The sequence below is a fragment of the Anabaena sp. TISTR 8404 genome (assembly GCF_056847745.1).
In genome coordinates this window covers 2,710,561-2,767,992 of record NZ_CP180578.1, presented here as the reverse complement: position 1 = coordinate 2,767,992, position 57,432 = coordinate 2,710,561, and the positions used below count along the sequence as shown (strand labels likewise).

Below are 57,432 nucleotides of genomic sequence, written 5' to 3'. Positions count from 1 at the left end.
TGCCAAAAAATATCAAGTCTCCTGGTTGTAATTCTGACAGTGTGATGGGTTGGACAAATGCTTCTTGCTGATAAGCATCTCTCGGTAACCAAATTCCCACTGAGACAAACGCCGCCTGCATCAAGCCAGAACAATCATAATTTGGCCCCACTGTACCGCCCCAAAGATATTCATTAGATTGCTCCATTGCTTTTTGGGTAAAAGCGATAACCTTGGGAAGGAGTTTTTTAATTTCAGTTTCCGCAAATGTGGCAGCTTGATATTGTACAGTAGCAGGTTGTAATAAACCCAAATCCGCAAAGGACATCCAGGCTGGATAATCATCCTCACACAAATACACCTCAACCGCTGTATCTTGATGATTCGATGTTACCTGCAAATGTCGCCCAACAGCAGCTTGAGTTGCCAAGCGCGTACAAGCAGGAGAATCATATAAGTTGAGGTCAGCAAGACACTGGTATTCATCTGCGGTCAACTTGAGGATTTGGAATTCTGGATTAGAGAGCATTATTCAATGGTTTTCTTTAGAAAAGACGAACAACTTGAGAATTTGGGTAATGGCATTTTAGAGGCTACTTGGGCAACATTTCCGACATTAGCCCAAAATCAAATTGCTCTGACTTGGATTGTCTACGATCCGCCAGCACCCGTAAATACTGGTGGCGCTTTAACTCCCGATGCCTTTTGGAATCACCCAGTCCGTGGTTTTACTTATCGCGGTGTGGAACGGATTTACCCCGCGAGTGTGGTTAAGTTATTTTACTTGGTAGCAGTAAATGAATGGTTAGAAAAAGGCATGATCCAAACCTCTAAGGAATTGGAGCGAGCCTTGGGCGATATGATAATTGATTCTAGTAATGATGCCACAAGTTTAGTTGTAGATATTTTGACAGGGACTACTTCGGGGCCAGAGTTACCACCAGGGCCATTTGAAACTTGGAAGCAACAGCGTCATATTGTTAACCGCTACTACCAGTCCTTGGGTTGGGAAGAGATGGAGACAATAAATATCTGTCAAAAAACTTGGTGTGATGGCCCTTATGGTCGGGAACGGGCATTTTATGGAGAGATGTTTGATAATCGCAATATGTTAACAACAAATGCGATCGCTCGTTTGCTACATAGTATCGTGGGTGGGGTAGCAGTTTCGAGTGGGCGATCGCAAGCTATGATGAATCTGCTCAAACGCAGTCTCAACCCTGATGATTTACCTAAAAATGTCGAAGAAGACCAAATCACTGGTTTTTTAGGTGGTGGTTTACCGCAAAACGCACAAATTTGGTCAAAAGCTGGATGGACAAGTCAAGTTCGTCACGATGCAGCGTATATTGAGATACCTGATCAGCGTCCTTATGTGCTAGTAGTTTTTACTGAAGGTAAAGCCAATGCTACTAGCCGAGAGATTCTACCTTTTGTCTCAAAACTAGTTACAGAAGCCATTAGCAATCTTTAAAGTTTCCGTCACTCCTGACTCATCACTTCCTAAAAACTAATTTAATTTTTTCATATTTCATTTTCACTACCTACGTCCTTCTCAGGATGTAGGAAATAAATTTGTGAGTTAAAGTCGAACCATTGCCGAATTTTGCGCATTAATACGTGAAATTCAGTATTTTTACGGCAATATTCTGTTAGGAGTGAATGTGAATACTATTTTTCTTCGTAAAGGTGTTGTTTTGTTGCCGGGTTTAATTACATTTGCTGTCTTAACTTGTGGTTTTTCTGCCACAGCCCAGACAGTAGACACGGCAAATACTCAGCAGTTAACTGAGCCTTCTATTACCGCAGCGTCTCCCAATGAGTTAAATGTTGAAGTGGAGACAACAAACACAAATTTTGCTATTCAACAATTTCCTAGTGCTGACACTCAGGAATCTAGTAGTTCAATTCTCACACCTATTCCTGGGACAGTAACAACATCATCGTCAGCGCTTGTTGATCAACCTGCGGATGTCAAAGTTGCCCAATCAGATGTTGTTAATGTTGGTAGACCGACTCGTGGTGGTAGAAGTTATATCGGTGTTGGCGCTAATATTGGCTTAAGTGGTGGAGACTCTTCTTTAGGTGATGGTAACTTTGCAGTTCTGAGTAAGATCGGATTGACAAATGCTTTTTCTATCAGACCTTCAGCAGTGTTTGGTAACAACACTACAATTTTGATTCCCGTTACCTACGATTTTTCGCTACAACAAGACTCATTTACCGAACCTTTACCAATAGCTCCTTACGTAGGTGTTGGTGCAGCTATTAATACTGGTGATAATTCCCAAGTGGCTTTTTTGGTATCTGGTGGTATTGATGTACCCCTCTCCTCAAGATTTACAGCCACAGCTGCTGTGAACGCTGGATTTTTTGACCAAACCGATGTCGGTTTATTGGTAGGAGTTGGTTACAATTTCAGCGGCTTTTAATTACTGAAGTTAAAAGTAAAAAAGCAAAAGGCAAAAGAAAAAATTCTTTTGCCTTCTTACTTTCTACTTATTTAGGCGTAACTTTATCAACCACGCTAATTTTGCCGTCATCTCCTACAGACCAAACATCATAAACACCAAGTACATCACCGTTAGCATCAACATCTACGTTGCCACTAGCACCTTGGTAGTTAATCTTTTTACCTTCTTTGAGTAACTTTAGCCCTTCACAGACATCAGTCACTTCTGTACCTGGGCCAGCAGCAACTTCACGGATTTTACTGGAGATGCCAACACCTGTGTTGTCTTTAGCGGCTTGTGCTGCCAAAACTAGCAATGCAGCTGCATCCCAGGCTTGTGGTGCGTATTCTCCTGGTGAACCACCTTTTTTGTCTTTCCACAATTTGTTAAAAGCGTCTAAGGCTTTGCCATCGGAACCAGGTACTGTACCTAGCGCTCCGGTTAAGATAAATTTGCCATCGCCACCTTTACCTACTTGTTCAGGGAAAGTAGGCGACTTTACACCATCTGTAAGTAGAACTTGGACTCCTTTCATCAAACCTTGTTGATAGGCAGCTTTCAAAAGTAAACTACCTGTTTCAGCGTAAAGTACAGCAACTACTGCATCAGGTTTACCTGCAAAAGCAGCGGCAGCTTCGGTGTCAAAGGTTTGGGCTTTGGGGTCGTAACGAACTGGATTATTTTTATTAACTACTGTGCCACCTAATTTTTCAAAAGTTTCGACAAAAGCTTTTTCAAAACCAACACCATAATCGTTGTTAATTACAACGGTAGAAACGCGTTTAAAACCTTTTTTATTAGCTAATTGAGCTAATGCTAGTGCTTGGTAAGTATCGGGGGGTGCAGTCCGCGCCCAAAAGCCTTTAAAGTCGCCTTTCTTCGCCTTGTCAGTAAATACAGGGCTGGTGCTACCAGGAGACACGATCATAACCTTATTTGGTACAGCAACGGAAACTGCTGCTGTAGAAACACTACTAGCAAAGGAGCCAACTACACCAGCAACTTTATCTAATGTTGCCAGTTTGGTCATACCAGCAGCACCAGCTTTGGGGTCAGTTTGGTCGTCAACTTGTACAAGGGTGACGTTTTTACCGTTGACTCCACCACAGGCGTTAACTGTATCAACTAGCAAAGGTACAGAACCTACCATTTGCTGTCCGATGGAAGCTAAGTCACCAGTTGTGGGTAGTAGAGTCCCAATTTTTAACCCGTCAGTACTGCTAGTTGTACTTGTTGAGTTAGCTGTTGGGGAAGCAGTATTGGTGGTATTGGCAGTATTAGCATTATCACAAGATGCCGTTAAAAAGCCTGTGACTATGGTGGCTAAACTCAAGGCTAAGGCAGCAGTAATTCTTGGCATAATTTACTTTCACTCCTCTGATGTTCAGGAGCCTGAAAGTAAGATTCAAACTATGTTTCAGGTTAGCTCGATCTTAACAGACTCCAAATGTTAAATGATAACATCCACCAAAAGGAGTAACCGTGTTAGCCCTGACATTAATATTATTTAATATTTTGCAATACTGAGAGCAGTTCGCTCGCTGAAAACGGAGAGGGAGGGATTCGAACCCTCGGTACGGAGTTGCCTGCCGTACAACAGATTAGCAATCTGCCGCTTTCGACCACTCAGCCACCTCTCCAGGGTCACGAATACTTATCGTAGCACTTTTTTGTCAATAGTCAATAGTCAATGGTCAATATTTATTAGGTTTTGCTGCTGACTCTGGACTACGGACTATTGACTCATTTTACAGAACCTGCGATCGCAGCCATGCCACTGGTAAACTAGATAACTTTTGCCATTGGGGGACGTAGGCTCGCCGATTGAACACATCATAATCGTTGCGTTCAATCACTTTTAAAATGCCACTGTAGTGCATCAGTGCTGCCCAAACAGGCAAACGTGCATCAGGAGATAGGTAGGCAATACCTCTTTCTGCCTTGCGATAAAATTGTTCTGCCCGCGCAATTTGAAAACGCATGAGAGAACGCCAGCGCTCATCTATCACGCCCTTCATCAAGTCTTGCTCGGTGTAGTTAAATCTTGCCAAATCTTCCAACGGAATGTAAATTCGCCCCCGCCTTGCATCTTCTCCCACATCTCTTAAGATGTTGGTCAGTTGTTTAGCGATTCCTAGAGCAATTTCTTCTTGAGTGGGAATATATGGCGCTTGTTCACGGTTCCACGGTGCTGTGTTGCTGGTGTTATCCAGCCCCATGATGGCCGTTGACATCAAGCCGACCGTACCGGCGACACGATAACAATAGAGGTATAGTTCCTCAAATGTTTCGTAGCGACTGCGGTATAAGTCCATACGCTGTCCAGCAATCATATCCCGAAAGGGCTGAATGTCCATCGGAAAGCGTTGCACAGTATCAGCTAAAGCTACATCATAATTTTCGACTGGGTGTCCAGCAAAAATTGATTCTAGCTGCTGCTCCCATTGAGCTAGGGTTTCTGGTGTGGTAAGAGCAGATGCAGGGCCATCCACTAGTTCATCTGTACGGCGACACCAAGCATAAATTGCCCAAACAGCTGGGCGTTTTTCTTTACTCAAAAGTAAAGTACTCAGGTAGAAGGTCGCGGAGTACTTGGCTATGAGTTGCCGACAAAGTTTGTATGACTCGTCTACAGAGACCAGCGTTTTCATGCGCGGGGGGGAATCAGGCAGTTGCAGCATTCGTTGCAGGCGGTCGGGTTAGCGTTTGTAGGTTTGAGGCACTGGCCTCTGGCAGCGATTCACAAATCGCCTGCGCTGTTAGCTTACCAGAAAGTACGGCCCCTTCCATACTGCCCAAGTAGCGTTGCATGGTGTAACTCCCACTCAGAAAGAAGTTGGCGATGGGAGTTTTTTGGGGCGGACGGTACTGTTGACGACCAGGAGTCGCTTTGTAAACTGAACGCGGCGTTTTCACTACATGAGATTTCAGGAGTTTGGCTGGATTTTCTTTTCCAAAATGGTCGGGGAAAAGTTTTTCCAACTCGGTCATAGTTGCAGCAATAATTTCCTCGTCAGATTTGCTAATCCAATCTTGAGCAGGAGCTAGAACTAGTTCCAACATTGAGCGATCTGGGTTAGCGTATTCTCGACAAGTGTTGCTCATATCAGCATAAACGCTGAGGAGGGGCGATCGCGAAAATAATAAGTGATCAATATCTGTTAATTTCCGATCAAACCATAAATGTAAGTTAATTACTGGCACACCCTCCAAGCCTTCTAGCTTTTGGAAAAACTCCATTTGCTTCCAAGGTTCGGGCAACATGACTTTTAAAGGATCAACTGACATGGCTGATACGTAAAAGTCTGCTGTCACAACTTCATCTGGTGCGCCATTTAACCCACGCAGCAAAAATCCTTTAACCGTCCCATCTGGGTTGAGCAAGATTTCTTTGAGGGGTGCATTGAGCCGAACTTCGCCACCACGTTCGGTAATGTAATCAACGATAGGTTGACACAAACGTTCTGTAGGTGAACCGTCTAAAAAGGCGATTTTGGAGCCATATCGCTCTTGCAGAAAGCGATTTAGGGCTGTTAATAAGATTGTGGACGATACTTCATCGGGGTTGATAAAGGTTAAGGCTTTAGAAGCAGCAATGAATACGTCACTGGCTACTCGCTCACCTACACCTTGTCTTTTCAGCCACTCCAAAAAGCTGTATTTATCCATCTCTTCGACATAGTTTTGACCGCGCACGATGGCTGGAAGCAAGCCAATAGCGAACCGAATCTTCTGCTCCCAAGTCAACATATCGTTGTTGCGCAGAATCGAGGCAATGATGTTAAACGGAGATGGAATATCAGGAACATCAAAACGTGAGAGTGTTCCAGGTTTTTCTGGTTGATTAAAGATTAGTGTATGCTCTTTCCATTGAAGGCGGTCTTCAATGCCTAACTCCTTGAGCAATTGCAGCATATTGGGGTATGCCCCAAAGAAGGCGTGTAACCCGGTTTCGTACCAGTCGCCGTCAGAGTCTTTCCATGCCGCTACAAGGCCACCCAATACGTCTCGACGCTCCAAGACAATGGGAGTGTAACCTGCGTCTACAAGATATTTCGCGCAGGAAAGTCCTGCTAGACCAGCACCCGCGATCGCTACTCGCATTTAAACCTACTGTTGTTCAATATTTCTTAATCGTTTTGTCGTTCTCATTATACGTTGCAATCCGTTACATTTGGCAGTAATTGTGCGATCGCCTGGACAAAAACTTTCGTAACACCGATTTTTCTTTAGGGAGAGAGGGTGCAACCAAGAAGCACAAATGGCTATTGACTATTGATCATTTTCAACAAAGTAGTGTCTTTGATGTCATGCTGCATCTGATAGTCAGTAGTTGCAAATTCTATTTGTAAAATTAAGCGGTCTTTGTGAGTAGGTGGTAGTCCTTTGTGAAAACACAGGGGATCTTCGACAAATCCAAAGCCTGCTTGACCAGAAATATTTACCAAAGATTCCTGACCGTAGTAATTAATAATATCTTGATCTGTTTCGCGTTTACGAAACCAAAGATGTGTGAGTTTTTTCTTTTTGTGACTGCCACGAACGCAGATATGCTGACCACTTTGAGAATCAACATCTGTTAAATAAAAGAAAAATTTGATAAAGCGATAGTCATCTAAATCATAATGAAAAAATTGCGCGGCTTGGCTTTGCTCTCGATATGTCGTTTCGCCAGCAAAACTCCACCATAGTTTATTACCTTGATGCACTGGTTGAGCGTCTAAATATTTAGCTGCGATCGCTAATAATTTGGGGTCGTTTTGCAATTTCTTAATTGCTGCACAAAATAATCCTGTATTGTAATAAAACCCTGTAACAACTTGCTTACCTGCTTGGCTTTGCGCTGCTTCTTTTTGATGAAAATAAAAACCTAAATGAGATTTCTGGTTAGCGTAACAAGGTGTGGATTTAGCAAACTCGACTATTTCTTGCACAACATATTGAGGTAAATTAATTCCTACAGATAAACCTTCGTCATATAAGTTTTTAACAACTTCATCTACATCCACGTTGGTGAAATAAGAATTCTGCTCATTGATTAACTTTAAAAATGCTTGACTACTAGATTTGGAAAAAAACTTGATGATATTTCTTACCAGTTGATACTGAGCTACGTTACGCATTAACAGCCATCTTGGATTTTTTGTCAAACCTAGAAAATTTTCGTAACAAAAATTATGAATTTTAGTAACAAAATGCTCAAAAAAATTATTGTATGAATTCAGCAACATAATTTTTCTAAAAAAATAGCAGGATGCGATCGCGGCGATGCTTTCCCTAACAAATACGTAAGTAAAAATGCGTAATTATAAGTCACTGAATTTTAATTGATTGCCGTGCGCTTAGGCTATAAAGCTATAGTAAATTTACGGTTTCTTTGTAAGTAACGGCAGATTCTTGAAGAGTTTAAGATATCTTGTAGAGTGAAAGGCTGAAGGCTGAAGTGTGAAGTGTGAAGTATGAAGTGTGAAATTAAGAAACCCGTATAGTCAGCTTGAGCGCGATTGATGAAAAAATTTAGAGAGTCATTATTTGGTTAGTTCTGTATTAATACTTAATTTTTATAACTTCTTGGTAATAAATTATGTCGAAAGTGCAAGATATGGAATTATTCGGAAATCACGTAATTATCGGAATTTCTGGCACAAAATTGAGCGATGATGATAAACAGGCACTCAGTGAATTAAAACCAATTGGAGTAATATTTTTTGCTAAAAACTTTATAGATGGCGTTCCTTATGAGGTTTGGTTAGCCAGCTTTAAAGAACTAATAGACCAAATTCGACAATATGCGGAACGCGATTCGATGTTCATGACATTAGATCATGAAGGCGGACGCGTAGTACGCACACCTTTACCAATTACCAGATTTCCTTATGCTTCGCTGTTGCGATCGCACGCCCATGAAGTAGCAAAAGCCACAGCCACAGAACTAAAATCACTGGGAATTAACGTATCTTGGTCGCCTGTAGCCGATATTTACTCAAATCCTCTTAATCCTGTAATTGGGCCGCGTGCCTTTGGTGATACACCACAAACGGCGGCAGAAGGTGCGTTGGCATATTACCAGGGTCTACAAGAGTCGGGGATTTTAGGATGTGCCAAGCATTTTCCTGGACATGGAGACACAAGTACAGACTCGCACGTTGAATTACCAGTGCTTGATTTAACTGTGGAAGACTTGCGTAATCGGGAACTAATACCTTTTCAAGCCTTGATTGCAGCGCAAATTCCCTTGATTATGACAACTCACATTTTATTTCCCAAAATTGACCCAGATGTGCCGGCGACTATCTCGCAACCTATTCTCAAAAACATCCTACGGGAAGAACTTGGGTTTGAGGGTGTGGTTGTATCCGATGATTTGGATATGAAAGCAATTTCCGATATGTTTACCCAAAGCGGTACTGTCGCCCGCGCATTTAATGCTGGGTGTGACTTGTTCATCCTCTCGCGGAATATCAATTCATCTTCTTTGGAACGTACTTATTATATGTCGGCAGATTTTGCTGATTCTCTTAGCAAAGGTAGCTTGAAACAAGAGGTAGTGACAGCAGCTAGAGAGAGAATTGAAAAATTATTAGCCCAAACACCGCAATATGTTGTCCATGCGTTGGATAAAGATACTTTACTACGACATGCAGAATTAGCGATCGCTTGTACTTTTTAGTATGACGTTGCTAAATAAGGGGATGAAATATGAATCAAATCTCAAATTCCATATCCTCTCTGCGCACGCCAGTCGCCTCAACGGGGGGAACCCCTGCACAGCGCTGGCTCCTCTGCGTGAGATAAATTTTTACTTTTAAACGCAGAGTTTCGCGGAGGTAAACGCAAAGTTACGCAGAGTCTTTCTTTTTCTTTAAGATAAAAATATAGATGAAACTGATTGCGGACAAAGCAGTAAGTCTTAAATAAAGTATCAAAGATAAACAATTACGAACTACAAATTATTTCGACATGACATCATCTGTATTTGCTGCTGAACGTCTTTTATTCACTCCCACTACTTCTGATACTGATGCGATACCTTTAATTTTTGCTTTTCCGAATGAGTACAGTGTAGGTATCACTAGCCTTGGCTATCAGGTAGTTTGGGCAACTTTGGCAATGCGTGATGATGTGCAGGTGAGTCGTCTATTTACTGATATTCATGAACAACTTCCGAGACAGCCGGAAATTGTGGGATTTTCGATTTCTTGGGAATTAGATTATGTGAATATTTTAAATTTGTTGGAAACTTTAAATATTCCAATTCGGGCAAATTTACGTGATAATTCTCATCCGCTCATTTTTGGTGGCGGCCCAGTTCTCACGGCTAACCCTGAACCTTTTGCTGATTTTTTTGATATCATTTTGTTAGGAGATGGGGAAAATCTGCTGGGTAATTTTGTTGAATCTTACAAAGAAGTAAGATATGCTCCTAGACAAACTCAGCTTCAAAGATTGGCACAAGTACCAGGAATTTATATTCCGAGTTTGTACGAGGTGGAATATCAAACACCAGATGGTGAAGTAAAGTCAATTCAGCCAATTTCTTCAGATGTTCCCGCCATTGTTCAAAAGCAAACTTATCGCGGAAATATTCTCTCTGCTTCCACAGTGGTTACAGAAAAAGCTGCTTGGGAAAATATTTACATGGTGGAGGTGGTGAGAAGTTGTCCGGAAATGTGCCGCTTTTGTTTGGCAAGTTATCTGACTTTACCATTTAGAACTGCCAGCCTCGAAGGTTCATTAATTCCAGCAATTGAACGAGGTTTAGCAGTAACAAATCGCCTGGGATTATTAGGCGCTTCTGTTACCCAACATCCAGAGTTTGAGGAGTTATTAAATTACATTAGTCAGCCGAAATATGATGATGTGCGGTTGAGTATTGCTTCCGTCAGAACTAATACTGTAACGGTGCAGTTGGCAGAAACTTTGGCAAAACGAGACACGCGATCGCTTACCATTGCTGTAGAAAGTGGTTCCGATCAACTGCGGCAAATCATCAACAAAAAGCTGCAAAATGATGAAATTATCCAAGCGGCGATAAATGCGAAAGCAGGTGGACTCTCAGGCTTGAAACTGTACGGGATGGTTGGTATTCCTGGTGAGGAAGCAGAAGATTTAGAGGCGACTGTGGCGATGATGCGGAGTATCAAAAAAGCTGCACCAGGATTGCGGTTAAGCTTTGGCTGTAGCACGTTTGTACCGAAATCGCATACACCATTTCAATGGTTTGGGGTAAATCGTCAAGCTGAAAAACGGTTGCAGCTTTTACAAAAACAACTCAAACCGCAGGGGATAGATTTTCGCCCAGAAAGTTATAACTGGTCTATCATACAGGCTTTGTTATCGAGAGGCGATCGCCGCTTATCTCAACTTTTGGAACTCACCCGCGACTTTGGCGACTCTTTAGGTAGTTATAAACGCGCTTTCAAGCAACTTAAAGGAAAAATCCCCGATTTAGATTTTTACGTCCATGCTAATTGGTCAACATCCCAAGTCTTGCCTTGGAGCCACTTGCAAGGGCCGCTACCGCAGTCTACACTACTAAAGCACTTGGATGAGGCGACCAGTCATTTCCGTTCATCCTCCAAAGAACTACAGCCCATAAATTCATAGCCAAAAATTGAATGCAAACAACTGCTGAGTATTACTGCGCCTTTTGCGGCGAACCCAACTTAACCTTTATTGACTTGAGTGCGGGGGGACAGCAATCTTATGTTGAAGATTGTCAAGTTTGCTGTAACCCGAATATTTTGTATGTCCGGGTTGATGAAGACACCCTAGATATCGAAATTGATACCGAATACGAAGGCTAAATTTTAGGTTTTGCTGTTCATGTTGCACTTCAACCATTCATCTGTGATTAATGCGCCAATAGAAGTAGTTTGGCAATTTCATGAAAGGCCAGATATCCTGCAAATGTTAACTCCGCCTTGGCAACCAGTCAAAGTAGTTCGGCGAGAAGGAGGACTGGAAGTAGGTGCTATCACAGAGTTTCGTTTGTTTTTGGGGCCATTACCTTTAACTTGGTTAGCGCGTCACACTGAATGCGAACAATATCGTCTATTTGTCGATGAACAAATATCTGGCCCGTTTGAAGCTTGGGTACATCGCCATGAATTTCAGCCAGAAGATGGTAAAACCAAGTTAACAGATGCGATATCTTTCGCCATGCCAGGTGGAGATACAGTTGAATTTATCAGTGGTTGGTTAATACAAAGCCAACTAGAAGCTATGTTTCGCTACCGCCATTATGTAACAAAGCGCGAGTGTGAAGGTAGAAGCGGTAACTGGTGGTAAAGATGTCTAGGTTCAGTCAAGACTTCGCAAAGCAACGTCTCTACAAAATTTATCTCGATAAATTTTTTGAATTGGTAGTATTCTAGAGTTTTTACAGCAAATCTACCTAAATCAGTCAACTGGTAGAAGCAGAATCTATCTTGCAAGAGAGGGTAAATCTTGCCACGTTGTTAATGATAGTAGAAAGACATTCAAAAAACTATCACTGACTTTTTAGGTAAAAAAATGTTGGGAACATTTCTAATAACTCTAGCTACAGCACTGAGCTTACTAATTGTTGATTTAGTTGTGCCTGGTGTTAATATTGCTAACTTTCCCTCGGCTTTAATTGCTGCTGTCGTAATTGGCTTAATCAATAGTTCTGTGAAGCCAGTTCTTTCTACTCTATCGTTACCTTTAAACCTCGTCACCTTCGGTGCATTTGCGTTGGTTGTTAACGGTATCTGTTTTGCCTTAGCAGCATTTTTAGTGCCTGGGTTTAGCGCTCATGGAATTATTGCTTTTATTCTAGGCCCTGTTGTTCTATCTTTGGCTAACACTTTCATTAGCAACTACTTTGTTGAAAGAAACTTATTAACTGGCAATACTTCAACCCAAGGTGAATTACCTCAAGGTAACCCTCAGCAATAGTACAAGTATTTTCTGCTTGAATCAAACCACAGAATTAACATAATTCCTGAGACAGAGTTAAGAGTTATGTTAATTCTGGACAATATGAGTTAATCAATTTGAAAAACTAACAGCAAACCCATGAAATTATTTCGTTTTTTACTTGCTCTTTTAGTGCCTCCTTTAGGCGTTTTTCTAACAGTTGGTGTTGGCCCAACTTTGGTAATTAATATTCTGCTCACCCTGCTTGGTTGGCTTCCTGGTAGTATTCATGCTCTTTGGGTAGTGGCTAAGAGAGAAGAAGCATTTAATAGCGGCACTTACTAAGATAAGTTTCAAATTAGGTCATGAATTCTAAACAGATTCGGCACAAACCTCTCTAAATAAGGACAACGAATTAAGGGTGGGCTTCCATAGTCCACTCTTTTTATCAAGCCACGAGTTATTAGCTAGAATAATTTTTAGAAATAAGATTATCAAATGATATTAGTAAGTGAAAAAGTGGACAGAAAGCCCATAAAATATGAAATATAATCAGAATCCTTGCAAGCAAGCATAGTAAAACTTTGTCACAAAATATGCCCCAGTCAATCACTAGGATTTCGCTTGCAGAGTTTCTTGCTCAACCCAATATTGAGAGTTCACCTGCATGGGAATTAATTGATGGGCGAGTTGTTCAAAAAACAATGGCAACTCTCTTTCACTCACGCCTACAACGTAATCTAGTTAATTATATTAACGATCGCACCGATCAATTTGAAGCGGTGCAGGAGCTACGCTGCATTGTACCTCCTTACTCACCAGTACCAGATATTGCTATCATTGCTTGCAATCGCCTGAGTGATGAAGATGGCCCATTTAATGGAGCGCCAGATTGGTTAATTGAAATTCGCTCGCCTGAACAAAGTACCTTAGACTTACAAAATAAAATTCTCCACTGCCTCAGTAATGGAACACAACTTGCTTGGTTAATAGATATTGCTCGTCAGCAAATCTGGGTTTGGCAAGGAGATGATTTACCGATAGTTTTTGCTGGAGTAGACATTTTACCAAGTTTAGGCATTCTCCCTGAAATTACAGTTAATGCTGTCATAGCTATGACTAGCCGAAAATAATTAATTACAACAAAGAGACGTTGCATTGCAACGTCTCTAAATTTATATATATCTTCTAGTTTTTATCTGCTGTGTCCTTTTCTTTAAACAAATCAGCAGTGGCTAGTAATAACTCCCGTAAGGTTTGTTTAATTTGGAATTCTTTTCTAGCGATAGCTGTACCTGCTTCTTTTAGTTTATCGTCTAACTGCGATCGCTTTTGTACTACTTGTGTCGCTACAGCTTCAGCTTGCGGACGCGCTTGGTTATACCAAGTTTTTGCATCGTTCAGATAATTTTGGACTTCTTCAGAACGTCCACCATAACGTGCAGCTAAATTAGCACGAACAATTGCTAGTTGTGCTTGCAATTGTGCGTAACGTTTTTTTAGTAAAGAAACTTCATCACTATCTTTGATGGCGTTAACAGCCGAATCAATGATGTTTTTGGTATCAGCAGGTTTTTCCCTACCTGTTTCTTCAATCTCTGCTAATATCACATCTACATCTTGTTGCAGTTTTTCTTCTTCGCTATCTAGTTGAGCTTGCAACCTTTGCAGTTCTGACTGAGTTTGAATGATATTCTCGTGTCTTTTTTGGTTCACGCCTTCTAAAGCACCTTCGATAGAAGCTGTGACTTCTTCTTTAATTTCAGTACCTTTTTCTTGGAGGCTTTCAATCACAGCAGAAACCGCATCTTTTACAAGCCCACGCAGTTCAATTGAACCTTCTTTAAACTCAGAAGCAACTTGAGAAACTGCTGATTTTACAATTTCTCGAACTCTTTCAGTCCGTAACTGACCAGTTTCTTTAGCTTGCTTAAGGTCTGTTTGAATTTGTTCTTTGATATTTCTAACCATTTTCAACTCTGGGCATTTAGCTAATTTGGATAAAAATTTTTAGAGATGGTGATACACTCATATTCTGGCTTATTCTCTCAGTCATAGGCACTTCCTTTAGATAGAAAGGAAAGGTGAAAAATCGTCAGCATTTATCCGTGTAGATGTACGGTTTTCTTCACCTCAACATATTGAGTATCAGTATGTACATACTTGTGAGAAGATAAAGATTAATTTATAGTTGCTATAAAACAATGATAACCGCCCGAACAAATATCATAACTATGAGCATTAATTTGCTAAAAATCGTGCAATTATTATGTTTAATTCTCTTGTTATTGACTATTACCTTCACCTTGCCTGCTAGTGCTAACGATACAGTTAATGGCGCACAAATATTCAGCGTTCATTGTGCTGGCTGTCATATTAACGGTAGTAACATCATCAGACGGGGCAAGAATTTAAAAAAGCAAGCGCTTAAGAAATATAATATGGATTCAATAGAGGCAATTATATCCATTGTCACCAATGGAAAAAATAATATGTCTGCTTATAAAGACCGCCTCAGTGAACAAGAAATTCAAGATGTTGCAGCTTACGTTCTAGAACAAGCTGCAAAAGACTGGCGTTAAATAATTCAAAGTTCAACAATATGGTGTTACCCGCAGAAAGTCGTCTTCAACTTACTCCCGATTTGAACATTTGCCGGATATTAAATGGTATGTGGCAAGTGTCTGGCGCACATGGAAATATCAATCCCAGATCAGCAATTCATGCTATGTTCCAATATGTAGATGAAGGGTTTACAACTTGGGATTTAGCCGACCATTATGGCCCTGCTGAAGATTTTATTGGGGAATTTCGCCGTCAACTAGTTGCTACTAGAGGTAAAGAAGCTTTAGCTAACTTACAAGCTTTTACAAAATGGGTTCCTCGCCCTCGCAAAATGACAAAAAAAGTCGTAGAGGAAAATATTAATATTTCCTTACGGCGAATGAATGTTGAATCTTTAGATTTAATTCAATTTCACTGGTGGGAGTATAACGATAAAAATTATCTAGACGCCCTCAAATTTATGGCAGAATTGCAAACTGAGGGAAAAATTAAACATTTAGCTTTGACCAATTTTGATACAAAACATCTGCAAATTATCATTAACGCAGGGATTAAAATTGTTTCTAATCAAGTGCAATTTTCATTAGTTGACCGTCGTCCAGAAGTGTCAATGGTGCAATTCTGTCAACAACATGATATTAAACTTTTCACTTACGGCACAGTTTGTGGTGGTTTATTATCAGAAAAATATTTAGGTCAGCCAGAACCACGAAACTTTGATTTAGGCACAGCCAGCTTACGTAAATATAAAAATATGATTGATGCTTGGGGTGGTTGGCAATTATTTCAAGAATTACTTTCTACACTTAAAGAAATTGCTGATAAGTATGGTGTAAGTATTACTAATGTGGCAGTACGTTACATTTTAGATAAACCAGCGGTGGGAGGTGTAATTGTTGGCGCAAGGCTGGGTGTAACAGAACATATTGAAAACAACGCCAAAGTCTTTAATTTTAGATTAAATCAAGAAGACTGCGATCGCCTAGATCAAATTTCTCAAAAATCACGAAATCTATATCAGATAATTGGCGATTGCGGCGACGAATATAGAAGATAATTAGTAATTACAGTAGAGACGTTACATGTAACGTCTCTACTTCAGCCTTCATACATGTGTTTATGTTTTGCTAAAAGCTGGAGATACTTAGCATTTGTTTTTGCTTCCACCCATTTAGCTTTAAAAATAGCTGCTGATTCTGCTTTTACTGGGTCTACATCATAAGGCAGTATTTCTTTTTTTGAACTTCCCTCATCGGAAGTTTTTTTGTATTTTCTGCCGCTTTTATGATTAGCATAACGGCGAGAACGAGTATATCCCATTTGGATAAACTTCCGCGCCATGTCTGCTCCCACAAAATCATCCTGTGCTAGATAATCTAGAAAAAGCTGATAGATTTTTTCACTGGATTCCTTAGCAATCTCAGGTGTTTTGAATCGCCAATGAGGTAGAATTTCTGATTTGTAGGGTTCTACCAAAAGCACACCTTGTTCGCCCTTACCAACGCGATATAATTCAGGATGCTGGCGAAAATCTATTTTTTGGAAGTCTAAAGAATAATCAAAAGCCATAATAATTGAAAGTAAACTCTTTTTCAGAGTTCAACTTCTATCCTAGTAAGGAAATTTACTCTGCCTTATGAAAAATATCCTTGCTCCTGGACATTTGCGGAGAGTGCATCACATTGCTCTCAACGTCAAAGATATGCAAGCTTCGCGTCACTTTTATGGTAGTGTTTTGGGCTTGCATGAATTGACAGGAAAGCAAGTACCCGCAACTTTGGTGGAACTTGTCGCCGAGGGGAAAGTTGCTAACTTTGTTACTCCTGATGGCGTAATTTTAGATTTATTCTGGACACCTGATCTTGAGCCACCAAATCCAGATCCAGAAAAGAGTTTTACAAGAGCGTATCATCTAGCTTTTGATATAGATCCGCGATTATTTGAGAAAGCTTTAGCAGTTTTGCAGGAGAATAATATAGCGATCGCACATGGCCCAGTTAATCGTCCTACAGGTAAAGGTGTTTACTTTTATGACCCCGATGGTTTTATGATTGAAATTCGTTGCGATCCTCAACCTGCTGTGAGAATACCGACTCCTGAGTACTAAGCCGTTATCTCAACCTGATATCTCCTTTCCCTTTTCATATAGCAATGCAGATATTTCAAGTCATCGAAGCCGCACTTACCAAACCACCAATTCCCCACGAACCTTATAAGCAATCGTTGAAAGCTTGGGCAATGTATTGCTTGCGGGATAGAGGTTTCAAAGTTGTTTATGCTCAAAATGCTGATTTTGCCATTGAACCCAAAGGTGGCGAAAAACTCTATTTTAAAGTTACCAACAATGCAGATGATGTAGATAGTTCCTGCGGTTGGATAGTTTGGGATAGTGTCGCCAAAACTGCCAGTTTGATTCCACCATCATCTTGATAATTTGCGTAATCAGCCGACCTCTACGTGAATTACTGAGTTAAGTTAGCATCGGATTAGCTAACCAGTGATAGAGGTAGTTATGGCGCAGAATTGGTTGCGGATTACTCATCAAGATGAAAAAATCCAACTTTCCTGGCAACGAGAACAATCTGCACCACGTTCAGCACCTCCAGTCACTTTTGAGCATCCATTTGATGAACAGACATTAACTGAATTACGCTGGTACTTAGAAGAGTATTTACCTTTTCCTTATGGTATTTTCCCTGAGCAAGCCCAGAAAATCGAGCAAAAGTTTCAAGAATGGGGACAGCAGTTATTTGAATTAGTTTTTCCCCGCACCACTAAAGCTTGGGATTTTTTTCAAGAAGCTACAAGGGAAGGGCTAGACAAGTGCGAAATTAATATTTCTTCTGATGACCCCAAAGTGCTAAATTTACCTTGGGAGTTGCTGTATACGCCTGATTATCAATTTCTTGCACCGTCTTTAAGGGGAATGTATCGCAGTCTCAACGGTTATGCAGTGCGATCGCCTCTCCAAGAATTACCCCAGGACAAGTTAAATATATTATTAGTAGTTTCCCGCCCCTATGGCGAAAAAGATGTCGCTTTAAAAACTATCGCCCGTCCTCTACTCGAAGCCCTAAAACCAATTCAAAAGGATGTCAACCTCAAAGTGCTGCGTCCACCAAGCTTTGAGGCATTTGAGCAAGAACTAAATGCTCATAAAGGTTTTTACCATATCGTCCATTTTGATGGACATGGGGACTTTGACGAAAACAGCACAGGATTTCAACATTCTTACGGTAGCAAAGGGCAGGGAGTATTGGTGTTTGAAAATACCGATGGTTCACCCCAAATTATTACTGCTGCCCAAATTGCTCAGAGTTTAAATGATTGTCGTGTGCCGATTTTTGTTTTGAATGCTTGTAAATCAGCCCAAGAAGGAGATGGTAGTTTTTCTTCTGTGGCGACGCGCTTGGTATCTTTAGGGACAAAGGGCGTAGTTGCAATGGCTTATAACGTGCAAGCCGAAGCAGCCAAACATTTCATCGGCAGATTTTATCAGCAACTAGTCACGGGAACCGATGTATCCAATGCTGTAGCCGCAGCAAGGCGACAAGTAATAAATCAACGTTTGCGTCCTAGCCCTAAAGGTGATTTACCTTTAGCTGACTGGATGGTTCCGGTGTTGTACCAGCAGGAAACCTATACACCGTTTACAAAAGTCAATCATCAAACAGAAGACTTTACTGATATTGATGACTTTTTGGCAGAACCCATCAGCAATTTATTCAGGTTTCCAGAACAGGGACGCTACGGTTTTATTGGGCGAGACAACGACATCTTACGGTTAGAGCGAGCATTTCGCCAAAATAATATTGTGCTGTTGCAAGGTATGGGAGGTGTAGGTAAAACTGAGCTAACAACAGGGTTTGCCCAATGGTTAGATGAAACTCAAGGGCGTAAGCAGATATTTTTTACCTCCTTCGAGTCTGGCGCGTCACTAATTCGGGTAATAAACGAAGTCGGAAGAGTTGTTTGGGGAGATAAGTTTTCCCAGTATGAGGCAGAGCAACAACAACGAGCCGTCTTCAAATATTTGCAATCTCAGCCTTGTTTGTTGATTTGGGATAACTTTGAACCAGTCAATGGTTTCCCGACGGGGAATGAACCTTTACTGAGTGCAGAAGAAAGAAACAATCTCAAACAATTTCTCAAAGAATTACAAGGCGGTAAATCTTGGGTATTAATTACCAGCCGCCGCGAAGAACTTTGGCTTGATTGTGGATATAGTTTAATCAATTTGCAGGGTTTATCTCAAGCCGATGCCCAAGAGTTAGCCGCGAAGATTTTGCAAACTGTGGGTGTAGAGAGAAAGAACTTACCAAAAGAGTATTTAGAGTTATTGAAATTGCTGGGTGGACATCCCTTATCGTTGCGGGTGGTGTTACCGCATTTAAAGACACAGACACCAACTCAATTAATTGAAGCGTTGCGGCTGGGGTTGGATACTTTTAGAGGTGCTGATGAGGAAGGTAGGGATAAGTCGTTAACTGTGTCGTTGGATTATTCCTTTGCCAAGTTGTCGGAACGAACACGTCAGCATTTACCATTTTTGGCGTTGTTTTCAGAACGGATAAATGCAGATTGCCTATATTTGTTATCTGAAAGTTCTGATAATATTTCTGGACAAGCTTATCGGGTGGTGTTTGGGGAGAATTTGCAAAAAGTTGATTGGTTGCAGATTCTAAATGAAGCCACCGCCGCAGGTATTTTGGAATATTTGGGTGAGACTATTTACAAAATTCACCCAGCACTACCTTGGTATTTGCGCCAGCAGTTAAACAGAATTACTTCCCAGGAGGTGATTAAAGAACTCGAAAAAAAGTTGCTGATTTTTTATGCTGATTTAGCAGCTCACTATGACAAGCAACTCATCAGCAACTCTAAAATGGCAACCTCTGTACTGCAAGTTGAAGAACCAAATTTATTACAAAATCTACGCCTTGCTGAACAGCAAAAAGAGTGGGCTAAAGCATAGTTAATTCTGCAAGTGTTGGGAGAAGTGTATCAACGTGTAGGTCGCAAAACTGAATATCAATCACTGCGGCAACGGGCGCTTAAACAAATTAACATTAACTTGGCAAATGTGACAGTAAAGGGTGAAGATGCTTTTAATTTTTGGATGTATCTGCGAAGTGTGGATGCAAATGAAGCAGCGCTAAGTGCTGACTTAGAATATGCAAGAAAAATCTATCAAGAAATTTTGGATAAATTGACAGCGCTAAATGACCCATCAGTTAATGATCAGATTGCCACTTTTAATCACAATCTAGGTTATGTTGCGGAAAAGCAATGGCAGTTTAATACAGCTATTGATTACTACAAAACAGCGCTGAAGATAAAAGAAGATACCGGTAATGTGTACAGTGCTGCTAATGACTATCATCAAATTGGCAACATTGCTCAAAAGCAAAGGCAGTTTGATATCGCAGTTAAGTACTATAACAAGGCACTGAAGATTTTTGAAGATGAGGGAGATTTTTATCATGCTGCCACTGTCTATCACCAAATAGGCATCGTAGCTGAAGAACAACGGCAATTTGATGTGGCTGTTGATCACTATAACAAAGCATTGAAGATAGCAGAAGATTCAGAGGATTTGTCTAGTGCTGCCATTGAATATCATCAATTGGGCAATGTTGCTCTAAAGCAAAGGAAGTTTGATATCGCAGTTGATTACTATAACAAGGCACTAAAAATTTTTGAAGATGGCGGAGATTTCTATAATGCTGCCACTGTCTATCACCAACTAGGTATGGTAGTCTATGAGCAAAAACAGTTTGATGTAGCTATTGATTACTGCTTCAAATCACTGAATATATTAGAACAGAGAAAAGATTATTATAGTGCAGCTAGTGATTATTATTTATTAGCTATGGTAGCCCAAGAGCAACAGCAGTTTGATGTGGCGATTAAGTATTATCAAAAAGCCTGGGAAACTTATCAGCAATTTAAAGATTGGTATTGGACTTTACAAACATTGGGTAAATGGGGAAGGCTTTTAGAAGCTCAAGAAAATTATGCTGAAGCTTTGCTAATTTATATTGGAGCTTTAGGCGTTGCTTTACAGCACTATCAAGATTTTATCAGTTATTATATCAATGCTTTAGCTCGTATGCTTCAGCAGTTAGGTGAAACCCAGTTTCAAAGCATTTGGCGCGAGACGACGGGTGAAGAGTGCGCTGGAGAGGTACGCGAGGCAATTTGGACAGCGCGGGATAGGCTAGGTTGATTCAGATCCCCGACTTCTTCAAGAAATCGGGGATCTTGCAGTCCCTTATATAAGTTTTGTTTAAGCATTGCTTACGATCGCACAAAGCGCACTATCTTAAAGAGCGATCGCATAAGCTTTTGTCAAAAAGTTGTAACCTTAAGCCTTAATGTCGTAACGTTAAGCCTTAATGTTGTAATGTTGGTGATTAAGGTTGTAACCTTAAGCCTTAATATCGTAACCTTAAGCCTTAATGTTGTAATGTTGGTGATTAATGTTGTAACCTTAAGCCTTAATGTTGTAACATTAAGTCTTAATATCGTAGCGTTAAGACTTAATGTTGTAATGTTGGTGACGACAAGACATTCAGTTATACCTGCGATCGTTGATTCAAGAACTGACAAATTCTCCCTAGTTAATTTTCTAGGAGATATTTATTATGGTAAATCTCAATCATGCCAATAATGCCAGCAATGATTCTATGGGCGCAGTTCGCATCAAAGTTAAACTAATAAATGCCATAGATGAAGCACTTGTCAGTCGAGGAATGCTCAATCCCGATATGTTGCGTGTATGTGAAACTGAAGCACTGGTGTATACTGGTGCTGTACGTACTGTTCTCCCCATGTCGATTGTACAGCAGTTAGGTTTGAGAATTCGCGGTCAGCAGGTGGCGGAATACGCTAATGGGATGGAAGAATCTGTCGGTGTGACGGAACCCGTAATTATAGAATTAGCAGGGCGAGAAACTACTGAAGCTACATTAGTTACAGGCAATATTGTGCTGATTGGGCAAACTGTACTGGAAACGCTAGATTTATTAGTGGATTGTAAAAATCAGCGACTTATACCTAATCCTGAGCATCCCAATTATCCCGTAATGAGAATCTAGCATGAATCCCCAAGTATCTTCTACCGAAATTCAAGAACTGCAACAAATCATCCAAGATGAGCAGGCGCAAAAAGCACTCACAACTTTACAACAAAATAACGGTGATTTAGAAGCTAGTTTTGATGAACTTTGGCAAGAACAATTTGGTAAAACAGCTTTTGGTAAAAATAAATCTCTCTTACAATTAACACTAAATGAAATTCGCGCTGAAATATGCGGCGATGATGGTTTACAAGGCAAAATCAAAGAATATACTAAAAACCCTGGGAGTGCTGCTTTACTTAATAGTATTATTGGCTCGTTAGTTACTGTGGCAGCTGTGAATGGTATTCCTATTGATGCAGCGATCGCCACAATTGTAGTCTTATATATTCTCAAAATCGGAATCAACGTTTTCTGCAAATATACAGAACCAGAAAATAATTCATAAAAAAACGCAAAGACACTTCTTTGTGCCTTTGCGTCTATGCGAGAAACAACCTTAAATTAACTGCTAAATACTTCCACAGGTAAACGACTAAAAGCCAGTCGTTCATTCTGCACATCGACAAAGATGGTGTCGCCGTCATGGAATTCGCTGCGAAGTAAGGCTTTGGCAATTTGCGTTTCTAATTCGCGCTGAATTGCACGTTTTAGTGGACGCGCCCCAAATACGGGGTCATAGCCCACTTCAGCTAAGAAATCAAGCGCAGCATCGGAGAGTTTGAGAGATATTTTGCGATCGCTCAACCTGTCTCTTAATCTTTGTACTTGCAACTGTACAATGTGGCGCAGTTCTTTCTTATCTAAACTGTGGAAGATGATAATTTCATCAATCCGGTTGAGGAACTCTGGACGGAAGCTATTCCGCATCGCCTCCATTACCCGATGGCGCATTTCGTCGTAACGAGAATTATCTCCAGCAATATCGAGAATGAACTGGGAACCGATGTTGCTGGTCATAATAATAATTGTGTTCTTGAAGTCTACAGTATGACCTTGGGCATCGGTGACGCGTCCATCATCTAAAATTTGCAAGAAAATATTAAACACATCGGGGTGGGCTTTTTCGATTTCGTCAAACAAAATCACTGCGTAAGGACGACGACGAATAGCTTCCGTGAGTTGTCCACCTTCTTCGTAACCGACATAACCAGGAGGCGCACCAATTAACCGCGAGACGGCGTGTTTTTCCATGTACTCAGACATATCAATTCGCACCAGTGCATCTTCGGTGTCGAACATATACGCCGCCAAGGCTTTGGCTAACTCGGTTTTACCTACACCTGTAGGGCCGAGGAACACAAAGCTGGCGATAGGACGATTCGGATCAGCTAATCCAGCACGCGATCGCTGAATTGCATCGGCGACTGCTGTCACAGCTTCAGCTTGTCCAACTACTCGACGATGCAGTTCATCTTCTAAATGCAGCAGTTTTTCTTTCTCTGATTCCACCAACTTGCTGATGGGAATTCCTGTCCATTTAGAAATAACTTCTGCAATATCAGATTCGGTGACTTCTTCCCGCAGTAGAGATTTACCGCTTCTTTGGGCGTTTGCTAATTCACTTTCAGCGATTTCGAGTTTGCGATGTAAATCAGTTAACTGACCATATTTCAATTCCGCAGCGCGGTTGAGGTCATAGTTTCTTTCTGCTTGCTGAATTTCTAAGTTGACGCGTTCAATTTCTTTCTTAACAGACTGAATTTTGTTGATAATATCTTTTTCAGACTGCCATTGAGCGCTGAGAGTTCTTTGTTCTTCTTTGAGGTCAGCAATTTCTTTTTCTAATCTTTCCAACCGTTCACGGGAAGCTGCATCGCTTTCTTTTTGCAAAGATAGTTTCTCCATTTCTAATTGGAGAATCTTGCGATCGATTTCGTCGAGTTCTTCGGGTTTGGAAGTAATTTCCATTTTTAACCTAGCAGCAGCTTCGTCTACCAAGTCAATAGCTTTATCTGGTAAGAAGCGATCGCTAATATAGCGACTAGAAAGTTGCGCCGCAGCCACTAAAGCACTATCAGAAATCTTCACGCCATGATGGTTTTCATAGCGTTCCCGCAAACCACGCAAAATCGAAATCGTATCTTCGACGCTGGGCTGATCAACATAAACTTGTTGGAAGCGTCTTTCTAAAGCGGCATCTTTTTCGATATATTTGCGATACTCATCTAAAGTTGTCGCACCAATACAACGCAACTCACCCCGCGCCAACATCGGTTTTAACAAGTTACCCGCATCCATCGCGCCTTGGGTTGCACCTGCGCCGACAACGGTATGAATTTCATCAATAAATAGAACTATATTACCGCCAGATTCAGTTACTTCTTTTAAAACTGCTTTGAGGCGTTCTTCAAATTCGCCCCGGAATTTTGCCCCTGCAATCAAAGCACCCATATCTAAAGCGATGAGTTTGCGGTCTTTCAGGGATTGGGGAACATCGCCAGCCACGATGCGTTGAGCTAATCCTTCCGCGATCGCAGTTTTACCAACCCCAGGTTCCCCAATCAATACAGGGTTATTCTTGGTACGGCGCGAGAGAATCTGCACAGTCCGGCGAATCTCGTCATCTCGACCAATTACCGGATCGAGTTGACCTTTGCGGGCTGCTTCTGTGAGGTCACGTCCATATTTTTCCAGTGCTTCGTATTTACCTTCTGGATTTTGGTCGGTCACTTTCTGGCTCCCACGAATTTGTTTAATAATATTTTTCAACTTGCCTTCGTCTAACCCGAACTCTTGGAGTAGACTCTTGCCAAAACGGTCATCTTTGGCATAACCCAGCAATAAGTGTTCAATAGAAATATATTCGTCTTTAAAATCTTTACGATAGTTCTCCGCACGGTCTAGTAGTGTGTCTAAGCTGCGTCCCAAGAACACAGAACTACTTGTACCAGACACCCTCGGTTGACGTTGGAGAAATTGATCAGTGCGATCGCGGATTTTTTGCAGATTCACACCCGCCTTAGTTAAAATGCTGCTGGCTAAACCTTCTTGTTCTAGCAAGGCTTTTAGCAAGTGTTCGCTTTCGATTTGTTGTTGCTGATATTGTTTAGCAATATCTGGTGTGTGGGCGATCGCTTCCCAGGCTTTTTCGGTAAATTGGTTGGGATTAGTAGGTTGCATAGGCTGTTTGAATAACCACTCCCGATATGAGGCGCAGAAAAAAATCTTATATGGTTATTGTATGAAGCGGAGCGCAACTAACTGGATCGGTCTTCACGTCTTGAAGAAGTAGTATTATTACCTGAAAAATGAATATTTTCTTTACACACAAAGGCGTAACGTTCAGGTTTTGCCAAAATTTTTACAATGCTTGATGAAAACCACTATTGTTTATGTACTATCGGTAATTGGTAATCATCAAGCGATCGCTATTATTTCCTGGCGATTACCCACACCGCATGTACAATCCCCGGAATATACCCAAGAAATGTCAAAAGTATATTAATCCAAAAATCTTTTCCCAAACCTACTTGTAAAAATACTCCCAAAGGCGGTAGAAAAATCGCCACTAAAATCCTAATTAAGTCCATTTCAGCTTCCTGTCACGCTATATTTAACGCCGTGTGCAACTTTCCCTCAAACCTAACCCCCAACCCCTTCCCTACAAGGGAAGGGGAGCAAGAATCAAAGCCTCTCTCCTCTTAGGGGAGAGGTTTGGAGAGGGTTTAAAAATAAGTTGCACATCACGTTATTTCTACTCCTCAAAGATAGCATCGCCAGAATATTATCCACCTGATGCTAACCACGGGGCTGAACATATACTCAAAATCGTTATCAGCCATTATCTGGAGGATGTTCACCCATTGCGTATAGTACTCGGCGTAAATTCACAACTTCTTCTCGATTCAACTGTAGGCATTTCTTGTAGGTTGGGTGAAACGAAGTGGAACCCAACAAATGACATGAAGAAAACAGCAAAATAAGTACAATTAACGCTATTTGGTGTTGGGTTACGGCGCAATATAGATTTATCGTATTGTTGTTACTATCTGTTGTGCGCCTTCACCCAACCTACTATTACTACTGCAAACCCTCTCCCTTGCGCCCTGCCCCCCTGCTGTACACGCTCTTCATCAACCGCCACTAATTTTAGCTTTGTAACCTAATTTGGTAACAATCTCTAAAATTTTCTGCTTGTGTTCGCCTTGAATTTCAATGGTGTTGTCTTTGACTGTCCCACCAGTACCGCATTGGGTTTTCAACTGTTTGACTAAATCTGCTAAAGTTTCGGGTTTGGCTTGAAACCCAGTAATCACTGTCACCGTTTTACCCTTGCGTCCGGCGCGAGTCGCTTGAATTCTTAAGTTTTGTTGTTGTGGTGGAAGTTCCTGAATTGGTCTTTCGGTGGCGGCGGAGTTATCGTTCCCGAATTCTTGGTAGACAATCTTTTTATCAGAGTTGGATTTGGAAGCAGACATACAAAATGGCGGTAGTGATCAGTTATACTACATTTATTATGGTGTGAGACTTTCGTAATTAGGAATTACAAATTACGAATTGCTATTATCTGGCTGAAAATCCCTATAATTAATGAAGTCTTTACTTGTCATCAACATCGTTCCGTGACTACTACTCCCCTTTCTCCAAATTCTTCCACAACTGCTCAGGTTCCCGATACACAAGGACGCTTTGGACGCTTTGGCGGTAAGTACGTCCCGGAAACCCTGATGCCTGCTTTAGCTGAACTAGAAACAGCTTATCAGCAATATCGTCATGACCCAGAGTTTCAAGCAGAACTCCAACAACTGCTGCGGGATTATGTGGGACGCGCTACACCATTGTATTTTGCTGAACGGCTGACTGCTCATTATGCCCGACCTGATGGTACAGGGCCGCAGATTTATTTAAAGCGGGAAGATTTAAATCACACTGGCGCACACAAAATCAATAATGCTCTTGGTCAGGTATTGTTAGCCAAGCGCATGGGTAAGCAGCGAATTATTGCCGAAACTGGCGCTGGACAGCATGGCGTTGCGACAGCCACAGTTTGCGCCCGGTTTGGCTTGGAATGTGTGATTTACATGGGTGTTCACGATATGGAACGCCAAGCATTAAACGTGTTTAGAATGCGGTTGATGGGAGCAGAAGTCCGTCCGGTGGAGGCGGGTACAGGTACTCTCAAGGATGCGACTTCGGAAGCAATTCGAGATTGGGTGACGAATGTTGAAACAACTCATTACATCCTCGGTTCTGTAGCCGGGCCGCATCCTTACCCAATGATGGTGCGCGATTTTCATGCAGTGATTGGCCAAGAAACTCGCGCCCAAGCTTTAGAAAAGTGGGGTGGTTTACCTGATATTCTTATGGCTTGTGTGGGTGGTGGTTCCAATGCAATGGGGCTTTTCTATGAGTTTGTAAATGAACCATCTGTGCGGTTAATTGGGGTCGAAGCTGCTGGTGAAGGTGTGAATACAGACAAACACGCCGCTACCTTGACAAAAGGGCGAGTTGGTGTACTGCACGGAGCGATGAGCTATCTGCTGCAAGATGAAGATGGACAAGTAACTGAGGCTCACTCGATTAGTGCTGGGTTAGATTATCCCGGAGTGGGGCCAGAACACAGCTATTTGAAAGATATTAATCGGGCGGAATACTACAGCGTGACCGATGCAGAAGCTTTAGCAGCATTCCAAAGACTCTCCCGTCTAGAAGGAATTATCCCAGCATTGGAAACATCTCATGCGATCGCCTATCTCGAAACTCTCTGTCCTCAACTGGACGGTAGTCCCAGAATTATCATTAACTGTTCTGGACGCGGTGACAAGGATGTACAAACCGTAGCTAAATTTTTAACTCCGCAGTAGTTAATATGTTGCGGCTAAGGTAAAAAACTATTGGTTTTGGAAAGAAAACAGAGAATAAGGAAAAAATCTCTGGAAGTTTTATATAGCTTCGCCAAAATCGAATAATAGGAATTTAAAAAAAGTGCGTTAGTGAAAACTCAACGCACTCTATAGACAATAGGCATTGAAGTTAGGTGAACTATGAAAAGTTAATTTTCATCGCGTCCATGAACTTGTGCAGGTGGACTGGTTGCTTCTACAGCCGTGAATGATTCGAGAATTTTGTAGCTGTGATGTGAACCTTTGGGAACAACCCAAGAACTACCAGGTTCTAGCAAAATCATTTGTCCTTCGATGTGCAATTCTGCACGACCATTAATTACATAACCAACAGTTTCATAGTCACGTGCAGTTGGTTGTTTATCTTCGCCTGGTTGTTCATTTTCCCAAAGGCGCATAGAAACTGTTTTGCCAGAAGCCAGATATTTCTGACCGAGTTGACCTTTGGGTGAATGGCTGGAATCTATTTTGTGAACAGTGGTGTCAGTCATATTTAATAACCACCTTACGGTTTAAGAACAACTTTGATACAGTTATCTTTTTTGTGTTTAAAAATTTCGTAGCCGTGGGGTGCTTGGTCTAAAGGTAGTTTGTGTGTGATCACAAATGAAGGGTCGAGATCACCGTTTTCAATGTGATTGAGTAAGGGTTTTAAGTATCTATGAACGTGGGTTTGTCCCATTTTGAAGGTTAAACCTTTGTTCATCGCCGAACCCATCGGTATTTTGTCGAGGAAGCCACCGTAAACTCCTGCAAGTGATACGTGACCACCTTTGCCAGCAGCTAAAATTACTTGACGTAATGCTGTGGGACGGTCTGTTTCTAGACGGACTGCTTGTTTTACTTGGTCGTAGACAGCCATTGCATCTGTGCCATGTGCTTCCATACCAACTGCATCAATACAAGCATCAGGGCCACGCCCGCCTGTCATTTCTTTAAGTGCTTCGCCGACATCTATCTGTTCATAGTTGAGGACTTCGGCTTTGCCTTGTTCTTTCGCCATTTGTAAACGTTCGGGAATGCGATCTATGGCGATAACGCGTTCTGCACCAAGGAGATAGGCGCTTTTAATGGCAAATTGTCCGACTGGGCCGCAACCCCAAACAGCGACAATATCGCCAGGTTTAATGTGGCAGTTTTCTGCTGCCATGTAGCCAGTCGGGAAGATGTCAGTTAAAAATAAAACTTGCTCGTCTGTCAGATGGTCAGGAATTTTGAATAAGCCAACATCAGCAAAAGGTACTCTGACATATTCTGCTTGACCGCCAGCGTAACCACCAAATAAGTGAGAGTAACCAAATAAGCCCGATGGTGAGTGACCCATTTGCAGTTCTGTCATCCAAGCATTTGGGTTGGAGTTATCACACAAAGACCATAAATCGCGTTGGCAGAAAAAACAGTTACCGCAGGAAATTGTAAAGGGAACAACGACGCGATCACCAACTTTTACATTCTTAACTTCACTACCTAATTCTACAACTTCCCCCATGAATTCATGCCCCAGGATATCGCCTTTTTGCATGGTGGGAATGTAGCCATCATAAATATGCAAATCTGAGCCACAAATTGCTGTAGAAGTAATTTTAATAGTGGCATCACGCGGGTTAATAATTTTAGGATCAGGAACTGTTTCTACCCGCACATCGTTTGCTCCGTGCCAGCAAACTGCTTTCATAATTTTTAGTCCTTTGTCATTGGTCTTTAGTCATTTATATAAAATGGTGTGTTAGGCGCTTTGGTTAACGTGAGTTTGATGAGTACTGTTTTGTCCTCACCCCCAGACCCTCTCCTACGAGGCTACGGTGTACACACAAATATCGCTAAAATGCCTATCCCACCTCGGAATGAATTCCGAGTCTCATAGCAAAAGTCATCTAAAGAGAACTTAATGAAAATTTCAGTCCACTTGAGTGGACTTTAGCTATTAGCCTAGAACTAAAGTTCCAGGCGGGATATGGTTTCAACGTGAGAATTTTCGACTTGCGTAGCGCCTTTTAGGAGAGGGAAATGTCTGTCTAATTCACTGAGTTCTCATATCAAAAAGACGCGCCTAACACACCTACATGACTATCTTTTTATCTTTGGCTTTTTACGTTTGCTTTTTGCCTTAAACTCTATCTCTGAGTTGTTTGCTAGGAGGATTTTGGTAATAACCTTCCCTACTTTCTGTGGATGGCTTAACTGCTTCACCTACTCGGCTTTTCGCATCTTTGAGAAATTCTTTTGTTGCTCTGGGAGTTTCTTCATCTAAGTTTAGTTTTTCGCGGATATTCTCAGTAGCGCCTTTAAGTTTGGACTCAGCATTTCTTAATTGATTATCGTTTTGAATACCTTTATTTTGTCCTTCAGGTGTGCCTTTGTAATAAGTACCTTCTGGAGTGGTCACATCAGCTTGAGCTACGTTCACAAAGCTAAAAGCTTGTCCTAGTAAGAACATAAATCCTACTAAGAAAACAACCATAATTTTGCGTAAGCTAGAAATTACTTGCTTCATAAATAACCTCATTTGTTTTATTGATTAGTGTGTACAACTGAACGGCTAATAGCCTATTCATGGTTTGAGGACGACTTTGACACAGTTGTCTTTTTTCTGTTGAAAAATGTGATAACCGTGAGCCGCTTCTTCTAGGGGTAATTGATGAGTTACCACAAAGGAAGGATCGAGTTTGCCATCCAAGATTTGCTGGAGTAACAAATGCATATATTTCTGTCCGTGCATTTGCCCCATTCTGAAGGTTAGACCTTTGTTAAAAGCAGCACCAAAAGGTATTTTGTCTACAAAACCACCATAAACACCCATAATTGCCAAAGTGCCACCTTTACGACAGGCCACCATCATTTCTCTTAATACGTGGGGACGGTCGGTTTCTAATCTGAGCTTTTGTTTTGTCTGGTCGTAGAAGTCTTCTAAACCAACTCCGTGTGCTTCTAAACCAACTGCATCAATGCAAGCATCAGGGCCGCGTCCGCCAGTCATTTCTTTTAATGCTTCACCAGTATTAACTTCTTCGTAGTTAATTACTTCGGCTTTGGCATATTTTTTCGCCATTTCCAAACGTTCCGGGAAGCGGTCGATCGCAATTACTTTTTCTGCACCCATCATATAGGCGCTAATCATGGCGAACAGTCCAACTGCACCGGAACCCCAAACGGCTACTGTATCTCCTGGCTGAATATCACACAATTCTGCTCCCATGTAGCCAGTAGGAATAGCGTCGGAGATGAATAGTAGTTTTTCATCAGGTATCTCTGACGGAACTTTCACAACGCCAACATCAGCAAAAGGTACGCGGGTATATTCGGCTTGTGCGCCTGCATAGCCACCTAGGAGGTGAGAGTAACCATAAATTGCTGAGGTGACATTGCCAAATAACTTTTCTTCTAACCAACTGTTAGGGTTGGAATTATCGCACAGCGACCACATATCACGCTGGCAATAAGCACATCTACCACAGCCAATTGTAGAAGGAACAACAACGCGATCGCCAACTTTTAAATTGTTGACCCCTTTACCAACTTCGACAACTTCTCCCATAAATTCGTGACCAATAATGTCACCTTTTTGGACTGTTGGGATATAGCCGCCATATATATGTAAATCGGAACCACAAATGGCTGTGGAAGTAATTTTAATAATCGCGTCACGGGGATTAAGAATTGTCGGGTCTGGTACTGATTCCACCCGAACTTCATTAGCACCTTGCCAACAGACTGCTTTCATAAATATTAGTCCATAGTCATTGGTCAATAGTCATTAGTAGCTCTCTCCCTCTGCTCCCTGCCCCCCTGCCTCTTTCTTCTACCTGCGTCCTGTTGGCTGACCTTCAGTGGTGGCGATTTCCCCGGCTTCCATGAGCATTTTGAAGCGGCGCAAGTCATCACCAATTTGCTGTTCTGGTTCTTCGCCGAAAAGTTTGGCAATAGCTGCACTTAATCCGCCGCCGGGAATGTTGTATTCTAAAACAACCTTGACTTCTGTACCGCGTAGACGCGAAGCAGCTTGTCCTTGGACATCGCCAGGAGCTTTTTTAAAGCGGACAAATCCGGAGTTATCGACATCTGCACCTTCTACAGAAGCCCAAGAAATAAACTCGTTTTCTCTATCTTCGAGAATCTCTGCATCCCATTCGACGTTGTTACCTAAGGGCGCACTTGCAATCCAATGGGAACGTTTTGCATCGTACACTTTGACCGATTGCAGATGCTTCATAAAGGTGGGTAACTGCTCAAAGTTGTGCCAATAGCGGTAAAGTTCATCTGCTGGTTTATTAATTGTTACCGTCTTTTCAACTTTGATTGGTTTATTAATTCCAATAGCTTCTTGTGCTTGCTGAATCGTGCTGTGCTTGGTTATGCCTTGGTAGATTAAACCACCGCCAGCCAATGCAGTTAGCACTCCTCGTAAAGAGCGTTGGCTTAAACCTGTGAGTACCATAGCCCCACCGCCAATCAAAGAAGCCCAGCGTTCCATTTCATTGGCTTCTGTTGGGGTTTTTGTTATGCGATCGCCTGTTGAAGTCACTTTGATATCTCCCCTAAAATCATCGCAGAGGCATAAGTATCTTTACTCTTTGCGCCTCTGCGGTTCGTTTTACATAGATACAGCAGCGCCTGTACTTGGCTTAGGAGCTTGCACTCCCGCACTTAGCCGTGACTGATATAGCTCTACCAAGCGTTGTTCATCTCTCATCAAATCACGGTAAATTTCTTTAAAAATAGCGGTTGCTACTGGGTCGGTAAACATTGCAGACAAATTACCAATGTCACCAATACCTGTTTGCAAATCACCTAAAGCGCAACGTATTTGATAGATATCATCACTACCAGTCAGAGCAGTTTTTACTTTGGCATATTGATTAGCAATATTGGCTGCTAAAGAAGGTTTTTCACCTAATCTGTTGAGGTAGGTTTCTAATATTTCAATATGGCGTTGTTTCTTAGCAATCATCTCTTGAAAGATGACTTTTGCTTGGGTATCTGATTCTTTTTCGTAATACTTTTCTAAAGCTTCTAAAGAATAACGCTCTCCACTCAAAGCAGTATTCAAACCTCTAACAATCTCACTTTTAGTTGAACCACCCCAAGCATCAGCTATTTTCCACCATTCAGCGTTAGTATCTGTCTCATCAGGAAGTGCCGCATCTTTACCGCCGTAACCGAGGCGACTGAGAATAGCTGTTGTGAAAATTGCTAAGTCTCCAGGTTCGCGGGAAGTGATTAAATTACCATCAACTACAACTGGTTCATCTTGATAATTTGCGCCTGCATTGAGCATATCTCGGCGGATAGCGCTAAAACCAGTGGCGCGTTTTTCTCTGAGCAAATCACCTTCAATCAGAAGTTGTGGCCCGTGACAAACTGCTGCTACTAACTTTCCTTGTTGGAATGCTTCTTGCACAAAGCGAACTGTATTGGGGTTGCGCCGCATTTTATCAGGAGCCATACCACCAGGGATGATTACTGCATCAAATTCTCTTGCGATCGCTTCTGTTGTTGTACCATCAGGTTGAACGGAAACTCTACCGCGTTTACCTTTGTATTTTTCATTCATCCGCGAACCGAGGACAACTACATCCATTCCCGCTTGTTTCAGCCCATTACAAGGAATTGTAAATTCTGCATCTTCTACATCATTTTCAATCAGAATTGCAACTTTTTTCTTCCCAGAATGATTGTTTTGATATGCCATAGATTTTCCTATTTCGATTAATTGTTAACTGTGTGAAAATTTATCAATTACTAGTACTGAACTATGCAGGTACTTCGCTAGTTGGTGGTGCAGCAAATAGTTCTTCGTAATCGTGAGTAAAATGGGCTTGGAATCTTGAGAATTTTTCCGGATTGATAGCATTTTGCAACACAGCAAAAACCGCCCGGACATGAATTGCTGTAGTAGTCGGTGCTATATTTTCTTTTTGACTGGCACGTTCAATAAACTCTTGCAAATTGAATATCTGACCAGTTGCTTGCTCTTGACCTTGTAAATAATTTTTTAGTTCTTGGGGGAGTTGTGCAGCTAAGTCTTGAATGTCACTGGTGGGAATACGTTCTTTAATAGTTTCTAGTGTTGCACGGGTAGCCACTTCTGCCTCCTCACGAGAATTTGATTGAGCGAGGCTTTGCACATGGGTAATGAACTCGTGATATTCCACTTTCTACCTCCAAAAATAAAAATTAATACTTGTTTGGATATTAGAAAATTTTAGGAATAATTAATAAATATAAAGTTTCAATTTTTATCCAAAAAAATTACGAGTTTAGAAGTGCGACATTGGGTAAGTTTGTTGTGTGGGTTGAGAACTTCTAAACTCATAACTAACAGATTCAACTACAAGTGGCTTGACCTTGAATTTACACTTACAAGATTAGGCTGTAAAAACTACCTTAACTTCGTTCTAAGGGGATAGATTTATTTATTTCTAAAGTTGTACATCCCAAGTGAGACAAATTTTGTCAATTAAAGCGTTATTGTGGGAATGCAGAAAAGGCAAATATTATGGCAGAAAAAAATAATTATCCTGAAATTAATTTTGAAGATTTGCCGCAAGAAATTACCGAATCTTACGGCACTGGAGTGAAAGACCTGCCAGGGTACAATATTGGTGAGCGATCGCTAGACAAAACCAGCCCAGAGTATCCAGATAGTCCCGAAGTCATCAGTGATGATGGTTATACTTATTGGCAAGATACGGTAGGCGATGAAGCTGTTGGTGGTACGGTTGCTGTTCCAGAGCAGGATGTTACAGAAGAAATAGAAGCAGCTGTAGGCCTAGAAATGGACGATCGCGCTTTCCTCCGTACCAACGACATTCTCGAACAGCGTGATGATCGTCGTTGGGAACTAGATCCACAGTCATCTGAAGATTATCAACAACGGGATTAAAAGTTGAAAGTGCTGAGTGCTGAGTAAAAATACTAGCCCCTAACCCCTCTCAAAAACCCCTACCACAAATGTCCAGCATTTCGATAAACTCAGAAATGCTGCGATGTTGTTGATCATGTCAGATTCCCAAACTGTTAGTGCTGCTGTTGCCAAACTCTACAATACTTACCCATTTCCCCCAGAACCTTTGCTGGATGAACCACCCCCAGGCTATAACTGGCGCTGGAATTGGTTAGCAGCGTATAACTTCTGCACAGGTCAAAAACCGCAAAAGCAAGACATCCGCATTTTAGATGCTGGTTGCGGTACAGGTGTAGGTACAGAATACTTGGTTCACCTTAACCCCCAAGCTTCTGTAGTTGGGATTGACTTGAGTGCGGGTGCTTTGGCTGTGGCGCAAGAACGTTGTCAGCGTTCCGGCGCAAACCGCGTTGAGTTTCATCACCTCAGCATCTACGACGTGGAACAGTTACAAGGTGAATTTGATTTAATTAATTGCGTCGGGGTTTTGCATCACCTACCAGACCCGATTCGTGGTATTCAAGCTTTAGCCAAGAAATTAGCCCCAGGCGGTTTGATGCACATTTTTGTGTATGGCGAGTTGGGACGCTGGGAAATTCAACTTATGCAAAAAGCGATCGCACTTCTTCAAGGCGACAAGCGCGGCGACTACCGTGACGGGGTGCAAGTCGGACGACAAATATTTTCCTCTTTACCAGAAAACAACCGAATTGTCAAATGCGAAAAACAACGCTGGGCAATGGAAAATCAGCGAGATGAATGCTTTGCTGATATGTACGTTCATCCCCAAGAAGTTGATTACAATGTTGAGACACTATTTGAATTGATTGATGCTTCTGGCTTAGAGTTTATCGGCTTTTCAAATCCTGGTTTTTGGCAGTTGGATAGACTTTTGAGTAAAGCACCAGAGTTAATCGAACGGGCAAAAAATCTGAGTGAGCGTCAGTTGTATCGTTTAATAGAACTACTAGACCCAGAAGTTACTCATTACGAATTTTTCCTTGGTCGTCCTCCTGTAGCCAAAGCTGACTGGTCAAGTGATGAAACTCTGTTATCAGCAATTCCCGAATTAAATCCTTGTATTGATGGCTTTCCAAGCCAATGTATCTTTAATTACGACTACCAAATTGTCAATTTATCAACAGCAGAGTTTGAGTTTATGCAAGCTTGTAGTGGACAAGCGACAGTCGCAGAGATTTTGGCAAATGTAGAGTTTGGGTTGGATGAGGTAAGAACATTGATTAAGCAGCAATTGGTAATGTTGACACCTAGTTAGTAGCCTAGAAACCTTGGAGTTGTTGCCAAATGCGTTCCGGTGTCATGGGAAGTTGGCGGAGTCGGCATCCTGTGGCGTGGGTGATCGCATTGGCTATGGCTGGGGCTGTACAATTAGTTGTAATTTCTCCTACACCTTTCGCGCCGAAGGGGCCGTAGGGGTCGGCTTTTTCTACTAAAATTATTTCCATTGGTGGCATATCTGCGGCTGTGGGGATGCGGTATTCGCGCAATGTTGGGTTAAGAATGCGTCCTTGTGCATCAAATTTTAATTCTTCTGTGAAAGCATAGCCAATTCCCATTGCTATACCGCCTGTTGCTTGTCCGTGACAAATTCGGGGATTAATTGCTTTACCAATATCAATTGCTTGCACACATTTGAAAACTTGAACTTTGCCTGTTTCAATATCAACTTCTACTTCTACACCTTGGACAGCAAAAGTTAATGTAGATTCATCTGCTTTATAAGAAATTTCCACACTATCATCTCCTGTTTTTAGAAGTTCTTCAGCAGCTAATTTCACCGCTTGTCCAGAAATATAAACTGTTGCGGAAGCATAAGAACCTGCATCAAAAGGTGTATTTTGTGTGTCTCCAGAAATAATATGAATATCAGCAACCGTTACACCTAAAACTTCGGCGGCAATTTGCCTTAAAGTGGTATCAGAACCAGTGCCAACATCGACGGAACCTGTTCTTAATTCGTATTTGTTATGAGGTAATCGTGATAGTTTCACATTGGCAAGATGGATTTTACACAAACCGCTACCTTGCATCGAAACGGCGAAACCTACACCACGACGGCGAGAACCTTCTACTATTGGTGGTGTTCCTGGAACGTAATTAAGTGATTGGATAACTTTTTCCCAACATTCATTAACGGCATAGCTACCTATTAAGTTAAAGTGACTTTTATCTTTTGATAAATTAATAACATCACCTGGACGAATTAAATTTTTCAAACGTATTTCTACAGAGTCAATATTTAGCTTTTGGGCAATTTCATCGATTTGGCATTCCATTGCAAAAGTGCCTTGAGTTGCGCCATAACCGCGAAACGCACCCGCAGGCATTGTATTTGTATAAACTGCAAAACCGTGATATCTTTTATGAGGGCAACGATATAAACCTAAAGGAATATAACCTGATAAAAATACTACTGTTTGACCGTGATTACCATACGCGCCAGTGTTGGCAATTACTTCTATGTCTTGGGCAATTAGAGTACCATCTTTTCTAACACCGCTTTTAATTTTAATTGTCATTGCATGACGACTATTTGTGGCGGTAAATTCTTCTGTTCTCGTAAATTCCCATTGTACAGGTTTACCTGTTCGCAGTGTTGCTAAAGCACAAAGGTCTTCGGATAATATTTCTTGTTTGTTACCAAAACCACCACCGAGTTGTGCTTTATAAACTCTAACTTTCTCTGGAGGTAAGTTGAAGATTTGTGCGAGTAATCTTTGACAATGAAACGGAACTTGGGTACTAGAACGTACAACTAATGTACCATCTGTTTCTAACCAACTGACAGTTACATGAGGTTCGAGGTGAACGTGTTGAACAGCAGGTAAATGATATGTGTTTTCAACAATCAAATCTGCTTCGTTAAATCCCTGTTCTATATCACCAAATTCGAGAAATACTTGTCCAGCAATGTTGCGATTTCTATCAGGTATTTGTGATGATTCTGGTTCATCGTGAATGACAACCCCATTATTCATTGCTTGGATAGGGTCAATAATATGGGGTAAGATTTCGTAATCTACAGTAATTAATTCATAAGCTTGTGCGGCAATAATTGGTGATTCTGCAACGACAGCCGCAACGCGATCGCCTACAAATCTTACTTTATTATCTAATAAGTAATGATCTAAAGGATCTGGTACTGGTTCCGCATGACCAGCTGTAGTGTAAGGTATTCTTGTAACATCTTCGTGGGTGAACACAGCAACTACACCGGGAAGTGCTTTGGCTTTGCTGGTATCGATATTGCGAATACGAGCGTGAGGATGAGGCGATCGCAATACTTTAAGATGAAGTAATCCAGGTATTGTAATATCTGCTGTGTAGGCTGCTTTACCTGTGACGATTAATTCTCCGTCTTGTTTGGGAATGTTTTGTCCCACTGAGTGCTGAGTACTGAGTGCTAAGTGCTGAGTTTTAAGTGCTGAGTGCTGAGTGCTGAGTGCTGAGTTTTGAGAAAGTAAGATACTCTCGACTATGGCTTGATATCCTGTACAGCGACAGAGGTTTCCTTTCAACGCGAAACGCAATTCGGCTTCTGATAATTGGGGTAACTTCGCCGCACTCATAATTGCGCCGGGAGTGCAGAAACCACATTGAAAGCCTTGTGCTGCTAAAAATGCTTGCTGTATAGGTGCGAGTTCGCCGTTTTGGGAAATTCCTTCAATGGTAGTGACTGTTTGATTAGCAATTCGCATCGCCGGATAAATGCAACTATGGATGGGTGTATCATTTACCCAGACGGTACAAGCGCCACAATCACCTGTTTCACAAACACGATGGACACCAAAATAACCCAACTGGCGTAATAAACTTAAAAGACTGCTTCCAGGATGACAAGCGATGGTATGAGTTTGCCCATTAACTTGAAATTTTAACTGGTTGTGCATAATGCTGATAGCGATCGCGTAATTAAAACTTCTGTTATATGTTGTCGATAACTTGCACTTGCTTTACTATCTTCAATAAAATTTTCTCTATCTAAATCTTGATATTCTACTAGTCGAGGTGCAGTCACACTCGCAGCAATTACACAACGAATTTGTTGTTGATTTTTAGCAGTGACAACAATTGCTAAAGCTGGATCAGTTGCAGCTATACTAAAGCGTTGATAATTAACTTGCCATTGTAAATTATCGAGAGGAATTAATACTCGGCGTAAGATTTCTCCTGGTTGCAAAATTGTTTTTTTACTGCCAATTTGAAACTCTTTAGCTGCAACTTTTCGTGACTGTCCTTGTAAATTCCAAATTTCGTAAGTTGCATCCAACGCTACCATTACTGGTGCTAATGTTCCCACAGATAAAGCAAGGCAAATATTACCTCCCACTGTCGCCACATTAACTACTTTTGATGACGCTGCTAATGCTGTAACGGCATTTTTTAATCCGGTAATTGCTGTCCATGTTTCTGGGTAAGGATATTCTAATAATTTAATTAGTGGACAAGTTGCGCCAATAATTAGATAACCTTCTCTAACTTCAATTTCATCCCATCCCAATTTTTGAATATCTACTAATACTTTTACATTTGGTTGCGGTTCGGAAAATAAGCATGTTCCACCTGCTAACCAAGTCCAACCTTCACCCCAGTGAGTGATGGTTTGAATATCTTTAGGACAGAAATAAGTATCAGCGTTGAGTAAATCCATTTTTTAACGCAGAGGATCACGGAGGAAAGCGCAGAGTATCGCGGAGGTTTCTTTGCGTTTGATTAAATATCTAAGTGTAATTCACAATTCAATCTTTTTGGTAATGAAATTTTGTAAACATCGCCTTGGTTCATTTCACCAGGTGCTTGCATTTGACTCAACGCGGTGACAACTTCATCAGAATTGGCGGTGAGGATAACTACCGGGCGATCGCAAGCTATGGGAAAATCATGCCAAGTGCCAAGATGCAACAACAGTCCTTGTCCAGCCGGGAAGCGTAACGCTTTTACTTCATTTAAATTAGGCAAATCTTCCCCATTCTCATGATTTGGTGGAGCCATCACCATAATAAACGGAGCTTGACCCAAACCGATAAACATTTGCGTCATGTGCATATGACGTTCTAACCATATAATCGGGGGATATCCTGGCATAATTTTCGCAGTTCTCAAAGTTGCCGTTCCCCGATAGGTAAAATCAATATTTTCGCCTTCTAATACTCTACCTTGATAAAAGGGAATGCCGAGTCCAGGTTTACTCACATCATCTCCTAATAAATGCCCGTATGGTTTAACATTTTCGGCATTAGCATCAATTACAGGTATTTTTATAATTTGGGTTTGTGAAATATTCATAAATTCCTTCCCCAGTAGTTAACCAAGTTTCAGATTTATTTTTAATATGCAATAAACACTGTTTTAAATACTTCAATCTTAGCGGCTGTCCCACAATAAACGGATGCAACCCAATTGCCATTACCCGTCCCTGTGATTCTCCATCCTGCCATAATTGCTCAAATTGGTCGATAATTGCTTGAGCAAAATCAGCACCCGAAAAACGGTTACTTAAGCATAAGCTAATATCGTTGGCTTCGATAGTGTAAGGAATTGCTAATAAGCGACCATTAGGCAAAGGATACCAATAAGGTTGGTCATCATTTACCCAGTCCGCAGTGTAAACAATACCTGCTGCGTGTAACAATTCAAATGTCGATTCTGTAATGGAAAAACCCGGAGTTAACCAGCCTTGAGGGAGTTTACCTGTAGTTCTTTGTAATAGATCTAGAGTTTGTTTAATTATCGTAGTTTCTGTTTCTCTATCCATGCCACTATGACCAGTAGAATTATTAATACCATGCGCCATAATTTCCCAATTATGTTGCTGCATAGCAGTCATAATTTCTGGATAAAGTGTGCAAATTTCGCCGTTAACTGCTGCGGTAACAGGTATTTCTAACTTGGCAAATAATTCTAATAATCGCCAAATTCCCACACGATTACCATAATCTCGCCAGCCATAATTAGCAATTTCTGGATAACTATTCAAATGCGGTTGAATTGCTGTTCCAAGTTTGCCAAAGGTAAAGTGTTCTACGTTCATTACTACCCATACGGCAACTCTGGCGTTATGTGGTAATTTTAACGTTGGACGCTGGGAAATTGGTTGGAAAGATGGAGGCAGCATTGATTTAAGATTTTAGATTTTGGATAATCCAATTGTTAACCTAAAAGTGCGCCAAAATCATACTAATTTTGTGTATACTACACAACAAAATATTAATAAATAGTATTGTGTATTACATTGAATTTAGTATATAGAGCCTCATTGATTATGTAATTGATGATTAGGATGCTCATCTTTGGTAACTACAGATGATTCTGCCGTTACTACATCTTTGGCTTGAGTTTGTAATTCTAGCAATTCAGGTATAGTTACAAACTTATATCCCTTAGTTTTTAAATCTGCAATAATTTGCGGTAATGCTTTCACAGTTCGAGAACGATTACCACCACCATCGTGCATCAAGACAATTCCACCAGGTTTTGCACTTCTTTCTACATTCTTAATCAGATTTGCAGGTTGTAAGCGACGTTGCGTATCTTCTGATTCATCTGACCACATCATAATCGCATACTTTTGCTCTTTTGCATAATCAACTAAGCCATTGTGTAGAAAACCACCAGGGGGACGAAATAATATAGTTTTAACTCCTGTAGTTTTATAGATGATGTCTGCTGTACGATTAATTTCACTAGCGGCTGTAGCTACATTCATACGCCGATACCAATGATGCCATGTGTGGTTACCTAAAACATGACCTTCATCTGCAATTTGTTTAACAATTTGAGGATGGAAACTTACCATTTCTCCTACTAGAAAAAATGTAGCTTTGATATGATTTTTCTTTAAAATTTCTAAGACTTGTGTGGTATTTTTTGGCCCTGGGCCATCATCGAAAGTCAGGGCAATAACTTTCTCTGTTATTGGTAATTTTGCTTGATAAATAGTTTGCCCCTGAAATTCTTTCGGTATAGTTTCTTTAGTGGTATTTAAAGCAACATCTTGTAAATTTACTGCTGGTGATTTCTTACCTACTGATTGAGACAATAGTAAAGTATTGTTAAGAACATCTTTGTGCAACAACTTTGTCAAACTCAAGCTACCACCAGTAGCAATCAGTGTAATTGTTCCTACTGTTAAAAATTGAAATAATTTATTGCTTAACACACCAATACTCCTTAATAAATATTTATTTATACATTTCTATTTATAATTGTTTTACTTCTACCTTACAAATTTTGCATGGTGATGACAGCAGTATAACTATAATGTGGAGAAATGCCAGTAGAGTTTAAATTTCTACTGGATGTTGGCCATAATAAGGTAAAGCCTCTGACCATTCAGGACGTTTTCTTTGTCGCCATTCTAAATACGAAAGTTCCAAAATATTTGTTACGGTTGCTGCTAACCCAGATTGTGCTTGAATTAGTTGATACTCAGTATTGCAGTTAGCTAAAGTTTCTTGCCAAGCTTCGGGTGTTAGTGCTGTATCAGGAAATAAGGTTGTGATTCCTGAAGCATCTGAATTAACCTGATAAATAGCACCAAAAACTTTTCCGCGTTGTGCTGGCATTTCTACGGCAATTGTTTTTTGATTGTCATTTTTGTGTGACCAAGCTACCGCCGCTAAAGTAGAAATAGCAAACACCGGAATATTTAATTGTTGCCCTAAAGTACGGGCGGCGACAACACCAATACGAGTACCTGTAAAACCACCTGGCCCTTTAGCAACGGCAATAAATGCCAAATCTGCCCAAGTTTGTGGTTTGATAAAATCAATTAAATATTGATGTACATAACTAGATAAATCACGCCCTAAATTCCAGACATTTGAGCGAGTTTCGCCAGCAAAGTTACTAATAGCCAAGCCTAATTCTGGCGTGGTTGTATGTAGTGATAAAGCGTATGTTTGGGCTGGTAGTGTTGTTAATTCCGTGATCAAAGCGAGTAATTATATGGATTTTCCTAGAGTTGGCGTGATATTTATTCAATCATAAAATCATAAAAATATACGACTACTACAATAAATAGCAGTAGTCGCTGGAAATTTACCTATCATCTTCATCACGTCGGTACTAGTTCACCTGGACGCAATTTCGACCATTTACCTATTTCTTGCTTAAAGCTAAGACAACCAACAACATCCCATTCCATTTCAATAACATCCTCTTTGGTGCGGATGTTGACATTAATGGAAGGTTCATTTGGGTCAAAAGTCGGATTCTCTGTTAAATGAGGCTGTTGGTGTTGGGTTTCTACGGCATGATAGGTTACACAACGGTCTACGTAGTGGCAGTTTACGCAAATACACATAATATAACCAACTCCAGGAAGCTTTATTGCTAATCTAACGTAAGCAAAGGTTTTCTTCACTAGTTGTCGGGTTGATTTTTATTACAATGCAAAGTTCTGTTCATTCAATTCTCGCGCCCCAAAATTGGCCTTTTAGCTTGGAATGGTTGCCACAACCAGCTTACATGGTGGGTGGTGCAGTGCGTGATGCGATTTTAGGCAGAACTCGCGAATATTGGGATCTTGACTTTGTGATACCATCTGATGCAGTGCAGGTAGCCAGAGCGATCGCTAAACATTATCAAGCTGGCTTTGTCTTACTCGACGCAGAACGCAAAATTGCCCGTGTCGTATTTTCCCAAGCAACGGCGGACTTTGCCCAACAAGAAGGTGATAGTTTAGAAACTGACTTGCATAGACGTGATTTTACAATTAATGCGATCGCCTATAATCCTCACACCCAAGAAATCATCGACCCATTGCAAGGTTGTGCTGACTTACAACAAGGTCTGTTACGCATGGTATCACCAGCCAACCTCGAAGATGATCCTTTGCGATTAATGCGGGCTTATCGCCAAGCCGCCCAACTAAGTTTTACCATTGAACCAACTACCCAAGCCACAATTCGGACTTTAGCGTCACACATCAGCACCGTCGCCGCAGAACGAGTCCGCACAGAAATTGGCTATCTTTTAGCCAGTCCCCAAGGTACGCCTTGGTTAGCTAGTGCTGGGAAAGATGGCTTACTTGCTTATTTCTGCAAAAATGCTACAGCCGCAAGCTTTGATAAACTCGCAGCCGTTGACAAAGCCGCCGCCATCCTTGCACAAAATTGGCAGCAACTAGGACAAGAACTGCAACAATACCTGCGCGACACTATCAAAACCACTTGGTTAGGTATAGCCAAACTCGCTTGTCTTGTAGATACTCATCCCGAAGTTGCAGAATTAGAACTCCAAGAACTCACTTATAGCCGTGCCGAAATTCGTGCTGTTATTACTGCTTTGAAGCTGTTCCCGCAGCTAAAATCTACCAACAAATCTATCCGAGAACAATATTTTTTGTTCCAAGAAGCAGGTAATGTATTTCCTGCCGTAGCAGTATTGGCTGTAGCACACGATACTTTGGTAGAGGCGATGTCAGGCGACAAATCATTATTGGTTTACTCACCTTTGATCGGCCGCTACCTTAACCCTGATGATCTGGTCGCTCATCCCACTCAACTAGTAAGTGGTAAAGACTTAATGGTAGCATTAAATATTCCCGCGTCGCCAGTCGTAGGCGAGCTACTGACAGAGATTGCGATCGCTCAAGCTGAGGGTAAAATTACGACAGCAGATGCAGCGATTGAGTTTGCACGGCAGTTATTAGAGGGTTAAGCTTTTTAACGCGGAGTATCGCTGAGGTAAACGCAAAGTTACGCGGAGAAATTCTCAAGCTCATCATTCTCTAGCAGTTATAAGGAACTGTCTATATTTCTTAAGGAGACGGAATCTCCAAATCTTTACAAATTTTGACAGCAAGAATCTCAACAATCTCAGTATGTCTGGGAATTGCTGATGTCCTATTATTTACTGGATTATAGTAAATTGTGTGCTTGCCACCTTCTCGAAGAAACAGACAACCGTGATCTTCTAAATGTCGAATTAATTCACGTCTTTTCACTAAATTTGAACTGTAATATTTTCACGAATAACATTTTTGTGTGCAAGTTGTCTCTCTGCAAGTTCTCGATTAGAAGTCAGGATAAGTTCAACAGCTTCACGTAAACTTTCTCTGGCTTCTTCTAACGTTTTCTCCTGGACATTTGCTCCTGGTAATTCTTGTACATAGCCAATATACCAGTCATCTATCTTTTCAAATACAGCAGTGAAAGAGTTTTGCATATAAAACGCTGATAAGTTAGTTATGGTGGCTCACTTGGCATACGCGAGGAAGGCGTGCTGGATGCTTGACACTTGATATAGACAAATCTATGACATGGGCATTCCGTTTTCAGCCCTTACCTCTAAACACTCTTTGATTGCTTCTTGGATATTTTTTTCAACTTCTTGTTCAGTATTACCTTGACTTATACAGCCAGGAATTGATGGACATTCATCAATAAATACTCCATCTTCGTCTTGCCAAATAGTAATCAGAAACTTCATTCTTATCCCCTATTTTCTAAACTGTTACGCCCTCCAATTGTTCATCAGTCAACTCATATAACTGACGCAATTTATCTAATTTATCTTGATCAGCTTGCCATAAACCACGTCCATGCGCTTCTAACATTCTGCTAACAATATTGCGGAAAGCTTCGGGGTTGGCTTTGCGTAATTTCTCTGCCATTTCTGGGTCTAAAGCGTAGGTATCAGCAGCTTGGTCATATACCCAATCATCTTTAAAATCGGCAGTACCACCCCACCCAATTAAGGCTGTCATCCGTTGAGAAATTTCAAATGCACCGCCAGAACCTTGATTTGCCATCGCTTGCGCCCATTTAGGATTTAGCAATTTTGTGCGGTACTCCATCCGCAGCAAATCATCTAAATTGCGGGGGGTGGTGTCTTTCGAGAAACTTTCGACAAAGCTGGTAGTTACTTTTTTACCGCGTTGTTTTTCGGCTGCTTTTTTCAAACCGCCAGTGTTGGCGTAATATTCCTGAATATCGGTTAAACCATATTCTACCGAATCGATTTCTTGGACAATGCGATCGCTCGTTTTCAACAACTGATTCAACACCTCTGGTCTAGCTTGGCCTTTATCTTGTCTCCCGTAGCTAAACACATTGCGGCTTTGCCAAGTATTACCTAACTCTTCCCCAGATTCCCAGTTACCATCGACAACCTGATCATTTACCAAAGAACCAAAATCACCCGCAGGGTTAGAAAATAATCTTGCTGAAGTATTTTCTACACCTTGTGCCTTTAAAGCCAAAGCGTGTTTCCTAATAAAATTCTGTTCTTCTGGTTCATCCGCCTCAGCCGCGCGTAAAAACAAATCATCCAACAATTCGATGATATTTACAAAACTATCTCGGAAAATTCCCGACAAATTACCCAACACATCAATACGCGGATGTCCCACCTCAGCCAATGGTTTTAATTCATAACGGACAATTCGGCCAGTTCCTTCCTTCACAGGTTCCGCACCAACTAATTCCAGCAGAATTCCTAACGACTCACCCTTAGTTTTAATCGCATCTAAACCCCACAACAACACCGCCACAGTTTCAGGATATTTCCCATGTTCTTGTAAATGTTGGGCAATAATTTTCTGGGCAATTTCCCTACCTCTCTCATACGCCGCAGGTGAAGGCATTCTATAAGGATCTAACGCATGAATATTTCTCCCCGTTGGCAAAACTCCAGCACCATCACGCAACAAATCACCACCAGGCGCAGGCGGAATATACTCCCCATTTAATCCACGCAACAGATTTATTAACTCATCTGTGGTTTGCATTAATAAATCTCTAATTTCTTTCTCTTCGCCCTGTCTTTGTGATTCACCGAAATAAGCTTCTAAATATGCCGTCATCTCTTCTTCGTTTGGCGGTTCACCTAATGTATGTAACCCAGAAGAAAACAATCTATTTTCTAAAATTTGTAGATATTCATACAACTTCACCAGATAATCATCAAAAGCATGAGCGCTAAACATTCTGATATTTTCTGGCGTAAAAGGAATGCCCAACTTTTTCGCATCCTCAAACGGACAATCAACATCTAAACCCGTATCAACAATCTTTTTACAAATCCCTTCCTTCAGTACATAATTCTTTTTCGGGTCTTCTCGATACTCCGCAATTAAATCGCGCAACGCTACCAATTCTTTATACAAACCTGCACGACCATAAGGTGGTACATTGTGCGAAATTAACACCCCATAACCACGACGCTTCGCCAAAATTGACTCCGAAGGATTATTCGCCGCATATATATATAGATTAGGCAAATCACCTAACAAAATATCCGACCAAGAATAACCCGTATTTCCTAAAGGCGAACCAGGTAACCATTCAACTGTACCGTGCATTCCAAAGTGAACCACAGCATCAGCTTGCAACTCGTTTTGCAACCATTTATAAAAAGCTGCGTATTGCGGATGCGGCGTTAAATCGCGTTCAAACATTAACCGCATTGGGTCGCCTTGAATACCTAACGGTGGTTGGACACCTATCCACACATTCCCTAACTGCACACCTCCAATATGCAATTCATCCCCATAAGTTTTAATCCCGCTTCCTGTTAAAGATTTCCATTGTTTTTCAACGCGAGATGTGCGGAGATAGCCCAACCATTTTTCTAATTTTCTGGCATTAACAGTAATAGCGGAATCTGGGAAAGGTTTATTCATTTCCCATCTTTCCATTTCTTCATCGGCTGCTTTCACTTGGCGAATTAATTCTTCCCCATCTTCTGGTATGTCGCCAACGTTATAACCTTGGTCTTTAAGTGCATGAAGCAACTTGATGAGACTGCGAGGCACATTCAACAAGGCAGCTGTGCCAACAGCACCGTAACCAGGAGGGAAACCATATAAAATAATGGCGATTTTACGTTCTGATGCAGATTTTTGCCGTAAAGCAATCCAGCTTTTAACTCTACCAATTAATCGTTGTACCCGTTCAGGTACGAGATAAATATTTTCGCCTACCAAACCACCAAGGGGAACGGTATCAATTGCCCCGTCGAGTTCTGGCAAAGCATATAAAACTACACTTTGTAAGCCGCCGACACCTTGACGTGTCCAAGAATGGATATCTTGAATTAATAATGGTGCGGCGACAATGTAAGGGACATTTTTAGCAGTCAGGATGCGCTTTGCTACTTCTACTTGCCTTCCTGCTTCCATTGAACCAGCCGGGCCACCTACTAAAGGAAAGCCAATGGTGGAAACTATGGCATCAACTTTAACTGCATCTTGGGAAAGGGAAGGCGTTTCAATATTATTTAGTTGCCGTTGTTGCTGTTCGTAGTCGGTCGTCATCCAGTCCCGAACTGCTACGTGGCCTTCTACACCGTTGATGAAGATGGGTAAGGGAATTAAACCAGCTTCTTCAAAGCGGCGAATTAATTGGGGAATGTATGGTTGTTTGGTGATGACGTGTTTGCGGTAAAGGAGAATTCCAACAATTGGGGATTGATTACTGTTTTTATTCCCTGTTCCCTGTTCCCTGTTCCCTGTTCCCTTCTTCTCATACCATTCCAAATATTGGCGAGGCGATTCAAAAAACCCTTGATAGTCGGGATGCAGTAATCCCATGTTGAGGGTTTCGACTGGTGGAGGAATGTCACCGATTTTCAGCCCTAAATATTTTTCTGCAAGTGTCCAGAATAAAGAAGCGAGGTTTTCTGGCCCGCCAGCATTCCAGTAACCATAGATAATTAGCCAGTTGCGTAAGTCTTGGACTTTCTGCACTGGAACGAATTTTAAGAGTTTCGGGCCAATTTTTAAGAAGCTGATGTAACCTGCAAGTTTATCTTCTTCGCGTCCGTTGCTGAATTTGTCGAGGATGAATTTAACTGGTTTGGGCATTCCTTTGGGTTTGTCACCAATGGCAAATTCTCCCAGCTTGGTTAAACTCATCAATTCTAAAGCTGACTCAAACACAAGCCGGATGGGAACTTGACTCAGGCGATCGCGCAACCACAAAACTTGGTCATAATCAAATAACAAGCTGCCAAAAAATACGTCAGCGTCATGCAGTGCTGTTTCTACTTCCGCACGCTTACTGGTAATATCGCGATCGCTAAACACTCGAATGTCTAAATCAGGACAGCGATATTCAGCCACAGAAGCCGCTTTTCTGTATAAGTCAGCGTTAAACGATTCAAACCCAGCAATTAAGACGATCCGTTTCATGCCCGTAAGCTACGCAATATTTCTTTACTTAAATTCTAATCGGGCTTGCAGGTTGATTGTTAAATATCTGCCTCTAGTTCGCCACCACTAACCAGGAATTTGCCAATACACCTCACTCCCTACTCCTTGTCTCCACAGTAGTTCGTTTTCAATCCAACATCGATTTGGCATTTTGGCAGATTTCTTCAAATGTAAGTTGGTATGGTGATACTCGCGAATGTCTTTGTGCGACAATTACCGACTTGCAGAATCCCTCGGCTAACTACCGGGGGGCTTTTTTTAGGTATAGCGTAAAATTATTGGGCAAAGGCTACCAAGAAGATAGAAGATATAGGTTTTATCGATTTTTTCCTTTAGCTAACCACTTCAGGCATCTCAAGCACAAAATTAAAATATCAAATTAGATGTCTATCTAACTGGTTTCATTGTTATTCAAAATTTAATATTAATTTTATAAATAAAATTACGTTTTGCTGTTAAATTAATCCAAAAATCTAACTATTTTTATACAAGTTGTTGGCTAAAAACGAAGAGCGATCGCTTCAAGATTTATTTGGGCGATCGCTTGAAATTCTAGAGGAAATTATGTTGACTAATTATCATCAAATCATCTCATGTTACCCGTGAATGTAAATAATAATAACTAACTATTAACCTGAATTAATCTTTTGATAACCAAATTAACTGCTTCAGAAGCCATAGATAAAGTAGAGCTTAGAGGATGTCTGAAAACTTTAATAAACCTCGTGCAAAAGGAACTTTTGCACGAGGCACTTAACAGGTAATAGACAACAGGGAACAGGAAGAACTTAGGTCTATTCCCCGTTCCCTGTTCCCTGTTCCCGACTTCTGCAAGAAGTTTAATGTTGAGGACGTTAAGTATATTTCTTTTAAGAAATGGTTACAAATAGGTGAAACCATAGCACAATAAAACTACGAGTTTTTATAAAATTCCAGTTGCGAGCAACTCAAAAAATAGTCTGTGGTGTGGTTTGAGTAGTGTTAATGCACAACTAGACTTGCGTACCTATAGACATGATGAGGTGGAAATATGGATGCTAACAAACTCCTGAATTTGTATGCAGCAGGAGAAAGGGAATTTATGGGCGTAAATCTGCATCAAGTTAATCTTTGCGGTGCTGATTTAAGGGGTGCGAATTTTGCGGAAGCTGACTTTAGTGGAGCTGATTTAAGTCAAGCTAACTTGAGTGGATGTAATCTCAGCCGAGCCAACTTAACTGATGCAGACATAAGTGGAGCCACGCTCAATAGCGCAAATTTGAGTGAAGTCAACTTAATAGGTGCTGACTTAATTAGAGCCAGTTTAGAAAAAAGCAACCTCAGCCGTGCAGATTTGCGGGGTGCGAATTTATTACGGGCAAATTTGCTAAGTGCAAATCTCAGTGAAGCAGAAATGAGTGGTGCAGACTTTACTGGTGCTAATCTCAAGAAAGCAAATTTGATTGCTAGTAACATTAATGAAGCAGAAATTAGTGGTGCTGATTTCACAAAAGCCATTGTTACTGAACATGAGATGACTGGCAAAGTAATGCACATGGGCTTATCTCATAAATGGATAACTTGGGCTGGCTGTTACTAATGATTACGAATGTAATAGGGACACAATGATTATTGTGTCCCTAAAATTTTTTTACAACAGCTAAAATTAAAGCGATCGCTCGAAAAATTTTAATAAACCAAAGGTTTAGCACCACTCATCTGACGCAAAGAATTAATGCAAGCCGGACAGTCACAACCAAATAAAGTGACAGCCATCTCGCTTTCTTGGTCACTGAACTCTAGCATCGGTACATTATCGTTAGAAAACTCCACCTCAGCCTGCTGTGTGGGGATTTGTGCTAATACAGAAGCTCTAGCACAAACTAAACCAACCTTATGCTTATTGCGAATACAAGATAAACGGTCTTCTGTAGCTTTTGTATCTGGTTCAGCTGCTTGCGCTTGATTCACCATCACTGCCATAGACAGAATAGAACTAATCAGCACCGGGGTAGAAAGCAAGCTCAATATAAATTTGTTCATCGGTTTCCTTACAAAACAGTCTTGACTGCTCAGAATACTTCGATTAAATCTTACGTTTACCATGAATATCCATCAGGAGCTTATGTTTCCCAAATAAGTGCCTCCTGAAACAGCGATCGCTTATTTTGCGCTAACTCACTCGCTCTGTGAAAGAATTACCTCAAGATACGAATTACGAATTCTAATTAACGTCGAGTCATTTCAAACAATTGTTGGGCATTTTTCCCTAAAAAAGCATCAAAAAGTGCTAATTTTCCTGGTTCAATTTCTATGAGGTAACGCTGGGCAAGTTCATAATAAGCGTAAGTCCAAGGAATCTGGATTTCTGCATGACTGTTGTCATCTAGCACTGTCACCATTTCTGTTACCGCGTGGGTTGCAGTTTGGCGTAAACCACAACTAACATCTCCTTCGATTTCGGCTTTCATCGGCACACCCAAGTTCGTCAAAGCTTGAGCAGTAGTATCTATATCAGGATATGCAGGAGTATTTTGGCGGTTAATGTAGCCTGTAAAGTGGTTGACGGCGTAACCGTGTAACAATACCCAAGCACCATATTGGGTAATTTTGTTTACTTCTTCCACTACTGACCGCAGAGGAATTTGCCAAGGGCGAGTGAAAGTTTGCTTTAATTTGGCAAGATTATTTGCATCTAGTAAAACAGGTGTAAAAGAAGAAATAAATTCATCGAGAATTGTGGAGACTGTTTGATAAATTAATTGGGCAATATTTTCTGGTAATTCATCAACAATTAATTCACTAATAAACAGTTTGGGCAAATCGAATTCTGCTTGCTGAGGATGGCGATAGTGACGCGCATAAAGATGTGTTGTTGCAAATGTATACTCACCTGCAACTTGGTAACCCAAGGCTGCGGCTATTTGTCCTAGGTGGTTGATACCCAGGTTAATTTTGCCTTGGGAACTATCGACTACCAAACGCAAAGACCGAAAGGCGATATGGTCGTTGGCGACGGTTCCTCCCGCCGCAGTGATCATGTTGTGGTAAATTTGGGCATAGTTGACTCTGGCTTTGTATTCTTGCCAAAGTGATTCCCAAAGGTAAGCAGCGAGTTCGGGTTTCATATATAGAAGAAGGGAACAGGGGACAGGATACAGGTGACAGAGTGAAGCAGGGGAAGAAGTGTAATTTTTACTCAGCACTCAGCACTCAGCACTTTTGAGGATGTCAGAGAGAATTTCGAGGGCGGTTTGTATTTGGTTGCTGTCAATAACTAGGGGTGGACAAAAACGAATTGCTGCTTTACCGCAACCGAGTAATAACAGACCGCGTAAAAAGGCTTCTTGGATGATGCGATCGCGTAGTTTACTATCATAATTGCCAGCTTCGTCAACTAAATCGACCGCGACCATTAAACCTTTGCCTCTGGGTAAAGACATTCTGGGATATTTTTGATGCAACTGATTTAAGCCAGCTTGTAACAGTTCTCCCATTTGGGTAGCGTTGGTCATCAAGCCGCTTTCTAAAAGTCGCAGAGTTGCCAAACCCGCCGCACAAGCCACAGGATTTCCGCCAAATGTGGTGGCGTGGGAACCAGGCGGCCATATCATTAATTCTGGGCGGGCGAGAATTGCGCCGAGAGGTAAACCACTGGCGAGACCTTTAGCCGTGGTAATAATATCAGGCATAACACCCCAATGTTCAATGGCAAACAAGCGACCTGTACGTCCCATTCCTGATTGCACTTCATCCACTACCATTAATATGCCGTAGCGATCGCAGATATCTCGAATTCTTTGCAAAAATCCATCTTCAGGGACAATATAACCACCTTCTCCTTGAATTGGCTCAACGAAAATCGCTGCTACTTCGTGGGGCGGTAGCATAGTATTGAATAGTTGTTTTTCTAAATAATCTAAACTAGCGTGTGTGCCGTAAGGAATGTGAGTTACCCCAGGAACTAACGCCCCAAAGTTAGCCCGTTGTACTGTTTTAGAACCAGTCAAAGACATTGCGCCGTAAGTACGCCCGTGAAATGCACCCAAAAAGGCAACGATGAGCGATCGCTTGGTGTAATATCGAGCTAGTTTAATTGCGCCTTCGTTCGACTCCGCCCCAGAGTTAGAGAAAAATACCTTAGCACCTTCGGGAAAAGGGGCGCGAAAGGCCAATTTTTCCGCCAGTTCCACCATCGGTTCATAATAAAAATCTGTTCCCGACATGTGCAGCAGACACGCTGACTGTTCTTGGATGGCTTTGACAACTTCTGGGTGGGCGTGTCCAGTAGCAGTGACAGCAATACCAGCGGTCATATCTAAAAATACATTGCCGTCCACATCTTCCACCATACAGCCTTGACCGCGAGCCACCACTAAGGGATAGTCGCGGGTGTAGGATGGGGAAGTTACAGCGCGATCGCGTTCTACAATTGCTTTAGCACGAGTTCCTGGTAAAGCTGTCACCAAACGCGGCACACTAGGTAAAGGTTGATTAATGGAGATACTTAACATTTTTTAGATTTTTTTTAGATTATTGATGATTAAACTGTCATGTACGATTTTTGACAGTATCATTTGCTGCTATTTGTACAAATGTTACGTATTGACAGAACAACGGTAATATGGGTTATTTTCTTTTGAATAAATGTCGAAAATTTTTCATGAATCCTCCGAACGATTTAGCACAAGAGTTTCATGGCTATACTCTTACTGAGTGTCTATATTGGCTGACAATGGGAAGTACTGAATTTTGTTATATTAATCACGCCAATATGAAATTGGTTAGGTACACAGAGTTATGATGCCTTGTGAGGCATTGATGAAATTTCCACAAGTTATAATGCCACTATTGTAATCACGGTTTCTGCATTGTCAAATTAATATCCTCCAGATATTAAGCAAGTGTAACTATTATTTATTAATAGAAATTTTTTCTCACCTATGAATAACCCATTCAGTCAAAAACTCAGCCTTACTTTGGGTATCGCCGCCTTATTAACTGCTACTTTCGCGCATGGCTATTTCCACTCTCCGTCAAAAGACCAAGCACTAGCCCAACCAGAAAATAGTCAGGATAATTTTGCCTTATCTCAACCGAAAATTTCTCTAGCTTCCATGCAAGATGTTAGTGGAAATCCACCTGTTTTACTGCCAGTTACTGATAAATATGCAGCATCGGTATCTGTAGGCTATCCAGTTATCGATGAGTGGAAAAATTATAAATTTAGTATTAATGGTAATCAGATTTTATCTACAACTAAATTACCAACTAGCAAAGTAAATTTCAATCAGTCAGATTTATTAATTACTCTCATTAATACCCGTAAATATTTTCAAGACCACGCGGCTGATGATCCAGATATTCAACGTAAAGGCATACTAGGAACTCAAGGAGTAACTGTAGAAGATGTTCTGCAAACTTTAGATTTTATGATTATTGTCTTAAAAGAAGACATTGCGAGTAATCGTCCGACTCGTCTCCAAGATCCTAATTTCATCAATAAAAATTTTCGAGTTATTAAATGGAATGCCTATAATAAGCAAAACACGAGCCAAAAACAGTTACGCATTACCAAATATGCAGTATTTACTCATCAAGGTTCTCGCACCAAAACAGCTAAATTTAATACGCCAATTTATAGCTTAAAAAGTAACTCACTTACAGATAAATTCTATACGAAATATACTAAACAGGATGTTTTATCAGGGATTTATGAACCCGGCGGTAAAGAATTTGGCAAAGTTCAACCCTTAGCTTATCTTACCCGCGATGGCTTAGAAGAAGCCCTCTTGCAAGGTACTATCTTGATTAATTTCACAGATGGTTCTCAAGCATTTTTTAATGTAGATAGAAATAATGGTATGTCTTACATTCGGGGCTTAAAAGCAGCAGCCCAGAAACGTTATTGGTATTTTAAAAAGGTAGATGCTATTAAAGGTTATGGTCACAAAATAGAAGCTAAAATTTCGATTAAACCAGGAGTGACCTTTGCTGGAGATGTCCTGAATGTTGGCTTAGGTAAAGTAGTAGTAATTGAGCATAATCAAGGTGGACGTAAAAATCTGCGAATGGGAGTGATAGCAGATACAGGTGGAGCATTTTTACCCAATCTTTACCAACTTGATTTCTTAGCAGGAATTTTTCAAAATCGGCAAGAGTTTAACCAGCATATCAGGCAATTGCCTGAATATGTTACAGCATATTTTTTAGTTAAAAAATGATTATCAAGCTGTAACAAATCATTCATAAAAAACAAAATAGACCTGCTTTGAAATTGTCAAGTATAGGGTGTAGAGTGTAAGTTTTCAAAACCTTTATACCCTTATATCATGTCCGCTTGATTACTTACTAAAACCGAAGAACCTCACCCCGCCAAAACTACGTTTTGTCTTCCCTCAGAGTGAACTCTGAGGGGTTAAGAGGTGGGGTGCAATGATTATGGGAATCATAACTAATTAACCGGACATGATATTACACCCAATCTGAACCACTAAATTTTGTGTGTAAGTCCTCAGACAATATGTATTAGCTGCACGAACTACTCAACACGATTAAGGCACTATCAAAACTGGGCAAGGAGAAAGATTAATCACTCGTGTTGTAACGCTATCAGTCGCACCCTCATCAGTTAAGCCGAGTCCGCGACAACCCATAATAATTAGATCTGCACCGATTTCATCAGCAACATCACAAATAGTAAATGCGGGTTTACCTTGCCGTTCCAAAACTTCAGCTTGAATACCCGCTTGTGAGAATAAAGCTTGAGCATTTTCGAGAAGTTTGGCAACTACCTCTGGTGAAACCATCGGATCAGCGCTTGGTGATTCTGCGGCGGGTTCTTCCACCACAGATAGTACTACCAAGCGACTACCATACTGCTGCACGACATTGGCAACTACATCAGCAGCTTCTCGTGCTTCCCGACTTTGATCGATTGGAAATAAGACTGTCTTAAACATATCTCTCCTCCGCACCCCAGACTCCGGTAAAATCTTGATGGTTATACTTTCAAAACGATAACAAAAAGGCAATCAGGAGGGTTCGGCTGTGTCCAAAAAAACTTTAGCAAGTTTATCTGCGGCTGATATTTCAGGTAAACGCGCTTTCGTGCGAGTTGACTTTAACGTGCCTGTGGATGACCAAGGCAACATCACAGATGATACTCGCATTCGCGCCGCTTTACCAACCATCAAAGATTTGACGCAGAAGGGCGCTAAGGTCATTCTAGCAAGCCACTTTGGTCGTCCCAAAGGTGTAGATGAGAAACTGCGCCTAACGCCTGTTGCCAAGCGCCTCTCTGAGTTGTTAGGGCAAGAAGTTGTTAAAACCGATGACTGTATTGGTGATGAAGTGGCGGCTAAAGTAGCGGCTTTACAAAATGGCCAAGTACTGTTGCTGGAAAATGTCCGCTTTTACAAAGAAGAAGAGAAAAATGATCCAGAATTTGCGAAGAAACTAGCAGCTAATGCTGATTTTTACGTAAATGATGCTTTTGGTACAGCACACCGCGCTCATGCTTCTACAGAAGGTGTAACCCATTATCTGAGTCCTTCTGTTGCTGGATATCTGATTGAAAAAGAATTGCAGTACCTCCAAAGTGCGATTGAAAATCCCCAACGTCCTTTGGCAGCAATTGTGGGTGGTTCCAAAGTTTCCAGCAAAATCGGCGTTATCGAAACTCTACTAGAGAAGTGCGACAAACTGATCATTGGCGGTGGCATGATTTTCACCTTCTACAAAGCCCGTGGTTTGAATGTTGGTAAATCTTTGGTAGAAGAAGACAAGCTAGAACTAGCGAAATCTTTGGAAGCAAAAGCTAAAGAAAAAGGCGTTACCTTCTTGCTACCTACAGATATCGTGTCGGCTGATAAATTTGCACCTGATGCCAATGCAACCACTGTCAGCATTGACAACATCCCTGCTGATGGTATGGGCTTGGATATTGGCCCTGACTCTGTAAAAGTTTTCCAAGAAGCTTTAGCTGATTGCAAGACTGTAATTTGGAACGGGCCAATGGGTGTATTTGAGTTTGATAAATTTGCTGTTGGTACAGAAGCGATCGCTCGTACTTTAGCAGATATTAGCAAAACAGGTACAACCACTATTATCGGTGGCGGTGACTCTGTAGCGGCTGTTGAAAAAGTAGGTTTGGCTGACCAAATGAGCCATATCTCTACCGGTGGCGGCGCAAGCTTAGAATTACTCGAAGGTAAAGTTCTGCCCGGTATTGCGGCTTTAGATGAAGCGTAATTAAAAGTATGAAGTATGAAGTATGAAGTATGAAATTTTTTACTCCATACTTCATCCTTCATGCTTCATCTTGACAATACGTTAGTACAACAAAGCAAAAGTAAAAAGAAAAAATACTTATAGAGCAGGCTTTTTACCCATTTCTAATGGTCTGCTTATTTTCGTAGTAACGTACTAGTACAGTTAGGCGTAAACAAATCATCCATTATAAATTGCTGCAAGCCTGACTATAAGAATTTCTTCATTTCATACTTCACACTTCACACTTCACACTTTTTTTGCCAGCCACAAAGCTAAATTACGAACATAG

The 57,432-nt window shown here is 41.2% G+C and carries 57 protein-coding genes and 1 tRNA gene (2 of these 58 cut by a window edge); 24 read left to right on the top strand and 34 right to left on the bottom strand.

The window, feature by feature from the left end; genetic code table 11:
• Window positions 1–508 carry the 5' portion of a C40 family peptidase gene (locus ACMX3D_RS11985; protein ID WP_482751634.1) on the bottom strand. It extends 197 nt beyond the left edge of the window, so only the first 508 of its 705 coding nucleotides appear in the window; it begins with the start codon at window positions 506–508; its stop codon lies beyond the left edge, outside the window.
• 6 nt (window positions 509–514) lie between these two features.
• Here ACMX3D_RS11985 and ACMX3D_RS11980 point away from each other — a divergent pair, with 6 nt between their 5' ends.
• Both ACMX3D_RS11980 and ACMX3D_RS11975 read left to right on the top strand, forming a co-directional pair.
• Window positions 515–1,453: a serine hydrolase gene (locus tag ACMX3D_RS11980; protein WP_482751633.1), complete on the top strand. Its 939-nt coding sequence runs from the start codon at window positions 515–517 to the stop codon at window positions 1,451–1,453.
• Window positions 1,454–1,643: 190 nt separating this feature from the next.
• Window positions 1,644–2,411 carry a hypothetical protein gene (locus tag ACMX3D_RS11975; protein WP_482751632.1) on the top strand — a complete coding sequence of 256 codons (768 nt, stop codon included), beginning with the start codon at window positions 1,644–1,646 and terminating at the stop codon, window positions 2,409–2,411.
• 67 nt (window positions 2,412–2,478) lie between these two features.
• On the opposite strand, the gene ACMX3D_RS11970 is transcribed toward ACMX3D_RS11975, so the two are convergent.
• The 5 genes from ACMX3D_RS11970 to ACMX3D_RS11950 form a co-directional block, all read right to left on the bottom strand.
• The gene (locus ACMX3D_RS11970) at window positions 2,479–3,792 is read right to left on the bottom strand and encodes an ABC transporter substrate-binding protein (RefSeq protein ID WP_482751631.1); all 1,314 of its coding nucleotides are present in this window, start codon (window positions 3,790–3,792) and stop codon (window positions 2,479–2,481) included.
• A 188-nt stretch (window positions 3,793–3,980) separates the two neighbouring features.
• A tRNA-Ser gene (locus ACMX3D_RS11965) sits at window positions 3,981–4,072 on the bottom strand.
• A gap of 108 nt (window positions 4,073–4,180) precedes the next feature.
• Window positions 4,181–5,113, bottom strand: coding sequence for a 15-cis-phytoene synthase CrtB (gene crtB, locus ACMX3D_RS11960; protein WP_482751630.1), 933 nt, complete (start codon window positions 5,111–5,113; stop codon window positions 4,181–4,183).
• On the bottom strand, window positions 5,097–6,536 hold the full coding sequence (gene pds, locus ACMX3D_RS11955) for a 15-cis-phytoene desaturase (protein WP_482751629.1): 1,440 nt from the start codon (window positions 6,534–6,536) through the stop codon (window positions 5,097–5,099). The genes crtB and pds overlap by 17 nt, the downstream gene beginning before the upstream one ends.
• Window positions 6,537–6,697: 161 nt before the next feature.
• On the bottom strand, window positions 6,698–7,555 hold the full coding sequence (locus ACMX3D_RS11950) for a hypothetical protein (RefSeq protein ID WP_482751628.1): 858 nt from the start codon (window positions 7,553–7,555) through the stop codon (window positions 6,698–6,700).
• 461 nt (window positions 7,556–8,016) lie between these two features.
• Here ACMX3D_RS11950 and nagZ point away from each other — a divergent pair, with 461 nt between their 5' ends.
• The 7 genes from nagZ to ACMX3D_RS11915 all read left to right on the top strand — a co-directional run bounded on the left by nagZ (window position 8,017) and on the right by ACMX3D_RS11915 (window position 13,447).
• Window positions 8,017–9,102 (top strand): beta-N-acetylhexosaminidase, encoded by a 1,086-nt coding sequence (gene nagZ / locus ACMX3D_RS11945; RefSeq protein ID WP_482751627.1) that lies wholly within the window; start codon window positions 8,017–8,019, stop codon window positions 9,100–9,102.
• Between the two features lie 290 nt (window positions 9,103–9,392).
• Entirely contained in the window at window positions 9,393–11,039 is a 1,647-nt protein-coding gene (locus ACMX3D_RS11940) for a B12-binding domain-containing radical SAM protein (protein WP_482751626.1), read from the top strand.
• Between the two features lie 11 nt (window positions 11,040–11,050).
• A complete protein-coding gene (locus ACMX3D_RS11935) occupies window positions 11,051–11,239 on the top strand; it encodes a CPXCG motif-containing cysteine-rich protein (protein WP_193884556.1) in 189 nt (62 codons plus the stop codon).
• Between the two features lie 19 nt (window positions 11,240–11,258).
• Complete coding sequence (locus ACMX3D_RS11930) at window positions 11,259–11,723, top strand: SRPBCC family protein (RefSeq protein WP_482751625.1); 465 nt, start codon at window positions 11,259–11,261, stop codon at window positions 11,721–11,723.
• Between the two features lie 225 nt (window positions 11,724–11,948).
• Window positions 11,949–12,353, top strand: coding sequence for a phage holin family protein (locus ACMX3D_RS11925; protein ID WP_482751624.1), 405 nt, complete (start codon window positions 11,949–11,951; stop codon window positions 12,351–12,353).
• Between the two features lie 120 nt (window positions 12,354–12,473).
• Window positions 12,474–12,659 (top strand): YqaE/Pmp3 family membrane protein, encoded by a 186-nt coding sequence (locus ACMX3D_RS11920; RefSeq protein WP_482751623.1) that lies wholly within the window; start codon window positions 12,474–12,476, stop codon window positions 12,657–12,659.
• Window positions 12,660–12,910: 251 nt separating this feature from the next.
• Complete coding sequence (locus ACMX3D_RS11915) at window positions 12,911–13,447, top strand: Uma2 family endonuclease (protein WP_482751622.1); 537 nt, start codon at window positions 12,911–12,913, stop codon at window positions 13,445–13,447.
• Between the two features lie 55 nt (window positions 13,448–13,502).
• On the opposite strand, the gene ACMX3D_RS11910 is transcribed toward ACMX3D_RS11915, so the two are convergent.
• Window positions 13,503–14,285, bottom strand: coding sequence for a histidine kinase (locus tag ACMX3D_RS11910; RefSeq protein WP_482751621.1), 783 nt, complete (start codon window positions 14,283–14,285; stop codon window positions 13,503–13,505).
• A 263-nt stretch (window positions 14,286–14,548) separates the two neighbouring features.
• On the opposite strand from ACMX3D_RS11910, the gene petJ reads away from it, so the two are divergent.
• Window positions 14,549–14,896: a cytochrome c6 PetJ gene (petJ, locus tag ACMX3D_RS11905; RefSeq protein ID WP_482751620.1), complete on the top strand. Its 348-nt coding sequence runs from the start codon at window positions 14,549–14,551 to the stop codon at window positions 14,894–14,896.
• A 20-nt stretch (window positions 14,897–14,916) separates the two neighbouring features.
• Complete coding sequence (locus ACMX3D_RS11900) at window positions 14,917–15,936, top strand: aldo/keto reductase (protein WP_482751619.1); 1,020 nt, start codon at window positions 14,917–14,919, stop codon at window positions 15,934–15,936.
• Between the two features lie 41 nt (window positions 15,937–15,977).
• On the opposite strand, the gene ACMX3D_RS11895 is transcribed toward ACMX3D_RS11900, so the two are convergent.
• On the bottom strand, window positions 15,978–16,448 hold the full coding sequence (locus ACMX3D_RS11895; protein ID WP_482751618.1) for a DUF4385 domain-containing protein: 471 nt from the start codon (window positions 16,446–16,448) through the stop codon (window positions 15,978–15,980).
• A 67-nt stretch (window positions 16,449–16,515) separates the two neighbouring features.
• Between ACMX3D_RS11895 and ACMX3D_RS11890 the strand changes: the two genes are divergently transcribed.
• The 6 genes from ACMX3D_RS11890 to ACMX3D_RS11865 all read left to right on the top strand — a co-directional run bounded on the left by ACMX3D_RS11890 (window position 16,516) and on the right by ACMX3D_RS11865 (window position 22,409).
• Window positions 16,516–16,986 carry a VOC family protein gene (locus ACMX3D_RS11890; protein WP_482751617.1) on the top strand — a complete coding sequence of 157 codons (471 nt, stop codon included), beginning with the start codon at window positions 16,516–16,518 and terminating at the stop codon, window positions 16,984–16,986.
• Between the two features lie 44 nt (window positions 16,987–17,030).
• On the top strand, window positions 17,031–17,309 hold the full coding sequence (locus tag ACMX3D_RS11885) for a hypothetical protein (RefSeq protein WP_482751616.1): 279 nt from the start codon (window positions 17,031–17,033) through the stop codon (window positions 17,307–17,309).
• Between the two features lie 82 nt (window positions 17,310–17,391).
• On the top strand, window positions 17,392–19,854 hold the full coding sequence (locus ACMX3D_RS11880; RefSeq protein WP_482751615.1) for a CHAT domain-containing protein: 2,463 nt from the start codon (window positions 17,392–17,394) through the stop codon (window positions 19,852–19,854).
• Between the two features lie 24 nt (window positions 19,855–19,878).
• On the top strand, window positions 19,879–21,108 hold the full coding sequence (locus tag ACMX3D_RS11875; protein WP_482751614.1) for a tetratricopeptide repeat protein: 1,230 nt from the start codon (window positions 19,879–19,881) through the stop codon (window positions 21,106–21,108).
• A 418-nt stretch (window positions 21,109–21,526) separates the two neighbouring features.
• On the top strand, window positions 21,527–21,979 hold the full coding sequence (locus tag ACMX3D_RS11870) for a clan AA aspartic protease (RefSeq protein WP_482751613.1): 453 nt from the start codon (window positions 21,527–21,529) through the stop codon (window positions 21,977–21,979).
• A 1-nt stretch (window position 21,980) separates the two neighbouring features.
• Entirely contained in the window at window positions 21,981–22,409 is a 429-nt protein-coding gene (locus ACMX3D_RS11865) for a hypothetical protein (protein ID WP_482751612.1), read from the top strand.
• A 56-nt stretch (window positions 22,410–22,465) separates the two neighbouring features.
• On the opposite strand, the gene clpB is transcribed toward ACMX3D_RS11865, so the two are convergent.
• The 3 genes from clpB to ACMX3D_RS11850 form a co-directional block, all read right to left on the bottom strand.
• Window positions 22,466–25,084, bottom strand: coding sequence for an ATP-dependent chaperone ClpB (clpB, locus tag ACMX3D_RS11860; protein WP_482751611.1), 2,619 nt, complete (start codon window positions 25,082–25,084; stop codon window positions 22,466–22,468).
• 251 nt (window positions 25,085–25,335) lie between these two features.
• Window positions 25,336–25,494: a YqaE/Pmp3 family membrane protein gene (locus tag ACMX3D_RS11855; RefSeq protein WP_482751610.1), complete on the bottom strand. Its 159-nt coding sequence runs from the start codon at window positions 25,492–25,494 to the stop codon at window positions 25,336–25,338.
• Window positions 25,495–26,037: 543 nt separating this feature from the next.
• Window positions 26,038–26,382, bottom strand: a complete 345-nt coding sequence (locus ACMX3D_RS11850) for a translation initiation factor (protein ID WP_482751609.1) — start codon at window positions 26,380–26,382, stop codon at window positions 26,038–26,040.
• A 144-nt stretch (window positions 26,383–26,526) separates the two neighbouring features.
• On the opposite strand from ACMX3D_RS11850, the gene trpB reads away from it, so the two are divergent.
• Window positions 26,527–27,768: a tryptophan synthase subunit beta gene (gene trpB / locus ACMX3D_RS11845; protein WP_482751608.1), complete on the top strand. Its 1,242-nt coding sequence runs from the start codon at window positions 26,527–26,529 to the stop codon at window positions 27,766–27,768.
• Between the two features lie 188 nt (window positions 27,769–27,956).
• Here trpB and ACMX3D_RS11840 read toward each other — a convergent pair whose 3' ends face one another.
• The 7 genes from ACMX3D_RS11840 to ACMX3D_RS11810 all read right to left on the bottom strand — a co-directional run bounded on the left by ACMX3D_RS11840 (window position 27,957) and on the right by ACMX3D_RS11810 (window position 33,959).
• Complete coding sequence (locus tag ACMX3D_RS11840; protein WP_482751607.1) at window positions 27,957–28,298, bottom strand: cupin domain-containing protein; 342 nt, start codon at window positions 28,296–28,298, stop codon at window positions 27,957–27,959.
• A 14-nt stretch (window positions 28,299–28,312) separates the two neighbouring features.
• Window positions 28,313–29,482 carry a zinc-dependent alcohol dehydrogenase gene (locus ACMX3D_RS11835; RefSeq protein WP_482751606.1) on the bottom strand — a complete coding sequence of 390 codons (1,170 nt, stop codon included), beginning with the start codon at window positions 29,480–29,482 and terminating at the stop codon, window positions 28,313–28,315.
• Between the two features lie 432 nt (window positions 29,483–29,914).
• A complete protein-coding gene (locus ACMX3D_RS11830; protein WP_482751605.1) occupies window positions 29,915–30,301 on the bottom strand; it encodes a hypothetical protein in 387 nt (128 codons plus the stop codon).
• A 57-nt stretch (window positions 30,302–30,358) separates the two neighbouring features.
• Window positions 30,359–31,528 carry a zinc-dependent alcohol dehydrogenase gene (locus tag ACMX3D_RS11825; RefSeq protein WP_482751604.1) on the bottom strand — a complete coding sequence of 390 codons (1,170 nt, stop codon included), beginning with the start codon at window positions 31,526–31,528 and terminating at the stop codon, window positions 30,359–30,361.
• Window positions 31,529–31,606: 78 nt separating this feature from the next.
• A complete protein-coding gene (locus ACMX3D_RS11820; protein ID WP_482752325.1) occupies window positions 31,607–32,278 on the bottom strand; it encodes an SRPBCC family protein in 672 nt (223 codons plus the stop codon).
• Window positions 32,279–32,398: 120 nt separating this feature from the next.
• Entirely contained in the window at window positions 32,399–33,496 is a 1,098-nt protein-coding gene (locus ACMX3D_RS11815; RefSeq protein WP_482751603.1) for a DJ-1/PfpI/YhbO family deglycase/protease, read from the bottom strand.
• 61 nt (window positions 33,497–33,557) lie between these two features.
• Window positions 33,558–33,959: a DUF2267 domain-containing protein gene (locus ACMX3D_RS11810; RefSeq protein ID WP_482751602.1), complete on the bottom strand. Its 402-nt coding sequence runs from the start codon at window positions 33,957–33,959 to the stop codon at window positions 33,558–33,560.
• Between the two features lie 344 nt (window positions 33,960–34,303).
• Between ACMX3D_RS11810 and ACMX3D_RS11805 the strand changes: the two genes are divergently transcribed.
• Together ACMX3D_RS11805 and ACMX3D_RS11800 are read left to right on the top strand one after the other, a co-directional pair.
• Complete coding sequence (locus ACMX3D_RS11805; protein ID WP_482751601.1) at window positions 34,304–34,690, top strand: DUF6335 family protein; 387 nt, start codon at window positions 34,304–34,306, stop codon at window positions 34,688–34,690.
• Window positions 34,691–34,805: 115 nt separating this feature from the next.
• Entirely contained in the window at window positions 34,806–35,987 is a 1,182-nt protein-coding gene (locus ACMX3D_RS11800) for a class I SAM-dependent methyltransferase (protein ID WP_482751600.1), read from the top strand.
• Window positions 35,988–35,991: 4 nt separating this feature from the next.
• Here the strand turns inward: ACMX3D_RS11800 and ACMX3D_RS11795 are convergent, their stop codons facing one another.
• From ACMX3D_RS11795 to ACMX3D_RS11765, 7 genes are all read right to left on the bottom strand, one after another.
• Window positions 35,992–38,622, bottom strand: a complete 2,631-nt coding sequence (locus ACMX3D_RS11795) for a molybdopterin-dependent oxidoreductase (RefSeq protein WP_482751599.1) — start codon at window positions 38,620–38,622, stop codon at window positions 35,992–35,994.
• Window positions 38,607–39,383: an FAD binding domain-containing protein gene (locus ACMX3D_RS11790; protein WP_482751598.1), complete on the bottom strand. Its 777-nt coding sequence runs from the start codon at window positions 39,381–39,383 to the stop codon at window positions 38,607–38,609. Before ACMX3D_RS11790 ends, ACMX3D_RS11795 begins: the two co-directional genes overlap by 16 nt.
• 62 nt (window positions 39,384–39,445) lie before the next feature.
• The gene (locus tag ACMX3D_RS11785; RefSeq protein ID WP_482751597.1) at window positions 39,446–40,018 is read right to left on the bottom strand and encodes an ureidoglycolate lyase; all 573 of its coding nucleotides are present in this window, start codon (window positions 40,016–40,018) and stop codon (window positions 39,446–39,448) included.
• Entirely contained in the window at window positions 39,975–40,847 is an 873-nt protein-coding gene (locus ACMX3D_RS11780) for a polysaccharide deacetylase family protein (RefSeq protein WP_482751596.1), read from the bottom strand. Before ACMX3D_RS11780 ends, ACMX3D_RS11785 begins: the two co-directional genes overlap by 44 nt.
• Window positions 40,848–40,985: 138 nt before the next feature.
• Window positions 40,986–41,891, bottom strand: a complete 906-nt coding sequence (locus ACMX3D_RS11775) for a polysaccharide deacetylase family protein (protein WP_482751595.1) — start codon at window positions 41,889–41,891, stop codon at window positions 40,986–40,988.
• A gap of 124 nt (window positions 41,892–42,015) precedes the next feature.
• A complete protein-coding gene (gene tsaB / locus ACMX3D_RS11770) occupies window positions 42,016–42,666 on the bottom strand; it encodes a tRNA (adenosine(37)-N6)-threonylcarbamoyltransferase complex dimerization subunit type 1 TsaB (RefSeq protein ID WP_482751594.1) in 651 nt (216 codons plus the stop codon).
• A gap of 122 nt (window positions 42,667–42,788) precedes the next feature.
• A complete protein-coding gene (locus ACMX3D_RS11765; protein ID WP_482751593.1) occupies window positions 42,789–43,037 on the bottom strand; it encodes a Ycf34 family protein in 249 nt (82 codons plus the stop codon).
• Window positions 43,038–43,123: 86 nt separating this feature from the next.
• Between ACMX3D_RS11765 and ACMX3D_RS11760 the strand changes: the two genes are divergently transcribed.
• Entirely contained in the window at window positions 43,124–44,395 is a 1,272-nt protein-coding gene (locus tag ACMX3D_RS11760; RefSeq protein ID WP_482751592.1) for a tRNA nucleotidyltransferase/poly(A) polymerase-related protein, read from the top strand.
• Window positions 44,396–44,495: 100 nt separating this feature from the next.
• On the opposite strand, the gene ACMX3D_RS11755 is transcribed toward ACMX3D_RS11760, so the two are convergent.
• The 4 genes from ACMX3D_RS11755 to bchH form a co-directional block, all read right to left on the bottom strand.
• Window positions 44,496–44,681, bottom strand: a complete 186-nt coding sequence (locus tag ACMX3D_RS11755; RefSeq protein ID WP_482751591.1) for a type II toxin-antitoxin system HicA family toxin — start codon at window positions 44,679–44,681, stop codon at window positions 44,496–44,498.
• Complete coding sequence (locus ACMX3D_RS11750) at window positions 44,681–44,902, bottom strand: type II toxin-antitoxin system HicB family antitoxin (protein ID WP_482751590.1); 222 nt, start codon at window positions 44,900–44,902, stop codon at window positions 44,681–44,683. The genes ACMX3D_RS11755 and ACMX3D_RS11750 overlap by 1 nt, the downstream gene beginning before the upstream one ends.
• Window positions 44,903–44,989: 87 nt before the next feature.
• Window positions 44,990–45,166 carry a type II toxin-antitoxin system HicB family antitoxin gene (locus ACMX3D_RS11745; RefSeq protein WP_482751589.1) on the bottom strand — a complete coding sequence of 59 codons (177 nt, stop codon included), beginning with the start codon at window positions 45,164–45,166 and terminating at the stop codon, window positions 44,990–44,992.
• Between the two features lie 16 nt (window positions 45,167–45,182).
• Window positions 45,183–48,869 (bottom strand): magnesium chelatase subunit H, encoded by a 3,687-nt coding sequence (gene bchH / locus ACMX3D_RS11740; protein ID WP_482751588.1) that lies wholly within the window; start codon window positions 48,867–48,869, stop codon window positions 45,183–45,185.
• Window positions 48,870–49,920: 1,051 nt separating this feature from the next.
• On the opposite strand from bchH, the gene ACMX3D_RS11735 reads away from it, so the two are divergent.
• Entirely contained in the window at window positions 49,921–50,469 is a 549-nt protein-coding gene (locus ACMX3D_RS11735) for a pentapeptide repeat-containing protein (protein WP_482751587.1), read from the top strand.
• An 89-nt stretch (window positions 50,470–50,558) separates the two neighbouring features.
• Here the strand turns inward: ACMX3D_RS11735 and ACMX3D_RS11730 are convergent, their stop codons facing one another.
• The 3 genes from ACMX3D_RS11730 to ACMX3D_RS11720 form a co-directional block, all read right to left on the bottom strand.
• Window positions 50,559–50,912 carry a hypothetical protein gene (locus tag ACMX3D_RS11730; protein WP_482751586.1) on the bottom strand — a complete coding sequence of 118 codons (354 nt, stop codon included), beginning with the start codon at window positions 50,910–50,912 and terminating at the stop codon, window positions 50,559–50,561.
• Window positions 50,913–51,097: 185 nt separating this feature from the next.
• A complete protein-coding gene (locus ACMX3D_RS11725) occupies window positions 51,098–51,997 on the bottom strand; it encodes a 2-oxoadipate dioxygenase/decarboxylase family protein (RefSeq protein WP_482751585.1) in 900 nt (299 codons plus the stop codon).
• A gap of 78 nt (window positions 51,998–52,075) precedes the next feature.
• A complete protein-coding gene (locus ACMX3D_RS11720; RefSeq protein ID WP_482751584.1) occupies window positions 52,076–53,383 on the bottom strand; it encodes an acetyl ornithine aminotransferase family protein in 1,308 nt (435 codons plus the stop codon).
• Window positions 53,384–53,812: 429 nt separating this feature from the next.
• Between ACMX3D_RS11720 and ACMX3D_RS11715 the strand changes: the two genes are divergently transcribed.
• On the top strand, window positions 53,813–55,093 hold the full coding sequence (locus ACMX3D_RS11715; RefSeq protein ID WP_482751583.1) for a hypothetical protein: 1,281 nt from the start codon (window positions 53,813–53,815) through the stop codon (window positions 55,091–55,093).
• A gap of 330 nt (window positions 55,094–55,423) precedes the next feature.
• Here ACMX3D_RS11715 and ACMX3D_RS11710 read toward each other — a convergent pair whose 3' ends face one another.
• The gene (locus ACMX3D_RS11710; RefSeq protein WP_482751582.1) at window positions 55,424–55,831 is read right to left on the bottom strand and encodes a universal stress protein; all 408 of its coding nucleotides are present in this window, start codon (window positions 55,829–55,831) and stop codon (window positions 55,424–55,426) included.
• Window positions 55,832–55,919: 88 nt separating this feature from the next.
• On the opposite strand from ACMX3D_RS11710, the gene ACMX3D_RS11705 reads away from it, so the two are divergent.
• Complete coding sequence (locus tag ACMX3D_RS11705; protein ID WP_482751581.1) at window positions 55,920–57,122, top strand: phosphoglycerate kinase; 1,203 nt, start codon at window positions 55,920–55,922, stop codon at window positions 57,120–57,122.
• 267 nt (window positions 57,123–57,389) lie between these two features.
• Here the strand turns inward: ACMX3D_RS11705 and ACMX3D_RS11700 are convergent, their stop codons facing one another.
• A protein-coding gene (locus ACMX3D_RS11700; protein WP_482751580.1) for a hypothetical protein crosses the window boundary here: on the bottom strand, window positions 57,390–57,432 show its 3' end. The gene runs 854 nt beyond the window's last position; the window shows 43 of its 897 coding nt (coding positions 855–897); its start codon lies beyond the right edge, outside the window; the stop codon is at window positions 57,390–57,392.

What these genes read in the sequence shown, in the direction of transcription:
- ACMX3D_RS11785 (WP_482751597.1), bottom strand. Translation starts at nt 40,018, where the DNA reads ATGAATATTTCACAAACCCAAATTATAAAAATACCTGTAATTGATGCT.
- ACMX3D_RS11880 (WP_482751615.1), top strand. Translation starts at nt 17,392, where the DNA reads ATGGCGCAGAATTGGTTGCGGATTACTCATCAAGATGAAAAAATCCAA.
- ACMX3D_RS11750 (WP_482751590.1), bottom strand. Translation starts at nt 44,902, where the DNA reads ATGCAAAACTCTTTCACTGCTGTATTTGAAAAGATAGATGACTGGTAT.
- ACMX3D_RS11890 (WP_482751617.1), top strand. Translation starts at nt 16,516, where the DNA reads ATGAAAAATATCCTTGCTCCTGGACATTTGCGGAGAGTGCATCACATT.
- ACMX3D_RS11820 (WP_482752325.1), bottom strand. Translation starts at nt 32,278, where the DNA reads ATGGAACGCTGGGCTTCTTTGATTGGCGGTGGGGCTATGGTACTCACA.
- ACMX3D_RS11720 (WP_482751584.1), bottom strand. Translation starts at nt 53,383, where the DNA reads ATGTTAAGTATCTCCATTAATCAACCTTTACCTAGTGTGCCGCGTTTG.
- crtB (WP_482751630.1), bottom strand. Translation starts at nt 5,113, where the DNA reads ATGCTGCAACTGCCTGATTCCCCCCCGCGCATGAAAACGCTGGTCTCT.
- ACMX3D_RS11760 (WP_482751592.1), top strand. Translation starts at nt 43,124, where the DNA reads ATGCAAAGTTCTGTTCATTCAATTCTCGCGCCCCAAAATTGGCCTTTT.
- ACMX3D_RS11855 (WP_482751610.1), bottom strand. Translation starts at nt 25,494, where the DNA reads ATGGACTTAATTAGGATTTTAGTGGCGATTTTTCTACCGCCTTTGGGA.
- ACMX3D_RS11840 (WP_482751607.1), bottom strand. Translation starts at nt 28,298, where the DNA reads ATGACTGACACCACTGTTCACAAAATAGATTCCAGCCATTCACCCAAA.
- ACMX3D_RS11900 (WP_482751619.1), top strand. Translation starts at nt 14,917, where the DNA reads ATGGTGTTACCCGCAGAAAGTCGTCTTCAACTTACTCCCGATTTGAAC.
- ACMX3D_RS11910 (WP_482751621.1), bottom strand. Translation starts at nt 14,285, where the DNA reads ATGGTTAGAAATATCAAAGAACAAATTCAAACAGACCTTAAGCAAGCT.
- ACMX3D_RS11925 (WP_482751624.1), top strand. Translation starts at nt 11,949, where the DNA reads ATGTTGGGAACATTTCTAATAACTCTAGCTACAGCACTGAGCTTACTA.
- ACMX3D_RS11920 (WP_482751623.1), top strand. Translation starts at nt 12,474, where the DNA reads ATGAAATTATTTCGTTTTTTACTTGCTCTTTTAGTGCCTCCTTTAGGC.
- ACMX3D_RS11940 (WP_482751626.1), top strand. Translation starts at nt 9,393, where the DNA reads ATGACATCATCTGTATTTGCTGCTGAACGTCTTTTATTCACTCCCACT.
- ACMX3D_RS11825 (WP_482751604.1), bottom strand. Translation starts at nt 31,528, where the DNA reads ATGAAAGCAGTCTGTTGGCAAGGTGCTAATGAAGTTCGGGTGGAATCA.
- ACMX3D_RS11895 (WP_482751618.1), bottom strand. Translation starts at nt 16,448, where the DNA reads ATGGCTTTTGATTATTCTTTAGACTTCCAAAAAATAGATTTTCGCCAG.
- ACMX3D_RS11850 (WP_482751609.1), bottom strand. Translation starts at nt 26,382, where the DNA reads ATGTCTGCTTCCAAATCCAACTCTGATAAAAAGATTGTCTACCAAGAA.
- ACMX3D_RS11780 (WP_482751596.1), bottom strand. Translation starts at nt 40,847, where the DNA reads ATGCTGCCTCCATCTTTCCAACCAATTTCCCAGCGTCCAACGTTAAAA.
- ACMX3D_RS11795 (WP_482751599.1), bottom strand. Translation starts at nt 38,622, where the DNA reads ATGCACAACCAGTTAAAATTTCAAGTTAATGGGCAAACTCATACCATC.
- ACMX3D_RS11980 (WP_482751633.1), top strand. Translation starts at nt 515, where the DNA reads ATGGTTTTCTTTAGAAAAGACGAACAACTTGAGAATTTGGGTAATGGC.
- ACMX3D_RS11805 (WP_482751601.1), top strand. Translation starts at nt 34,304, where the DNA reads ATGGCAGAAAAAAATAATTATCCTGAAATTAATTTTGAAGATTTGCCG.
- ACMX3D_RS11765 (WP_482751593.1), bottom strand. Translation starts at nt 43,037, where the DNA reads ATGTGTATTTGCGTAAACTGCCACTACGTAGACCGTTGTGTAACCTAT.
- ACMX3D_RS11790 (WP_482751598.1), bottom strand. Translation starts at nt 39,383, where the DNA reads ATGGATTTACTCAACGCTGATACTTATTTCTGTCCTAAAGATATTCAA.
- ACMX3D_RS11865 (WP_482751612.1), top strand. Translation starts at nt 21,981, where the DNA reads ATGAATCCCCAAGTATCTTCTACCGAAATTCAAGAACTGCAACAAATC.
- ACMX3D_RS11835 (WP_482751606.1), bottom strand. Translation starts at nt 29,482, where the DNA reads ATGAAAGCAGTTTGCTGGCACGGAGCAAACGATGTGCGGGTAGAAACA.
- petJ (WP_482751620.1), top strand. Translation starts at nt 14,549, where the DNA reads ATGAGCATTAATTTGCTAAAAATCGTGCAATTATTATGTTTAATTCTC.
- ACMX3D_RS11915 (WP_482751622.1), top strand. Translation starts at nt 12,911, where the DNA reads ATGCCCCAGTCAATCACTAGGATTTCGCTTGCAGAGTTTCTTGCTCAA.
- ACMX3D_RS11935 (WP_193884556.1), top strand. Translation starts at nt 11,051, where the DNA reads ATGCAAACAACTGCTGAGTATTACTGCGCCTTTTGCGGCGAACCCAAC.
- ACMX3D_RS11950 (WP_482751628.1), bottom strand. Translation starts at nt 7,555, where the DNA reads ATGCGTAACGTAGCTCAGTATCAACTGGTAAGAAATATCATCAAGTTT.
- ACMX3D_RS11970 (WP_482751631.1), bottom strand. Translation starts at nt 3,792, where the DNA reads ATGCCAAGAATTACTGCTGCCTTAGCCTTGAGTTTAGCCACCATAGTC.
- bchH (WP_482751588.1), bottom strand. Translation starts at nt 48,869, where the DNA reads ATGAAACGGATCGTCTTAATTGCTGGGTTTGAATCGTTTAACGCTGAC.
- ACMX3D_RS11725 (WP_482751585.1), bottom strand. Translation starts at nt 51,997, where the DNA reads ATGAAACCCGAACTCGCTGCTTACCTTTGGGAATCACTTTGGCAAGAA.
- ACMX3D_RS11730 (WP_482751586.1), bottom strand. Translation starts at nt 50,912, where the DNA reads ATGAACAAATTTATATTGAGCTTGCTTTCTACCCCGGTGCTGATTAGT.
- ACMX3D_RS11930 (WP_482751625.1), top strand. Translation starts at nt 11,259, where the DNA reads ATGTTGCACTTCAACCATTCATCTGTGATTAATGCGCCAATAGAAGTA.
- pds (WP_482751629.1), bottom strand. Translation starts at nt 6,536, where the DNA reads ATGCGAGTAGCGATCGCGGGTGCTGGTCTAGCAGGACTTTCCTGCGCG.
- clpB (WP_482751611.1), bottom strand. Translation starts at nt 25,084, where the DNA reads ATGCAACCTACTAATCCCAACCAATTTACCGAAAAAGCCTGGGAAGCG.
- ACMX3D_RS11735 (WP_482751587.1), top strand. Translation starts at nt 49,921, where the DNA reads ATGGATGCTAACAAACTCCTGAATTTGTATGCAGCAGGAGAAAGGGAA.
- nagZ (WP_482751627.1), top strand. Translation starts at nt 8,017, where the DNA reads ATGTCGAAAGTGCAAGATATGGAATTATTCGGAAATCACGTAATTATC.
- ACMX3D_RS11885 (WP_482751616.1), top strand. Translation starts at nt 17,031, where the DNA reads ATGCAGATATTTCAAGTCATCGAAGCCGCACTTACCAAACCACCAATT.
- ACMX3D_RS11800 (WP_482751600.1), top strand. Translation starts at nt 34,806, where the DNA reads ATGTCAGATTCCCAAACTGTTAGTGCTGCTGTTGCCAAACTCTACAAT.
- ACMX3D_RS11710 (WP_482751582.1), bottom strand. Translation starts at nt 55,831, where the DNA reads ATGTTTAAGACAGTCTTATTTCCAATCGATCAAAGTCGGGAAGCACGA.
- ACMX3D_RS11870 (WP_482751613.1), top strand. Translation starts at nt 21,527, where the DNA reads ATGGTAAATCTCAATCATGCCAATAATGCCAGCAATGATTCTATGGGC.
- ACMX3D_RS11715 (WP_482751583.1), top strand. Translation starts at nt 53,813, where the DNA reads ATGAATAACCCATTCAGTCAAAAACTCAGCCTTACTTTGGGTATCGCC.
- ACMX3D_RS11745 (WP_482751589.1), bottom strand. Translation starts at nt 45,166, where the DNA reads ATGAAGTTTCTGATTACTATTTGGCAAGACGAAGATGGAGTATTTATT.
- ACMX3D_RS11815 (WP_482751603.1), bottom strand. Translation starts at nt 33,496, where the DNA reads ATGGCATATCAAAACAATCATTCTGGGAAGAAAAAAGTTGCAATTCTG.
- ACMX3D_RS11830 (WP_482751605.1), bottom strand. Translation starts at nt 30,301, where the DNA reads ATGAAGCAAGTAATTTCTAGCTTACGCAAAATTATGGTTGTTTTCTTA.